General features: G+C 58.2%; 58 protein-coding genes and 1 pseudogene (1 of these 59 running past the window's edge). 26 read left to right on the top strand and 33 right to left on the bottom strand.

Annotated features, from left to right (window positions below):
* Positions 1–273, bottom strand: the 5' portion of a protein-coding gene (locus V7730_RS02700; RefSeq protein ID WP_335746048.1) for a methyltransferase domain-containing protein. The gene continues 462 nt to the left of window position 1, outside the view; 273 of the gene's 735 nt are visible here — the first part of the coding sequence; the start codon lies at positions 271–273; its stop codon lies off the left edge, out of view.
* 60 nt (positions 274–333) lie between these two features.
* Here V7730_RS02700 and gloB point away from each other — a divergent pair, with 60 nt between their 5' ends.
* From gloB to V7730_RS02685, 3 genes are all read left to right on the top strand, one after another.
* Complete coding sequence (gloB, locus tag V7730_RS02695; protein WP_335746047.1) at positions 334–1,125, top strand: hydroxyacylglutathione hydrolase; 792 nt, start codon at positions 334–336, stop codon at positions 1,123–1,125.
* Positions 1,126–1,420: 295 nt separating this feature from the next.
* Positions 1,421–3,742 carry an ATP-dependent Clp protease ATP-binding subunit ClpA gene (gene clpA / locus V7730_RS02690; protein ID WP_335746046.1) on the top strand — a complete coding sequence of 774 codons (2,322 nt, stop codon included), beginning with the start codon at positions 1,421–1,423 and terminating at the stop codon, positions 3,740–3,742.
* Between the two features lie 14 nt (positions 3,743–3,756).
* A complete protein-coding gene (locus V7730_RS02685) occupies positions 3,757–4,698 on the top strand; it encodes a M23 family metallopeptidase (protein ID WP_335746045.1) in 942 nt (313 codons plus the stop codon).
* Positions 4,699–4,700: 2 nt separating this feature from the next.
* On the opposite strand, the gene V7730_RS02680 is transcribed toward V7730_RS02685, so the two are convergent.
* From V7730_RS02680 to V7730_RS02670, 3 genes are all read right to left on the bottom strand, one after another.
* Complete coding sequence (locus V7730_RS02680) at positions 4,701–6,536, bottom strand: peptidoglycan -binding protein (RefSeq protein ID WP_335746044.1); 1,836 nt, start codon at positions 6,534–6,536, stop codon at positions 4,701–4,703.
* 2 nt (positions 6,537–6,538) lie between these two features.
* Positions 6,539–7,756: a biopolymer transporter ExbB gene (locus tag V7730_RS02675; protein WP_335746043.1), complete on the bottom strand. Its 1,218-nt coding sequence runs from the start codon at positions 7,754–7,756 to the stop codon at positions 6,539–6,541.
* A gap of 68 nt (positions 7,757–7,824) precedes the next feature.
* Positions 7,825–8,355, bottom strand: a complete 531-nt coding sequence (locus V7730_RS02670; RefSeq protein ID WP_335746042.1) for a gamma-glutamylcyclotransferase — start codon at positions 8,353–8,355, stop codon at positions 7,825–7,827.
* Positions 8,356–8,419: 64 nt separating this feature from the next.
* Here V7730_RS02670 and V7730_RS02665 point away from each other — a divergent pair, with 64 nt between their 5' ends.
* Complete coding sequence (locus V7730_RS02665) at positions 8,420–9,424, top strand: DUF2125 domain-containing protein (RefSeq protein WP_335746041.1); 1,005 nt, start codon at positions 8,420–8,422, stop codon at positions 9,422–9,424.
* Here V7730_RS02665 and V7730_RS02660 read toward each other — a convergent pair.
* The 4 genes from V7730_RS02660 to rpsD form a co-directional block, all read right to left on the bottom strand.
* Positions 9,421–10,182 carry an extensin-like domain-containing protein gene (locus tag V7730_RS02660; protein ID WP_335746040.1) on the bottom strand — a complete coding sequence of 254 codons (762 nt, stop codon included), beginning with the start codon at positions 10,180–10,182 and terminating at the stop codon, positions 9,421–9,423. The two genes, V7730_RS02665 and V7730_RS02660, sit on opposite strands and share 4 nt — an antisense overlap.
* On the bottom strand, positions 10,179–11,102 hold the full coding sequence (locus tag V7730_RS02655; protein ID WP_335746039.1) for a prephenate/arogenate dehydrogenase family protein: 924 nt from the start codon (positions 11,100–11,102) through the stop codon (positions 10,179–10,181). Before V7730_RS02655 ends, V7730_RS02660 begins: the two co-directional genes overlap by 4 nt.
* Positions 11,103–11,105: 3 nt before the next feature.
* Positions 11,106–12,188: a histidinol-phosphate transaminase gene (hisC, locus tag V7730_RS02650; RefSeq protein ID WP_335746038.1), complete on the bottom strand. Its 1,083-nt coding sequence runs from the start codon at positions 12,186–12,188 to the stop codon at positions 11,106–11,108.
* Between the two features lie 170 nt (positions 12,189–12,358).
* Positions 12,359–12,979, bottom strand: coding sequence for a 30S ribosomal protein S4 (gene rpsD, locus V7730_RS02645; protein WP_335746037.1), 621 nt, complete (start codon positions 12,977–12,979; stop codon positions 12,359–12,361).
* A gap of 287 nt (positions 12,980–13,266) precedes the next feature.
* On the opposite strand from rpsD, the gene V7730_RS02640 reads away from it, so the two are divergent.
* On the top strand, positions 13,267–14,571 hold the full coding sequence (locus V7730_RS02640) for a ferredoxin reductase family protein (RefSeq protein ID WP_335746036.1): 1,305 nt from the start codon (positions 13,267–13,269) through the stop codon (positions 14,569–14,571).
* A 211-nt stretch (positions 14,572–14,782) separates the two neighbouring features.
* Here the strand turns inward: V7730_RS02640 and V7730_RS02635 are convergent, their stop codons facing one another.
* A complete protein-coding gene (locus V7730_RS02635; RefSeq protein ID WP_335746035.1) occupies positions 14,783–15,361 on the bottom strand; it encodes a DNA-3-methyladenine glycosylase I in 579 nt (192 codons plus the stop codon).
* Positions 15,362–15,510: 149 nt separating this feature from the next.
* On the opposite strand from V7730_RS02635, the gene V7730_RS02630 reads away from it, so the two are divergent.
* From V7730_RS02630 to V7730_RS02610, 5 genes and pseudogenes are all read left to right on the top strand, one after another.
* Positions 15,511–16,329, top strand: coding sequence for an EAL domain-containing protein (locus V7730_RS02630; protein ID WP_335746034.1), 819 nt, complete (start codon positions 15,511–15,513; stop codon positions 16,327–16,329).
* Positions 16,330–16,470: 141 nt separating this feature from the next.
* Entirely contained in the window at positions 16,471–17,646 is a 1,176-nt protein-coding gene (locus V7730_RS02625) for an acetyl-CoA C-acetyltransferase (protein WP_335746033.1), read from the top strand.
* A gap of 84 nt (positions 17,647–17,730) precedes the next feature.
* Positions 17,731–18,453, top strand: a complete 723-nt coding sequence (gene phbB, locus V7730_RS02620) for an acetoacetyl-CoA reductase (RefSeq protein ID WP_335746032.1) — start codon at positions 17,731–17,733, stop codon at positions 18,451–18,453.
* Between the two features lie 343 nt (positions 18,454–18,796).
* Positions 18,797–19,735, top strand: a complete 939-nt coding sequence (locus V7730_RS02615) for a transcriptional regulator GcvA (RefSeq protein ID WP_335746031.1) — start codon at positions 18,797–18,799, stop codon at positions 19,733–19,735.
* A 53-nt stretch (positions 19,736–19,788) separates the two neighbouring features.
* Positions 19,789–20,202 (top strand): annotated as a pseudogene (locus V7730_RS02610) (EamA family transporter); the annotation flags it as partial.
* Here the strand turns inward: V7730_RS02610 and V7730_RS02605 are convergent.
* From V7730_RS02605 to V7730_RS02595, 3 genes are all read right to left on the bottom strand, one after another.
* Positions 20,199–20,363: a YdcH family protein gene (locus V7730_RS02605; RefSeq protein WP_335746030.1), complete on the bottom strand. Its 165-nt coding sequence runs from the start codon at positions 20,361–20,363 to the stop codon at positions 20,199–20,201. The pseudogene V7730_RS02610 and the gene V7730_RS02605 sit on opposite strands and share 4 nt — an antisense overlap.
* Positions 20,364–20,472: 109 nt before the next feature.
* On the bottom strand, positions 20,473–21,213 hold the full coding sequence (locus V7730_RS02600) for a tRNA1(Val) (adenine(37)-N6)-methyltransferase (RefSeq protein ID WP_335746029.1): 741 nt from the start codon (positions 21,211–21,213) through the stop codon (positions 20,473–20,475).
* Positions 21,210–21,425 (bottom strand): putative signal transducing protein, encoded by a 216-nt coding sequence (locus tag V7730_RS02595; RefSeq protein ID WP_335746028.1) that lies wholly within the window; start codon positions 21,423–21,425, stop codon positions 21,210–21,212. The genes V7730_RS02600 and V7730_RS02595 overlap by 4 nt, the downstream gene beginning before the upstream one ends.
* Before the next feature lie 56 nt (positions 21,426–21,481).
* On the opposite strand from V7730_RS02595, the gene V7730_RS02590 reads away from it, so the two are divergent.
* Entirely contained in the window at positions 21,482–22,480 is a 999-nt protein-coding gene (locus V7730_RS02590) for a polyprenyl synthetase family protein (RefSeq protein WP_335746027.1), read from the top strand.
* Here the strand turns inward: V7730_RS02590 and V7730_RS02585 are convergent.
* The 4 genes from V7730_RS02585 to soxR all read right to left on the bottom strand — a co-directional run bounded on the left by V7730_RS02585 (position 22,473) and on the right by soxR (position 27,324).
* The gene (locus V7730_RS02585; RefSeq protein WP_335746026.1) at positions 22,473–23,267 is read right to left on the bottom strand and encodes a 4-(cytidine 5'-diphospho)-2-C-methyl-D-erythritol kinase; all 795 of its coding nucleotides are present in this window, start codon (positions 23,265–23,267) and stop codon (positions 22,473–22,475) included. The genes V7730_RS02590 and V7730_RS02585 overlap by 8 nt on opposite strands.
* Positions 23,257–24,981: a tetratricopeptide repeat protein gene (locus tag V7730_RS02580; RefSeq protein ID WP_335746025.1), complete on the bottom strand. Its 1,725-nt coding sequence runs from the start codon at positions 24,979–24,981 to the stop codon at positions 23,257–23,259. Before V7730_RS02580 ends, V7730_RS02585 begins: the two co-directional genes overlap by 11 nt.
* A gap of 97 nt (positions 24,982–25,078) precedes the next feature.
* On the bottom strand, positions 25,079–26,731 hold the full coding sequence (locus tag V7730_RS02575) for an electron transfer flavoprotein-ubiquinone oxidoreductase (protein ID WP_335746024.1): 1,653 nt from the start codon (positions 26,729–26,731) through the stop codon (positions 25,079–25,081).
* 143 nt (positions 26,732–26,874) lie between these two features.
* Positions 26,875–27,324 carry a redox-sensitive transcriptional activator SoxR gene (gene soxR, locus V7730_RS02570; protein WP_335746023.1) on the bottom strand — a complete coding sequence of 150 codons (450 nt, stop codon included), beginning with the start codon at positions 27,322–27,324 and terminating at the stop codon, positions 26,875–26,877.
* Positions 27,325–27,409: 85 nt separating this feature from the next.
* On the opposite strand from soxR, the gene V7730_RS02565 reads away from it, so the two are divergent.
* From V7730_RS02565 to V7730_RS02555, 3 genes are all read left to right on the top strand, one after another.
* A complete protein-coding gene (locus tag V7730_RS02565; protein ID WP_335746022.1) occupies positions 27,410–27,790 on the top strand; it encodes a VOC family protein in 381 nt (126 codons plus the stop codon).
* A gap of 143 nt (positions 27,791–27,933) precedes the next feature.
* Entirely contained in the window at positions 27,934–28,404 is a 471-nt protein-coding gene (greA, locus tag V7730_RS02560; RefSeq protein ID WP_335746021.1) for a transcription elongation factor GreA, read from the top strand.
* 14 nt (positions 28,405–28,418) lie between these two features.
* Complete coding sequence (locus V7730_RS02555) at positions 28,419–29,492, top strand: hypothetical protein (RefSeq protein WP_335746020.1); 1,074 nt, start codon at positions 28,419–28,421, stop codon at positions 29,490–29,492.
* On the opposite strand, the gene V7730_RS02550 is transcribed toward V7730_RS02555, so the two are convergent.
* From V7730_RS02550 to V7730_RS02525, 6 genes are all read right to left on the bottom strand, one after another.
* Positions 29,489–29,698: a hypothetical protein gene (locus V7730_RS02550; protein ID WP_335746019.1), complete on the bottom strand. Its 210-nt coding sequence runs from the start codon at positions 29,696–29,698 to the stop codon at positions 29,489–29,491. The two genes, V7730_RS02555 and V7730_RS02550, sit on opposite strands and share 4 nt — an antisense overlap.
* 21 nt (positions 29,699–29,719) lie before the next feature.
* On the bottom strand, positions 29,720–31,831 hold the full coding sequence (locus V7730_RS02545) for a molybdopterin-binding protein (RefSeq protein WP_335746018.1): 2,112 nt from the start codon (positions 31,829–31,831) through the stop codon (positions 29,720–29,722).
* Positions 31,828–32,319, bottom strand: a complete 492-nt coding sequence (gene mobB, locus V7730_RS02540) for a molybdopterin-guanine dinucleotide biosynthesis protein B (RefSeq protein ID WP_335746017.1) — start codon at positions 32,317–32,319, stop codon at positions 31,828–31,830. Before mobB ends, V7730_RS02545 begins: the two co-directional genes overlap by 4 nt.
* Positions 32,316–32,918 (bottom strand): molybdenum cofactor guanylyltransferase MobA, encoded by a 603-nt coding sequence (gene mobA, locus V7730_RS02535; RefSeq protein WP_335746190.1) that lies wholly within the window; start codon positions 32,916–32,918, stop codon positions 32,316–32,318. Before mobA ends, mobB begins: the two co-directional genes overlap by 4 nt.
* Positions 32,919–33,063: 145 nt before the next feature.
* Positions 33,064–33,615 carry a hypothetical protein gene (locus V7730_RS02530; protein WP_335746016.1) on the bottom strand — a complete coding sequence of 184 codons (552 nt, stop codon included), beginning with the start codon at positions 33,613–33,615 and terminating at the stop codon, positions 33,064–33,066.
* Complete coding sequence (locus tag V7730_RS02525; protein WP_335746015.1) at positions 33,612–34,523, bottom strand: formate dehydrogenase accessory sulfurtransferase FdhD; 912 nt, start codon at positions 34,521–34,523, stop codon at positions 33,612–33,614. Before V7730_RS02525 ends, V7730_RS02530 begins: the two co-directional genes overlap by 4 nt.
* 23 nt (positions 34,524–34,546) lie before the next feature.
* Between V7730_RS02525 and V7730_RS02520 the strand changes: the two genes are divergently transcribed.
* The gene (locus V7730_RS02520; protein ID WP_335746014.1) at positions 34,547–35,263 is read left to right on the top strand and encodes an AzlC family ABC transporter permease; all 717 of its coding nucleotides are present in this window, start codon (positions 34,547–34,549) and stop codon (positions 35,261–35,263) included.
* Positions 35,260–35,586, top strand: coding sequence for an AzlD domain-containing protein (locus V7730_RS02515; RefSeq protein WP_335746013.1), 327 nt, complete (start codon positions 35,260–35,262; stop codon positions 35,584–35,586). The genes V7730_RS02520 and V7730_RS02515 overlap by 4 nt, the downstream gene beginning before the upstream one ends.
* On the opposite strand, the gene V7730_RS02510 is transcribed toward V7730_RS02515, so the two are convergent.
* The 5 genes from V7730_RS02510 to V7730_RS02490 form a co-directional block, all read right to left on the bottom strand.
* Entirely contained in the window at positions 35,575–36,174 is a 600-nt protein-coding gene (locus V7730_RS02510; protein WP_335746012.1) for a hypothetical protein, read from the bottom strand. The two genes, V7730_RS02515 and V7730_RS02510, sit on opposite strands and share 12 nt — an antisense overlap.
* 17 nt (positions 36,175–36,191) lie before the next feature.
* Entirely contained in the window at positions 36,192–36,326 is a 135-nt protein-coding gene (locus V7730_RS02505) for an aa3-type cytochrome c oxidase subunit IV (protein ID WP_335746011.1), read from the bottom strand.
* Positions 36,327–36,428: 102 nt separating this feature from the next.
* The gene (locus V7730_RS02500) at positions 36,429–36,893 is read right to left on the bottom strand and encodes a hypothetical protein (RefSeq protein WP_335746010.1); all 465 of its coding nucleotides are present in this window, start codon (positions 36,891–36,893) and stop codon (positions 36,429–36,431) included.
* A gap of 3 nt (positions 36,894–36,896) precedes the next feature.
* Entirely contained in the window at positions 36,897–37,943 is a 1,047-nt protein-coding gene (locus V7730_RS02495) for an MBL fold metallo-hydrolase (protein WP_335746009.1), read from the bottom strand.
* Complete coding sequence (locus tag V7730_RS02490) at positions 37,943–39,658, bottom strand: acyl-CoA dehydrogenase (protein ID WP_335746008.1); 1,716 nt, start codon at positions 39,656–39,658, stop codon at positions 37,943–37,945. Before V7730_RS02490 ends, V7730_RS02495 begins: the two co-directional genes overlap by 1 nt.
* A gap of 136 nt (positions 39,659–39,794) precedes the next feature.
* Between V7730_RS02490 and V7730_RS02485 the strand changes: the two genes are divergently transcribed.
* Positions 39,795–40,739, top strand: a complete 945-nt coding sequence (locus tag V7730_RS02485) for an L-threonylcarbamoyladenylate synthase (protein WP_335746007.1) — start codon at positions 39,795–39,797, stop codon at positions 40,737–40,739.
* On the opposite strand, the gene V7730_RS02480 is transcribed toward V7730_RS02485, so the two are convergent.
* Complete coding sequence (locus tag V7730_RS02480) at positions 40,736–41,290, bottom strand: YqgE/AlgH family protein (RefSeq protein WP_335746006.1); 555 nt, start codon at positions 41,288–41,290, stop codon at positions 40,736–40,738. The genes V7730_RS02485 and V7730_RS02480 overlap by 4 nt on opposite strands.
* Before the next feature lie 129 nt (positions 41,291–41,419).
* Between V7730_RS02480 and V7730_RS02475 the strand changes: the two genes are divergently transcribed.
* Positions 41,420–42,226: a protein-disulfide reductase DsbD domain-containing protein gene (locus V7730_RS02475; RefSeq protein ID WP_335746005.1), complete on the top strand. Its 807-nt coding sequence runs from the start codon at positions 41,420–41,422 to the stop codon at positions 42,224–42,226.
* Positions 42,227–42,233: 7 nt separating this feature from the next.
* On the opposite strand, the gene V7730_RS02470 is transcribed toward V7730_RS02475, so the two are convergent.
* From V7730_RS02470 to V7730_RS02450, 5 genes are all read right to left on the bottom strand, one after another.
* The gene (locus V7730_RS02470) at positions 42,234–45,893 is read right to left on the bottom strand and encodes an efflux RND transporter permease subunit (protein WP_335746004.1); all 3,660 of its coding nucleotides are present in this window, start codon (positions 45,891–45,893) and stop codon (positions 42,234–42,236) included.
* Positions 45,894–45,896: 3 nt separating this feature from the next.
* Positions 45,897–47,348 (bottom strand): efflux RND transporter periplasmic adaptor subunit, encoded by a 1,452-nt coding sequence (locus tag V7730_RS02465; RefSeq protein WP_335746003.1) that lies wholly within the window; start codon positions 47,346–47,348, stop codon positions 45,897–45,899.
* A 122-nt stretch (positions 47,349–47,470) separates the two neighbouring features.
* Positions 47,471–48,013 carry a molybdenum cofactor biosynthesis protein B gene (gene moaB, locus V7730_RS02460; protein ID WP_335746002.1) on the bottom strand — a complete coding sequence of 181 codons (543 nt, stop codon included), beginning with the start codon at positions 48,011–48,013 and terminating at the stop codon, positions 47,471–47,473.
* A gap of 3 nt (positions 48,014–48,016) precedes the next feature.
* Positions 48,017–48,622 (bottom strand): LysE family translocator, encoded by a 606-nt coding sequence (locus tag V7730_RS02455; protein ID WP_335746001.1) that lies wholly within the window; start codon positions 48,620–48,622, stop codon positions 48,017–48,019.
* Positions 48,619–49,395: a uracil-DNA glycosylase gene (locus tag V7730_RS02450; protein ID WP_335746000.1), complete on the bottom strand. Its 777-nt coding sequence runs from the start codon at positions 49,393–49,395 to the stop codon at positions 48,619–48,621. Before V7730_RS02450 ends, V7730_RS02455 begins: the two co-directional genes overlap by 4 nt.
* Before the next feature lie 107 nt (positions 49,396–49,502).
* Between V7730_RS02450 and V7730_RS02445 the strand changes: the two genes are divergently transcribed.
* The 8 genes from V7730_RS02445 (at position 49,503) to V7730_RS02410 (ending at position 54,989) form a co-directional block, all read left to right on the top strand.
* The gene (locus V7730_RS02445) at positions 49,503–50,441 is read left to right on the top strand and encodes an aspartate carbamoyltransferase catalytic subunit (protein WP_335745999.1); all 939 of its coding nucleotides are present in this window, start codon (positions 49,503–49,505) and stop codon (positions 50,439–50,441) included.
* Positions 50,438–50,947: a hypothetical protein gene (locus V7730_RS02440; RefSeq protein ID WP_335745998.1), complete on the top strand. Its 510-nt coding sequence runs from the start codon at positions 50,438–50,440 to the stop codon at positions 50,945–50,947. The genes V7730_RS02445 and V7730_RS02440 overlap by 4 nt, the downstream gene beginning before the upstream one ends.
* Positions 50,940–51,464, top strand: coding sequence for a hypothetical protein (locus V7730_RS02435; RefSeq protein ID WP_335745997.1), 525 nt, complete (start codon positions 50,940–50,942; stop codon positions 51,462–51,464). Before V7730_RS02440 ends, V7730_RS02435 begins: the two co-directional genes overlap by 8 nt.
* A 100-nt stretch (positions 51,465–51,564) precedes the next feature.
* Positions 51,565–51,996: a hypothetical protein gene (locus V7730_RS02430; RefSeq protein ID WP_335745996.1), complete on the top strand. Its 432-nt coding sequence runs from the start codon at positions 51,565–51,567 to the stop codon at positions 51,994–51,996.
* Between the two features lie 160 nt (positions 51,997–52,156).
* Positions 52,157–53,431 carry a dihydroorotase gene (pyrC, locus tag V7730_RS02425; RefSeq protein ID WP_335745995.1) on the top strand — a complete coding sequence of 425 codons (1,275 nt, stop codon included), beginning with the start codon at positions 52,157–52,159 and terminating at the stop codon, positions 53,429–53,431.
* Positions 53,432–53,446: 15 nt separating this feature from the next.
* Positions 53,447–54,055, top strand: a complete 609-nt coding sequence (gene plsY, locus V7730_RS02420; RefSeq protein ID WP_335745994.1) for a glycerol-3-phosphate 1-O-acyltransferase PlsY — start codon at positions 53,447–53,449, stop codon at positions 54,053–54,055.
* Positions 54,052–54,336: a hypothetical protein gene (locus tag V7730_RS02415; RefSeq protein ID WP_335745993.1), complete on the top strand. Its 285-nt coding sequence runs from the start codon at positions 54,052–54,054 to the stop codon at positions 54,334–54,336. Before plsY ends, V7730_RS02415 begins: the two co-directional genes overlap by 4 nt.
* Positions 54,333–54,989 carry a hypothetical protein gene (locus V7730_RS02410; RefSeq protein ID WP_335745992.1) on the top strand — a complete coding sequence of 219 codons (657 nt, stop codon included), beginning with the start codon at positions 54,333–54,335 and terminating at the stop codon, positions 54,987–54,989. The genes V7730_RS02415 and V7730_RS02410 overlap by 4 nt, the downstream gene beginning before the upstream one ends.
* Positions 54,990–55,046: the final 57 nt, after the last annotated feature.

Genomic DNA, 55,046 nt, shown 5'->3' with positions numbered 1-55,046 from the left:
CGGCCACAGCGTTTCTTCCGTCAGCACAGAGGTATTGGGCATTCCCGCAGGCCACGGCATGACGCCCTGCGGCCCCGGCATCAACGTAATCACGCGCCGTGCGTCGGCCAGATAGGGCCGCAACAAAGGCGCCGCAAAGCCGAACCCCACCACCGTTTGTCCCTGCGCCTCGGGCCATAACTCCAACATCCGGCCGCGCAAGGACTTTTGCGCAGCACGGCCCAGCGCACTGCGGTAATAGAAGTTGCGCAGATCCTGCACATCAAGATGCATTGACAGGGCCCCTCATTGCGCCATTTTGTGTCACTCTACTCCAGCAAAGGACGCTTGCCCATGCCCTCGCAAACCCTTGAGACAGATCGACACATGCTTGTGACTATTGCCTGCTTGTCAGACAATTATGCGTTCTTGCTACAAGATAAAAAATCTGGCGAAGTTGCGCTGATCGATGTGCCCGAAGCGGCGCCAATCAAGGCAGAGCTGGCCGCACGTGGCTGGAATCTTGACCAGATATGGCTGACGCACCACCATTATGACCACGTCGATGGCCTGCCCAATCTGTTGCCCGACTATCCGGCCCGCGTTTACGGTGCAGCTGCTGATGCCCATCGCCTGCCCGATCTGGATGTGCAACTGAGCGAAGGCGACCGTTTTTCGTTGGGCGATACGGAAGTAGAGGTGCTTGATGTCTCCGGACATACGGTGGGCCATATAGCGTTTTACGCGCCCGCCGCGAAGGCAGCCTTTACTGCTGACAGCCTGATGGCACTGGGCTGCGGACGGTTGTTCGAGGGCACGCCGGATCAAATGCACGCGAGCCTGACCAAGATGGCTGCCTGGCCTGATGACACACTGATTTGCTCGGGCCACGAATATACCGCGTCTAACGCGAAATTCGCCCTGTCAGTTGATCCGGACAACGCAGCACTTCAGGATCGCGCCGCTCAGATTGCGGAAATTCGTGCGCAAGGCGGCTTCACCGTTCCCTCCACACTTGAGCTTGAGCGCGCTACCAACCCGTTTCTTCGCAGTCATGATCCACAAATACGCAGCGCGTTGGGTATGCTTGCAGCCGAAGACAAAGAGGTCTTCGCCGAGCTACGCGGGCGCAAGGATCGATTTTGACTTCTAATGACCGTTGCAAACGAGTCCTGAAGCAAAAGTTATGCTCAAATCCTTTAAAAGAATTTGTTCATCCCTATTTGTTACTGGAACCACTGAACTGTTGCCATGACGACTCAGGCTGCGCTGAAAACACCACCACTCAAGGCGCGCAAAAATAAATGTGACAACTTTATTTCAAAAAAGACTTGAAGCTAGGCAACTATCAACCAAACTCTAATACTATCAGGCCATGGTCGGACCGCAGGCGCTGGCATCTCTCACGCCCCACCGACCCCTATCGAAAAGGAGCACTAACGTGCCTTCATTCTCGACCACTCTTGAGCAGTCCATCCATGCAGCGCTCGCGCTTGCGAATGCACGCCGCCACGAATTCGCCACGCTGGAGCATTTGCTGCTGTCGCTGGTAGACGAGCCTGATGCACTTCAGGTTATGAAAGCCTGCTCTGTCGATGTAGAAGAACTGCGCGATACGCTTGTCGAATTCATCGACGAGGACCTCAGCAATCTGATCACAGATGTCGAGGGTTCCGAAGCTGTGCCAACAGCCGCATTCCAGCGTGTTATCCAGCGCGCCGCGATCCACGTGCAGTCGTCGGGCCGGACCGAAGTGACAGGTGCCAACGTGCTTGTCGCAATTTTTGCAGAGCGTGAAAGCAACGCTGCCTATTTTCTGCAAGAACAGGATATGACCCGCTATGACGCGGTGAATTTCATTGCCCACGGCGTTGCAAAAGACCCCGCGTATGGCGAAGAACGCCCCGTTGCCGGCGCACCGGAGCATGAAGAAGAAGCATTAGGTGTAACCGAAGGTGACAAAAAGGAATCGGCGCTGGCCAAATACTGCGTGGACCTCAACAAGAAATCTCGCGACGGCGATATCGATCCTCTGATCGGCCGCGACAGCGAGGTTGAACGCTGCATTCAGGTTCTGTGTCGCCGCCGCAAGAACAACCCGCTGCTGGTGGGCGATCCCGGTGTGGGTAAAACCGCCATCGCCGAAGGTCTTGCCCGCAAGATCGTCGCAGGTGAAACGCCTGAAGTATTGGCTAACACAACCATCTTCTCGCTCGACATGGGCGCGTTGCTGGCTGGTACCCGCTACCGTGGTGATTTTGAGGAGCGGCTGAAGGCCGTCGTGACCGAGCTTGAAGATCACGACGATGCCGTGCTGTTCATCGACGAGATTCACACCGTTATCGGCGCAGGGGCCACTTCTGGCGGAGCGATGGACGCATCCAACCTGCTCAAGCCTGCGCTTGCCGGTGGCAAACTGCGGACCATGGGCTCGACCACCTATAAAGAGTTCCGTCAGCACTTTGAAAAAGACCGCGCACTTGCCCGCCGTTTCCAGAAGATCGATGTGAACGAGCCTTCGGTGGAAGACGCACAGAAAATCCTCAAAGGCATCAAGCCGTACTTCGAGGATCACCACCGCGTAAAATACACCGCCGATGCGATCAAGACATCAGTCGAGCTTGCGCACCGCTATATCAACGATCGCAAACTGCCGGACAGCGCGATTGACGTGATTGACGAAGCAGGTGCCGCACAGCATCTGGTTGCGGCCTCCAAGCGCCGGAAGACAATAGGCACCAAAGAGATCGAAGCCGTGGTTGCGAAAATTGCCCGCATCCCGCCAAAGACTGTCTCGAAGGACGACGTTGTTGTGCTCAAGGATCTAGAAACTTCGTTGAAACGCGTTGTGTTCGGGCAGGATCAAGCGATCGAAGCGCTTGCTTCGGCGATCAAGCTGTCGCGTGCGGGCCTGCGCGAGCCTGAAAAACCTATTGGTAACTACCTGTTCGCAGGACCAACTGGCGTGGGTAAAACAGAAGTCGCCAAACAGCTTGCCGATACGCTTGGGGTGAAACTGCTCCGTTTCGATATGTCCGAGTACATGGAGAAGCACGCAGTCAGCCGTCTGATTGGTGCGCCTCCCGGCTATGTCGGCTTTGATCAGGGTGGGATGCTGACCGACGGTGTCGATCAGGACCCTCACTGCGTGCTGCTCCTCGACGAGATGGAGAAAGCGCACCCTGACGTCTACAATATTCTGCTGCAGGTAATGGACCACGGCAAACTGACCGATCACAATGGCCGCACGGTGGATTTCCGCAACGTGGTGCTTATCATGACCTCTAACGCTGGCGCATCCGAGCAGGCGAAAGAGGCGATCGGCTTTGGCCGCGACCGTCGCACCGGCGAGGACACAGCCGCAATCGAGCGGACGTTCACACCGGAATTTCGCAACCGTCTGGATGCGGTGATCTCCTTCGGCGCACTGCCCAAGGACACCATCCTTCGAGTGGTCGAGAAGTTCGTGCTGCAGCTTGAGGCCCAGTTGATGGATCGCAACGTGACCATTGAATTGAGCAAGCAAGCCGCAGAATGGCTCGCCGATAAGGGCTATGATGAGAAAATGGGTGCGCGCCCCTTGGGACGTGTCATTCAAGAGTACATCAAAAAACCGCTGGCCGAAGAGCTGCTGTTTGGCAAACTCTCCAAAGGCGGCGTGGTCAAAATCGGCGTGAAGAAAGGCGAGCTTGATATCAAAGTCGATGGGCCGGATAGCCCGCGATTGACTGGCAACAAGCCGCCACTGCTTACCGCTGAATAATGCGCTTTGGTCTTTTGACCCTTCTCTCTCTCGCCGTGCCTGCCACGGCGGGAGAACTGTCATTTTCCTCCCCCATTGATTGTGACCTGAACGGACCCTGCTACATCCAGCAGTACGTGGACCACGACCCGTCAAAGGACGCGTCCGATTTCACCTGCTCGGGACTAAGCTACGACGGGCATAAGGGCACAGATTTCGCCTTACCAACCTATGATATGATCGACTCTGGTGTTGATGTACTGGCATCGGCATCGGGCGTTGTTGCAGGTGTGCGTGACGGGATTGATGACGTTCGCTATAGCCCTGATCGTGCAGCGATCCTTAAGGGACGCGAATGTGGAAACGGTGTTGTATTGCGCCATCCTGACGGGTGGGAAACACAATATTGCCACCTGCGCAAAAGCTCGGTCACTGTTGTGCGCGGCCAATCAGTACAGGTTGGGGACGTGCTGGGTCAGGTCGGCATGTCAGGGCGAGCCGAATTCCCACATGTCCATTTGTCGGTCCGTCATGAAGGGAAGGTGATTGATCCCTTCGATCCTGACGGAACAATAATCTGTGGCGAAGCAGAGAATGACACGCTTTGGACTGATCAGCCTCCCTACCGCGCAGGTGGAATCGTCCGTATCGGCACCAGCAGCGCCGTGCCCGAGTTTACAGACATCCGCGCCAATACGGTCGCGTTTCCTAATACTGGAAGTGACGCCTTGGTGATCTATGCGTTTCTTTTCGGGACGCAAAAAGGCGATGTGATCCATCTTTCCCTACAGGGGCCTGCAGAAATCGTGATTGAACGTGATATCACGTTGGAACGATCTCAAGCGCAGTCCTTTCGCGCGATCGGCAAGAAACGTGGAGGAGAAGGCTGGCCCGAAGGTGAATACACTGGCACCGCCACCCTCTTGCGGGCAGATAAGGTGATAGACAGCGAAAACCTGACACTCACCCTGCCCTAGCTCTATTTTTCAGTAAACTTCAGCTCGATCCGGCGGTTGCGCGCGCGTGCTTCATCTGTGTCGGCAGTGTCTACTGGTTGATATTGTCCAAATCCGTTGGCGGACAGACGGTCCGGCGGAATGCCTAGGAAATTCGCCATGTATTTCACCACTGACAGCGCACGCGCTTGGCTCAGTTCCCAATTGTCGGCAAATTCACCCAGACCAGACAGCGGTACGTTATCGGTATGCCCGTCAACGCGAATGACCCAATCGATCCCGTCAGGGATATCGGCAGCTACGTTGCGCAGAATATCGGCCACTTTGGCAATCTCTTGCGTTCCCTTGCGCGACAACTCCGCCCCGCCAGGAGGGAACAAAACCTCTGAGCTAAAGACAAAGCGATCGCCCTCAATCCGCACGCCTTCTTGTGCCCCCAGCACGCTACGTAGACGCCCGAAGAACTCTGATCGATACTGTTCTAGGTTCTTTGTCTCCGCCTCCAGACGCGCACGCTCGGCGGCTTCAAGCTCGGCGCGCCGTCGCTCTTCTGCGGCGACCCGCGCCAAGGCGGTGTTCAGTTGGCTTCCCAGCGATTGAAGCTCGACCTCACGGGCGGTGTCCTCTGCAATGGCGGTGTCCAGCAAGCCCTGTAGATTGCTAAGCTGCGCACGCAGCGCCGCTACCTGTTGATTAAGCAGTTCCGTCTGGCGCTGCGCGGCAGCCGAGGTTTCCTGTTCCTGCGCCAATTGCGCTTCAGCCTGAGCAAGTAAGGTTGCGCGGCGGATCGCCTTGCTTTGGGTTTCAGTAACGTTATCTTGCGCCGCCAGCTTCGCGGCCAACGCAGCGGCCAGCCGCGTGCGCAGGTCTTCGATCTGCGTACCCGTCTCGGTTTCGGTTGTTCCAAGTTGAGTTTCCAGCGCAGCGATGCGCGCCTGAGCTTCTTGCAAGCTGAGCTCAAGCTCTGATTTCGTATCCTTGGCATCCCCCAAAGCGGCTGTCAGGCGCAGGGCCAGTTCCTCTTCAGCGGCCCTTGCGGCGGCGAGCAGGGTCAGTGTCTCTTCTGCCCGTTTGCGTTGTGCTTCCAGCGAGAGGGTCATAGCAGTCAGTTCGGTGTCCGCATTCTCCAACCGCTTACGCAACGCCTCAGCGGCGGCTGTTTCTGCCAGCTTTTCGGCTTCCTGCGCTGTCAACGCTTCTTGGGCGGCGGTCACTTCAGAGCTTAATGCAGCAACTGCGCTTTGCGCGTCGGCGTTGCGGACGCGTAAATCTGCAATCAGGGCCTCCAGCGCTTCCCGGCGTGCGGCAGCCAGTCGCGCCGCTTCTTCCTGTGCATCCACCTCCGAGCGGCTGGAGGCAAGCGCAAGGTTCAACGCCTCCTGCTCGTTCAGCAAAGTGGCCTCGAGGGCTTCCAGCTCTGACACTTGGCCAAGCGCGGTATCGCGGTCTGCAATCAGGGCCGCAACTTGCGCTTCAAAGCTAGTCAGCCGAGTCTGTGCGGCGTTCAATGCCTCGGCCTGGGCTGCGCGCTCTGACTGCAAGCTGGCGATAAGTGTATCTTGTTGCGATGCCCGCGTCTGGGCATCCGCTAACGATGATCTCAGGGCACCGACCCGCGCTTCAAGATCAGTGTTGGAGCGCCGCTCAAGACCCAGCGCTTGCGCCAGCGCAGCCACTTCGGAAGACAGCTCATCCAGCTCTGTCTCTTGACCGGATATCTGTTCCGTAAGGACAAATTGCATGACCATGAAGATTGTCAGCACGAACATCAGCACCAGCAAAAGACCAGTCATCGCATCCACAAAGCCCGGCCAGATAGACGCCTGAAACCGCGCGCCGGTGCGTCGCGACAGCGCCATGGCTAGCGGTCCCCGTCGTCGAGCTTGTTGGTGGCGCGCATGCGGCGTGGCTCTGTGCTGCTGCGTGGCGAGGACAACGCTTTGGTGAGGTGGGACAGTTCTTGGCGCAGCTCAGCCATGGTTTCCTGACGGCCGGCGGAAATTTCTTCCAGAATGCGCAGCATTTGCACGTCAATCGAGCGCAGCCGCATACGGCTTTCGGCATCCAGCCCATGGCTTTCGGATACAGCGTCAGGGCGGCTCTCAAGCGCTGCAATCATGCGCTCCTGACCATCCGCAATCCGCTCCAGCGCATCCGAGGATCCGCCCTGATCACCCAGCTGTACCGCCATCCGTTCTATAGCTGTGGCAAGGCTGCCCAACTGCTGCTCAACCTCGGCGCGGCCCGCTTCGGAGCGGCTGAACATGTCTTGCATGCCCTCCATCTGCTCGGCCATGTGGTCCACCATACCCGCCATGATGGCCTGCTCAGGCGTGCTATCATCCCCCGATGCAAATCCCACCCGCGTGATTGAGCTGAGCCAGTCTTCCAGTTCTTGGTAAAACCGGTTTTGCCCATGGCCAGCAAACAGCTCCAGCAGGCCCACGATCAACGACCCAGCAAGCCCCAACAGCGACGAGGCAAAAGCCACGCCCATTCCTGCAAGCTGCGATTCAAGCCCTGTCATCAGGCGGCTGAATACATCGGTACTGGACTCCCCCGCCTGCGGCGCGAGGCTGCGTATGGTGTCCACAATGGCGGGCACTGTCGTCGCCAGCCCATAGAACGTGCCCAGAAGGCCCAGAAAAATCAGCGTGTTGACGATGTATCGCGTAATCTCTCGCGCTTCGTCGATACGGGTTGCGACGGAATCAAGGATCGAGCGTGTCGAAGAGGCGCCCACCTGCATGCGCGGGCCGCGTGTGCGCAACAGCGCCGCCAAAGGTGCCAACATCTGCGGCGGCGTGTCGCTGGGCGTATCATTGTCCGAGGCGAAGTTTTCGATCCAGCGGACCGAGCCGATCAGTTGCAGCACTTGATAAAAGCAGGCCACCACGCCAATCGCGAAGACGAACAGGATAAACCCGTTGAGATAGGGGTTCGCCTGAAACACCGGCAACACCCGTGGCAACGCCACGAACACGCCAAAGCCCGACAGGCCAAGCACCAGCAGCATCAGAGTGATCTGACGCACAGGTTGGGAGAATTGCGGTTTTGCGTCGCGGTCTGGTTGCGCCATGCGCCCCTGCTCCTGACCTTATTGTTTATTGCCGTAGCTTAGCCTGAATTTACATCAAACCAAAGGGTTTATACGGCGATTTCACGCACCCTTGTTGCCAGCCATTCTAGCGCTGGATCGTGCAAACCGACAGACGTCAGATGTTCTGCCGTGTTATAGAGGTATTCGGTGTTTGGACCCCGCCCACCAACTGCGCGGGCGATGATCTGTGCCTGTTCCTCTAGTGCGAGGTCACCGCAATATTGCTCGTGCGCCTCGTCGATGACATAGACCAGCGCTGTTACCTCGCGCCCGTTCACCAACTGCACCGACAGTTCCTTTTCCACATAGGCCGAAGAAATAAGCTCACGCTCGCGCAGGTAAATTAGGGTCTGATCCTCATGTCCCGCCGTCACCTCAAGCGCCACGCCCTCGCAGGCTTTGCCGGGCTGTTGGTCAAGGGCCAGCACAAGGCCCGGTGCCTCCTCTGTCCCGCGATGATGGATCGAGCGCATGCAGAAAGAGCGGGCATAGTGCGGCAAGGTCCCGATCACGCTTTGCGCAACCTCGAAGCCGGGATTCCAAAGCAAACTGCCATAGCCGAATACCCACATACTCATCTGGTTCTCCTGTGTTGGGGCAGGTAAACTCCATCAAGGCGTCGATGAAAAGGGGGCACGTCCCATGTTACGCAGCGCAGTAAAAATCCTGATCCCGATTGCCCTGATATGGGCTGGTTGGTGGTACGTCGCGACCTCTGGCATGCAGAGCAGCCTGACCGCATGGTTCGATGCGCGCCGCGCCGAAGGCTGGCAGTCGCAAACGGGCGAGATGACACGGGCAGGCTTTCCGCTGCGGATCGCCACAGTCATATCCGACGTCACTCTGGACGATCCCGAGACGCAGGCAGCCCTGCATCTGCCGCAGATCACCCTCTCGACCCCGATCTATTGGCCCGGCCACGCAACCCTGCGGCTGGACGATGCGCCTGTTTTGCTATCAACGCCACAGGCGGAACTGGCCTTCGCCTCGAAGGACGCCGTAGCAGCGCTCCGACTGCACCCTAGCCCTGCCTTGCAACTTGAAACGTTGCACGGGTCCAGCCGCGATATGATAGTCCAACTCGACGCAGCGGACCTGTTGCTCATCGACACGTTCCGCGCTGACGTACAGCAAACTGCTGATGTGCAGACATATGATATTGACCTTAACGCCGCGGGCTTTGCCCCGGGGGTGTTGATCCGCGATGCCCTGCGCCTGCCCCAAAGCTGGCCTGAGCGGTTTGACAGCCTGGTCGCCGATATGACTGTCAGTTTTGATCGCCCTTGGGACCGCAGCGCGCTGGAAGACAGCAGACCACAGCCGACCGCCTTTAAGGTTGACCGGATTGAGGCCGTCTGGGCGGACCTAAACATCTCTCTCAACGCGGATTTGCAGATTGCCGCAGGCGGCATCGCCTCTGGTACTATGCGCCTTAAGGCGAAGAACTGGCAGCAAATGCTTGATCTTGCCAGTGCCAGCGGCGCGTTGTCTACGCAAATTCGGCCTCAAATAGAAAGCGGCCTGACGCTTTTGTCAGGTCTTTCAGGCAACCGTGAAAGTCTGGATGTGGAGATTACGATTGATCAAGGCCGGATGCGCATGGGGTTCATCCCGCTGGGCACAGCCCCGCGCCTGATCATCCGTTAGCGGCAGTAGCTTCCTGAACGGTATTGCGCCGTATCGAAATGGAAGTGATCAAGGTGAAAGCGGTTGGCCTTGGGGCCAAGCACCGTCTCGAACGGGCCGCACGCCTCTGCGTGCATGCGGCGCAGCGCCTTGCTGCTGCTGCCTGCAGTCCAGTTGCGCAGCACAGTAATTTCGTTGCCGTTTGCCAACCGGAACCCCGAGATGTCGATCGCGCGGCCTTTGCCATGCTCGGATATCTTGCCCGTTTTGGAATTATTGCGCCGGCGGCAGGCGTAATGCGCGGCCACTGTGATCTCACGCAGGCCGCCCCCTTTGCTGGACAGCGCAGGCTTGGCGCTGCGATCCACCCATGTCTTGAGCGCGCGCGCTGTGCCGCAATCCATTGTGGACTTTGCGCTCAATCGTACGCCTGAGATTGCGGAAATGCGCACCGCGCCATCCAGACCGCAGCCCGAAATGCGGCCAGGGACGCGCCCGACTGCTTCGCCCTGAATGGATGGATCACCGCAGACCGCCCCTGCCGCAAACCCTTTTTGCTTTCGGCGTTGGTCCTGCACTGCTTTTTGCGAACGGAACACAGGACGCAAGGATTTGAAAAATTCGCCCTGCTTGTTCTCTTGGGCAGAACGGTCAATGGTCTCGTTAGCGCTAAAGTTTCTTGCCGCGCTCTGCGGTCGTGCTTCGGGGCGTTTGGAGTTATCCGGCCCCGCGCAGGACGCCGTCGCCATAAGGCACAACAGGGCGGCAAGCCGCTTCATGGTTTGCGTCCGGGGTTCCGGCCAAAGTCAGGAGCATCGGTGTCTTGCCCCGCTTCAATAATTCCCCGCCGAATGGCACGCGTACGGGTAAAATAATCAAACAGGTGGTCCCCATCGCCCTGCCGGATCGCCCGCTGAAGCGCAAAAAGCTCTTCAGTAAACCGACCCAGAATTTCCAACGTTGCGTCTTTGTTTGTCAGGAACACATCGCGCCACATGGTCGGGTCCGAGGCGGCGATACGGGTAAAATCCCGAAAACCGGCCGCTGAATACTTGATAACCTCGCCATCGGTCACGCGGCGCAAATCATCAGCCACACCGACCATAGTATAGGCAATCAGGTGCGGCGCATGGGATGTCACGGCTAACACCAGATCGTGGTGGTCGGCGTCCATCTCCTCAACGTTGGCACCAAGCCCTTCCCAAAAGTTACGCAGGCGCGCAATTGCGGCCAGGTCTGTCCCTTCGGGCGGCACAAGCAGGCACCAACGGTTGTCGAAAAGCTCTGCAAAACCAGCACGCGGGCCTGAATGTTCGGTCCCAGCCAACGGGTGACCCGCAATGAAATGCACACCCTTAGGCAGATGTGGCATCACGTTGTTGATCACGTCCCCCTTAACCGAACCTACGTCTGTCACAGTCGCACCGAGTCTCAAGCTTCCTGCGATTCGTTCCATCACTGCGCCCATGACGCCGACTGGCACACACAGAACGACCAGATCAGCATCACGCACCGCATCATGGATATCGTCGCACACCACATCGCACAGCCCGATTTCACGCGCGGTTTCGCGTGTCTCCGCCGAGCGGGCAAATCCGGTGACTTCGCCCGCGAATCCGCCCCGTTTCATCGCCCAGAACATGGAGGAGGCGATCAGCCCAAGGCCAATCAGGGCCACACGGTCATAGAGTTGCGGCATGGGTCAGGCCTCCTTGAACTGGCGCACAGCATGAACCACGCGGCGGCAACCGCTTTCATCACCAACAGTAATACGCAAACAGGTCGGCAGCTTGTATCCCGCTACACGGCGCACGATCAGTCCTTGGGATTGCAGGTGCAGATCACATGCTTCCGTTTCACTTTGCGAAGCGAACCGGGCGAGAATAAAATTCGCCATCGACACATCCGACGGCACGCCGATCTCGGCCAAAGCGTCAGCCATCCACACACGCCAGCGCGCATTCTCGGCGCGGCAGTGATCGACATAGGCAACGTCACGCACGGCTACTTCTGCCGCCGCAAGGGCAGAGTTACTGAGATTGAAGGGGCCGCGCACACGGTTCAGCACGTCAATCACATGGGCAGGGCCATAGCCCCAGCCAACGCGCAAACCGCCCAGTCCGTAGATCTTTGAGAAAGTACGCGTCATCACTACGTTCTGGCGCGCATCAACAAGCGCGGCACCCCCATCGTAGCCTTCGACATACTCTGCATAGGCTCCGTCCAGCACCAGCAGCGCCTGCTCAGGCAGGTTATCGGCCAGACGCATGATGTCCCCCTGCCCGATCATCGTGCCGGTGGGGTTGTTCGGGTTGGCCAGAAATACGAGCCGCGTCTTATCCGTGCAGGCCGCCAGTATCGCGTCCACATCTGTCACACGCTCGTGCTCTTTCACCTCCACCGGTGTCGCACCTGCGGCCAGCGCCGAAATCCGGTACATGGCAAACCCGTGTTCGGTGTGAATCACCTCGGTGTCCGAACCGGCATAGGCCTGACACAAGAACGCAATGATCTCGTCCGAACCGGCGCCGCAAATGATCCGCGTAGGGTCAAGCGTGTAGACTTGGCCGATGGCCGTACGCAGCTCTGCGTGGTCACTGCTGGGATACCGGTGCAACTCGCGCCCCGCTCGCTCATACGCTTTCAGCGCGGCAGGCGACGGCCCAAAAGGGTTCTCGTTCGAGCTGAGCTTAAGCGCGTTATCCTGACCTGCCACATGAGCCGCCCCCCCTTGATAGAGAGATATATCCATGATGCCGGGTTGGGGCGTGATCATTTGTGTCATAACAGGACTCTTTAATTGTTGTGGCCCTTTTAACCGTTCAACCCTCCGGCAACCAGACGCGATTTTCACCCGTGCGCTTCTGCCGCCTCGTCCTCACAGCCCAAAATATAAAACGCCCCACCGGTTGTCCGGCAGGGCGCATCTGAAATCGTAACCTGTGGTGGCGAAGATCAGTTCTTCGCGTAGAATTCCACGACGAGGTTTGGTTCCATTACAACAGGGTATGGCACGTCGCCCAGAGCAGGCGTGCGCACGAATGTCGCTGTCATCTTAGAGTGATCCACATCCATGTAGTCAGGCACATCACGCTCTGCCAGCTGAGTGGCTTCGATCAGTGCAACCATCTGCTTGGAACGGTCACGTACTTCGATAACGTCACCCTCTTTTACACGGTAGGAAGGGATGTTCACGAGCTTGCCGTTCACGCGCACGTGGCGGTGGTTCACAAACTGGCGCGCAGCAAAGATCGTCGCAACGAACTTGGCACGGTACACAACCGCGTCAAGACGACGCTCGAGCAGACCAATCAGGTTCTCACCTGTATCGCCTTTTACACGCTCGGCTTCGCCGTAGATGCGGCGGAACTGCTTTTCGGTCAGGTCGCCGTAGTAGCCCTTGAGCTTCTGCTTGGCGCGCAGCTGGATACCGAAGTCGGAAATTTTGCCCTTACGGCGCTGACCGTGCTGGCCGGGGCCATATTCACGACGGTTTACTGGGGATTTTGGACGGCCCCAGATGTTTTCGCCCATGCGACGGTCAATTTTGTGCTTGGCAGCGGTGCGTTTAGTCACGGCTGTTCTCCTTATAAGGCCCGAAAGGGCGGTAAAGGGCGTTGTCCTTTGAGTTTGCACTCCGACAGGGTTTCCTTTGCAGGATCCACCAACACCAACGAAGTCGCGCTTATACGGGGGAACGGAAGGGAGTCAATGCAAGATTGCTACGAAACCGCTATTGTAGACCTAGCGTCCATCATGAACAGTAAATGGGGCTTCACAATCTGGCGCACCGATGCCCCATGATGGATCAAGCCCATAAGACAGAAATTTGCATCGTTGTAAGAAATGGATCAGAAAAGCACATGAAACCAATCCTTTTGATCATCTTTTACATAGCGGCTGTCACACTACCTTTAATACTGTCTTGGCTGGTCGGTGGTCCACCGCGCGCATTCCACCAAGAACTTGCCTCTGGCCTTGGTATTCTCGCGTTTGCCATGATCCTCATGGAGTTTGTCCTGTCTGGGCGCTTCAAGAATGTCTCGAATGATATCGGCATGGATGTAACGATGCGGTTTCATCAGGTGATGGCGAGGATAGCGCTGGGTTTTGCGGTCCTCCATCCATTTCTATACCGCGGCACGCCTTCTGGTGGCCAGCGGCCTTGGGATTCCACCCGCCAACTGGTGATCACCACTGATATTTCTGACCTTTCTACAGGCATTGCGGCGTATTTGCTTCTTCCAAGCCTTGTGCTTCTTGCGATTGGGCGCACCAAACTGGACTACAAATATGAAACATGGCGCTTGATGCACGGTGTTGGCGCTCTTTTGATAGCAGCACTTTTACTGCACCATACAGTATATGCGGGGCGCTTCGGATCCCAGCCGGTTATGACTGGTGTATGGCTGGCAATGACAGCGGTAGCTGTTGGGTCGCTCTGCTATGTTTACCTGCTGGTGCCACTCCGCGATAAAAAACGCGCGTGGCGTGTTACTTCCGTGACGCAGCTAACGCAAAAACAGTGGGAAGCAACCGTAACACCCGAGGGTCATTCAGGGCTTGATTACAAAGCGGGGCAATTTGTTTGGCTCAATGTCGGGCATAGTACCTTTTCAATGAAGGAAAACCCTTTTTCCATTTCGTCAGCGCCGACCGCAGGGCCAGAAATCTCTTTTATGATAAAGGAGTTTGGCGATTTCACCCGAACAATTGGTCAGATAAAGCCTGGCACGTTGGCGTATCTTGATGGCCCTTATGGCAGCCTGTCCGTCAAAGACCGCACCGAACCGGGCGTCGCATTGATCGCGGGCGGCGTAGGGCTCGCGCCACTGCTGGGGATTCTCAGGCAAATGCGCCTCACTGACGATCCTCGAAAAGTTAAGCTGGTCTACGGAAATCGATCGGTCGATCAGATTGCATACCGTGAAGAACTGGGGCTGGAGGACGTGACCTTGGTCTTGTCGGAACAACCAGAAACCTGGGATGGCGAAACCGGGTTTATTGACGGCCCCCTCTTGGATCGCACTTTCTCGCAGGAGGAATTTGCAGAATGGGTCTTTGTCGTGTGTGGGCCGCCAATCATGATGGATATCGTCGAGGACTATCTGCTCAAACGTCACACCCCTTCTCACCGCATTCTGTCAGAGAGGTTTAGCTATGATTGATCGACTGAAACGTATGAGTTTACGTCAGCGGGTTTCTATCTCGATATGGCTCGTGAGTGTGATCCTGTGCCTGATGCTGCTAGCGTTTGTGCTTCGGTAAAGGTTGTCATGACGCGGCCCAGCGGCGATGCTCTCCAAGGCTTGCTGCGATACGCCGCAATGCTTTTGTTGGCCACTTAAACAGTATAACTGACCGCCCCACCTCGGACCATCATTTCTGTGGGCGCGTGTGGTCAGCCACCACGCCATGTCTCGGACAGCCGACCAAATGGTCGTTAACCAATCCGCACGCCTCCATCCACGCATAGACAATAGTAGGCCCACAGAACTTGAACCCTGCTTTCTTGAGGTCTTTGGACACCTGCTCTGACAGGACAGTTTTGGGAGGTACATCTGATTGTCGCTCAAAGCGATTTTGCACAGGCGCGCCATCAACATAACTCCACATGAAACGGTCAAACCCCTGAGCGGCTTCGATACGCTGCCAAGCCTGCGCGTTGGTGATAGCCGCCTCAATCTTTCCCCGATGCCGGATGATTCCAGCATTCCCCAGCAAGCGCTGTACATCCGCCTCGCCCCACTGCGCGATTACATGCGGGTCGAACCCAGCGAAAGCCTCGCGAAAAGCGTCTCGCTTTTTAAGGATTGTGATCCAGCTTAGGCCGGCCTGAAATCCATCAAGGATGAGCTTCTCCCACAGCGCGCGGCTGTCGTATTCCGGCACGCCCCATTCAGCATCATGATAGTCGATGTAGATCTGTTCGGGCCCCGCCCATGCGCAGCGTGTCATGTCTGGCTGTCCCTGTGATTGATACATTTGGTGCAAAATTAGCTGTTTAACACCTTATTAGCGGGGCGAGTGCAATGTCCACCTACCCGCCGAACTCGTGGCCAATTGCAGCAAAGGACACCCCCGTGAAAGGTATTCACAGACGCCAAATGGCTGATATCCCCCCCGGCGGTCAAAGTCCGCTGGATTTCGCAATGACACAGCAGGCCCAAGACACACTATCGATGGTGAAAGAGGCGATTACCCACAACCAGACCCTGCTCGCCTTTCAGCCGGTGATGCGTAGCAGTGCGCTGGGTCAGGTCGGTTTTTACGAAGGGTTGATCCGCGTATTGGACGCCACAGGAAGGGTCATTCCTGCGGGTGCATTTATGGACAAGATCGAAGACACTGAAACCGGACGAGAGATTGATGTGCTGGCCCTACGCCACGGGCTAAACACGTTGCAGAAAAATCCGGGCCTGCGGCTGTCGATCAACATGTCCGCCCGCTCAATCGGATTTCGGCCCTGGATGAATTGCCTTAACCGCTTCATCAACGAATCGCCGGGCCTGGGGGAGCGGCTGATCCTGGAGATCACCGAAAGTTCGGCAATGATGGTGCCAGAGTTGGTGATCGACTTCATGCAACGTTTGCAGCCCAAAGGTATCTGCTTTGCAATGGATCGTTTTGGATCAGGGCAAATGACCATCCGGTATTTCAAGGACTTTGACTTTGACATCGTCAAAATCGACGGCCAGTTCATTCGCGGCATTGCACAGAATCCGGACAATCAGGCGCTTACCCGCGCATTGATGGGCATCGCCCACGAGTTCGAAATGGTTACTGTAGCAGAGTCGGTGGAGACCGAAGAAGATGCGGCGCTGGCCGTGGAAATAGGAATTGATTGCCTACAAGGTTACTATTTTGCGGCCCCCACCACGCGCCCCGACTGGACGCGAGAAGGAGGGTCGCAACAGAGCGCCTGACACAGACGCGCGGCAGACTTCTTGCCGCGCCGTGTCCCGTGCGGTATCCAAAGGCACAAGGTAAAGGAAAGACATTGCGCCTGTCGCGCCTCTGTCGTTACCGCTCCTTTACCATGCGTCATATTGAGAGGACCGCATTCCATGACAAACGTCGTTATCGCCTCCGCTGCCCGTACCGCAGTCGGCAGCTTTATGGGCTCTTTTGCCAACACTCCTGCGCATGATCTGGGCGCTGCAATGCTCAAGGAGATCGTCGCACGCGCAGGCATTGATGCCGCCGAAGTCTCGGAGACAATCCTCGGTCAGGTGCTGACCGCTGCTCAAGGTCAGAACCCTGCGCGTCAGGCCCACGTAAATGCCGGGCTGCCAATCGAATCCGCCGCTTGGTCGATCAACCAGGTTTGCGGTTCAGGCCTGCGTGCTGTTGCGCTGGCCGCACAACACATCCAGCTGGGCGATGCTGACATCGTCGCCTCAGGCGGCCAAGAGAACATGTCAATGTCTCCCCATGCCCAAGCCATTCGCGCCGGTCAAAAGATGGGCGATATGAAGTTCATCGATACGATGATCAAAGACGGGCTATGGGATGCGTTTAACGGCTACCATATGGGCCAGACCGCTGAAAACGTTGCCGCAAAATGGCAGATCACGCGTGAACAGCAGGACGAATTCGCAGTGGCCTCCCAGAACAAGGCCGAAGCCGCCCAAAAAGAGGGCCGCTTCAAGGATGAGATTTTTGCCTACACAGTGCCGGGCCGCAAAGGCGACACCATCGTGGACGCGGATGAATACATCCGTCACGGCGCAACAATGGACGCGATGGCAAAACTCCGCCCTGCGTTTGCCAAAGACGGCTCAGTGACTGCTGCCAACGCATCTGGCCTAAACGATGGCGCCGCCGGTGCCCTGCTGATGAGCGCGGACAACGCCGAAAAGCGCGGCATTGAGCCACTTGCGCGCATCGCCTCATACGCAACAGTTGGCCTTGACCCGTCAATCATGGGCGCAGGACCGATCTATGCATCCCGCAAAGCGCTGGAGAAAGCCGGCTGGAAGCCCGAAGACCTTGATCTGGTCGAAGCTAACGAAGCGTTCGCAGCACAGGCCTGCGCTGTGAACAAGGACATGGGCTGGGATCCGGCAATTGTGAACGTCAACGGTGGCGCAATTGCGATCGGTCACCCTATCGGCGCGTCCGGTGCACGCATCCTGAACACCCTTCTGTTCGAAATGAAGCGCCGCGGCGCGAAAAAAGGTCTCGCTACACTGTGCATTGGCGGCGGTATGGGTGTTGCCATGTGCCTCGAACGGCCCTAAAAATATTGGGCGCGCAATATAATTGCGCGCCACCGTTAAACGAAGCAACAACATTACAGTACTGATTTCATCGGGAGAATCATCATGTCGCGTGTCGCACTAGTTACAGGAGGCAGCCGCGGGATCGGCGCAGCCATTTCCAAAGAACTGAAAGAAAAAGGCTATTCAGTTGCCGCCACCTATGCTGGCAATGATGAAGCAGCAGCTGCGTTCACCGCCGAAACCGGGATCAAAACCTACAAATGGAACGTCGCTGACTATGACAGTTCGAAAGAGGGCATCGCAAAGGTCGAAGGAGATCTAGGCCCAATCGAGATCGTTGTGGCCAACGCCGGCATTACCCGCGACGCGCCCTTCCATAAAATGACGCCCGAACAATGGCATGAGGTGATCGACACGAACCTTACCGGCGTGTTCAACACCATCCACCCGATCTGGCCCGGCATGCGCGAGCGCAAATTCGGCCGCATCGTCGTCATCTCCTCTATCAATGGTCAGAAGGGCCAGTTCGCTCAGGTGAACTATGCCGCGACCAAAGCAGGCGATCTGGGCATCGTGAAATCACTGGCTCAGGAAGGCGCACGCGCCAACATTACTGCCAATGCGATTTGCCCCGGCTACATCGCGACCGAGATGGTCATGGCAGTGCCGGAAAAAGTACGCGAGAGCATCATCGCACAAATCCCAACAGGTCGCTTGGGCGAGCCAGAGGAAATCGCGCGCACGGTGTCTTTCCTTGTGTCGGATGACGCAGGCTTTATCAACGGATCAACGATCTCCGCGAACGGCGGACAGTTCTTCGTCTGATTTGTGCCCGTAGTCAGGGCAGAAAATGCGGGGCCGGTGGATTGATCCACCGGCCGCGTTTTATTCCGTAAGGCGGTGTGCACGCCGCCAGCGGAAAATCCTTAGCGGCGCAGCGGGCTGCGCAACCATGCAAAGAAGTCTGCCATCATGCGACCGCGTGCGGCATGGGCGTTGTACATTGCATTGCGAGCGGCAGGGTTTGTGGTGGCTTCAAACATCTCTCGTCTCCTATCTGTGATCCTTTTCGGACCAATGTGTCTTTCTTGTCCTCAATATGAGGGCCGCGAACACTACTGACAAACGAGACTTTCCAACGCTTCAGTTAAGCTGTACTTAACTAAACATGTCTAGCCGCCTACCACCCCTCACTGCTTTGCGCGCCTTTGATGCCGCTGCACGCCATATGTCCTTCGCAAAAGCGGCAGCGGAGCTGAGTGTCACGCCGGCAGCCCTGTCGTTTCAGATAAAATCTCTTGAGGAGCATTTGGGCGCGCTGCTTTTCCGCAGGCTCAACCGTGCAGTTGAGCTGACCGAGGCCGGAACGGCCCTATCGCAAGGCGCTGCCGAAGGGTTTCAAACACTCGCCACCGCATGGCGCGCAGCACAGCGCACGCAGGACACTCAAACACTCACCGTCACCGCTGGCCCCGCATTCACCGCAAAATGGCTCGCGCCACGTTTGTATGAATTTGCCCAAGCCCACCCCGAGGTTGAGCTGCGTTTCGCCGCGTCATTGCATCGGATGGACCTGATGCGCGACAACGTAGACGTCGCTATCCGCTTTGGAACCAGCTCTCCACCAGAACTGTACGCGCTACCATTGGCAGAAGAGTGGATCATGCCAGTGATGACCCCCGCGCTTGCGGCGCAGTACCCCACCGTAGAAAGCTTGCACAACGCGCCAATCATCTTTGACGATTCGATCAACTTCCTGAACCCTATGGTAGGATGGTCCGCGTGGTTCGAGGCAATGGGCGCGCCCGCCTCACCCACACTGGGGCCGCGGTTCTCGCAGGCTGACCATGCCATTGATGCTGCCCTTGCAGGCGTCGGTATAGTCTTGGGCAGGCGTGCGCTGGTTGTAAAAGATCTTGACGAAGGGCGGCTTGTCGCGCCCTTTCCCACTGCGCTTTCCACTGGTGCACGGTTCAGTTTTTTGTGCCTGAAAGGGATGGAGAACCGCCCTCAGATCGCAGTCTTCCGAGACTGGATGTTGGACGAGATCGAGAAAACTGCTCATATCACGCGCAACCTGGCCATATTGGGAGCCCCCACCGAATGAGCCGCACCCAAGCCACGGCCACCGGCTTTGTCGCTGTCCTCCTGTGGGCGCTGCTTGCGCTGTTCACTGCGTTTACCTGGGCGGGATATTCTGTGCTGTCTCGGCTGGTCGGCACGGCCCCCACGGCCAGTGTAGCTGTGTTCTGCCTTGCGACCTCAGCCTTATCCCTCCCCCTGCATTTGATGTTCGAAGAAACACTCTTGCCCACGACAACTTTGGGATGGGCCAGCATCATCGGGCTGGGCCTTGGCCCCGTTGGGCTGGCTTTTTATGTTTGGGATATTGGCTGCAAACAAGGTGACATCCAGCTACTGGGGACCAGCTCTTACGCGGCCCCTCTGCTGTCAACTCTGACACTCATAGTCGCGGGTATTGCTGCCCCCACTATCACGCTGCTCTGGGCATCGATCTGCATTGCTGGCGGCGCGCTGATTGCAGCGCGCGCCAGCTTTTTAAGAAATGGTTAGTTGGACAGGCGGCTGATTTCTTCTTTCAGGCGCATCTTTTGCTTCTTCATGTCGGCCACTTTCAGACCGTCAATTCCGGGTGCACGCTGCGCGGCTTCGATTGCCTCACTCATGTCACGGTGCTTTTTCTTCAACGTCTCGAGATGTGCGTAAATAGTCATACTTCCTCCAGTTGTTAAAAGTGCAAATTCAGTGAAGCATGAACTCATTTCTAAGTCACGCCGCCCTGCAGCATAACACGCCCTGTGGTAAACAATTCCTTAACGCAGCCTAAAAAGTGAGCGCGGCCCCTGTACGCAAAGCGTTTCGCACTGCAGGCGTGTACTGGTCACCGTCACGATGGTGGTCGCCGCGGTGCAGAATGAGCGGTGCATGCAGGCGGAAATCGGCGCGACCTGACTTGCGTGCACGCAAAATCACCCGCTCGGCTGCGCGCCACTCTCGAGCGGCAATCGGCAACACCTCGATACTGCCCATATCAGTTGGCAGCGCTGCCAGCAGACCAGGAAGCCGCTCGGCCCGGTGAATGACGTGCATCTGCCCCTTCGGCACCAGACGTTTTGCCGCAGTGGCAATCCAGACCTGTAGCGGTGTCTGCTCACCCAACGCGGCTTCGCGCGCAGGATCATTTGCAGCCACTGAAGCACCGCGGCGCCAGTAAGGTGGATTGGCAAGCACGTGGTCAAATTGTCGCTGTCGCAACGCCAAAGGTAGCGTAGCAATATCCGCGGTGATCACTTCTAATTCGGCCCCGCCGTTGCGCGCCGCAAGTGTCGCATAGGTCGGTTCACGCTCGACGCCCGTCAGGGTGAGCCCCCGGACACGCGCCCCCAGACACAGCACGGCAGCCCCCACACCACAGCCCAGCTCCAACACGCTTTGCCCTGAAACCGCAGGTATACTTGCTGCAAGAAGCACAGGATCAACGCCCGCACGGTACCCGTTCTTTGGTTGCCACAAGTGGACCAACCCGCCCAGAAAGGCATCGCACGTCAGATCATTATCGCTCACAGGCCCAACGGGATCTCGTTGTCACGCATCACCCGTAGCGCCATGTCGTGATCATCACTGCGCACCATCAGCCGGCGCGGGAAAATTCCGATGCCACCTTCAAGGATGCTCATATTTACGTCCATCTGAAAGCAGTCTATATCCTCGCCTTGCAACAGAGCTGAGGCAAAGGCGATGATCGTAGGGTCAGTGCTGCGCAGTAGTTCTTTCATAGCAATGGTGTAATCTGGGGACCCCCCCTTGTCGAGCGCTAGGATGCGGGAAATATATGAGCACCGGGACAGTCCAGAAACCACACGAACGTCTTGCCGCAGCTTTGGCAGGAGATATGGCAGCAGTGAGCGCGCTTATTCGCGAACGCATGGCTTCCGAACACGCGCCGCGCATCCCCGAAGTGACAGCCCATTTGGTCGAGGCAGGCGGCAAACGTCTGCGACCGATGCTGACGCTGGCTGCCGCGCGCCTATGCGGCTATGACGGCCCTTACCACATTCATTTGGCCACCACGGTTGAATTCATCCACACCGCCACGCTGCTGCACGACGACGTCGTGGATGAGAGCGCGCAGCGACGGGGGCGTCCTACGGCAAATCTGCTGTGGGACAACCAGTCCTCGGTGTTGGTGGGTGACTATCTATTTGCTCGTAGCTTCCAGTTGATGACCGAACCCGGCTCTATGCGGGTGATGAAGATCCTTTCGAACGCCGCAGCCACAATCGCCGAAGGCGAAGTACTGCAACTGACCGCTGCGCAAAACCTGTCCACTGACGAGAGCGTTTATCTGCAAGTTGTTCGCGGCAAGACCGCCGCACTTTTTTCCGCCGCGACAGAGGTTGGCAGCGTGATTGCAGACGCACCTGAAGAGCATGTTAAAGCGCTCTTTGACTATGGTGACGCGCTGGGGATTGCGTTCCAGATCGTGGATGACCTGCTGGACTATCAGGGTGACAGCTCTGCCACCGGCAAGAACATCGGGGATGATTTCCGCGAACGAAAACTGACGCTGCCCGTTATCAAAGCTGTCGCGCTGGCCGATGATGAAGAGCGCGCCTTTTGGGTCCGCACGATCGAGCGCGGCAAACAGGAAGACGGTGATCTTGAGCACGCACTGACCCTGCTGAACAAGCACGGTACCTTGGCCGCAACGCAGGCCGATGCGCTGGAATGGGCCGCAATGGCTAAAGCTGCCCTTGGCCCTCTGCCCGCGCATGAGATCAAGGACATGCTGACAGATATCGCAGATTACGTGGTCGCACGCCTTACTTAAGCACTTTGCCAGAAGCGACCCACCATTCGGGGTTGGCCTTTGCGATGCGCGCGGCATCCTCCGCCGCTCCCGTACTGAAAAGCCCGAAGCACGTCGCACCGGAGCCGGACATGCGCGAAATAAGTGCGCCGTCCAAAGCCCTTAGAACATCATCAACTTGCGGCGCTATCGCACGTGCGGGCGCTTCGAGATCGTTGCGTTGAGCATGCAGCCAGTCGCAAAACTCTTCAGCATTAGAAAAATCAGGCAAGTCGTCGAGCATCGGGGCATTTTGTTTGGAGCGCAGCCCACTAAAAACCGGACCTGTCGGCACTGCGACGTTGGGGTTCACCAGTACGATTTCCAGATCAGGCAAAGCGGGCAGCGGCTCGAGCACATCACCGATCCCCCGCATCCGTTGGGGCCTCATGTTGAGGCATACAGGCACATCGGCCCCAAGCGTTGCGGCGGCCTCCGCACCGCCAAACATGCGCAGAACAGCAGCGGCGTCAGAGGATCCGCCCCCGATACCCGCGCCATGCGGCAAGTTTTTCTCAAGGCGGACATGTCCCGTCCAACCGGCCAATTCAGCCGCCTGCCAGACCAGATTGCGCACATCCGTGGGAACGCCTGTGGCAAACGGCCCTGAGACCGTTATCCGCATCTGCGGCCCTTCCTCAAACCACAGACGGTCAGCGATATCGGAGAATATCACCAGACTGTCCAAGAGGTGGTAACCGTCCGCGCGTTGTCCTGTGACGTGGAGTGACAGGTTGATCTTGGCCGGCGCAATGGCCTCAGTTGTCATTCGCAACCTTCAGGGGGTCGGCGCCTTCTTCTTGCAACACCATGTCTAGCCCGACCTCAAGCTTCCGGCGGATACGGTCCGGTTCGGCTTCCGTATCGCTTGAGGCAAATTCGATGAAAGAAAGCGCGCGTTTCCATTGGAACTGCGCTTCGCGTTTGCGGTCAACGGCCCAATAGACATCGCCCAAGTGGTCGTTCACCACCGGATCAACGGCCTCCAGCTCAACCGCTCGCTCCATCTGCACCACAGCTTCATCATAGCGGCCAAGGCGGTAGTAGACCCATCCAAGGCTATCCACGATATAGCCGCTGTTGGGGCTGGCAGCGACAGCGCGCTCGATCATGTCGAGCGCTTCCTCCAGCTTGCGCTGCTCTTCCACCAGCGAATAGCCCAAATAATTCAGCACCTGCGGCTGATCAGGGTTGATAGCTAGGGCAGCGCGGAAATCATCTTCGGCCGCTTCACCATTGCCATCCTGCGAATGGGCGATCCCACGTGAAAAGTGCAAGAACCACGCGCGGGTGTCATCATCGCCCGTCAGATCAAGCGCTTTGGTATAGGCGACAATTGCGGCCTGATCCTCATCTTGAGCACGCAGGATGTCGCCCAATGTGGAATGCACAACGGCTAGATCGCCATGGCTGCGCGTCAGCTGTTCCAGCACCTCGATCGCTTGGTCAGCCTTACCCAGACGGCGCAGGGCCGCTGCACGGCCCAGTTCGGCCACGTGGAAAGCTGGGTCTTTATCGTCTACGCTGCGATACTCGGCGATTGCCAGCGGGTATTGCTCGAGGCCTTCCAGCAGATCAGCAGTCAGTAGGACTGCATCCACATGGTCCGGGCGCAGATACCGTGCAATCCGGGCATAGAGCAGCGTGTAGTAGTCACTTGCCTGTTCGGCGCGTAGCAGAGCTGCGAAGGTATAGAACACTTCAGCCAGTCCGGCCCGCGCAGTGGGCGCTTGGCCAAACGGAAGCGTCTCACCAGCAGTCAGCTTATCGACAATTGAATCAAGCTCGGGATCGGTGGCGCCGTTGAACGCCTTCGCAATGGCGTCTACTGCATCCTCGTTGCGCCCCAGTTGGGACAGGATTTCGGCGCGCGCCATCACACCGCGCCGCGTCCGCGCAGCCGCGCCGGGCGCGTCTTGCTCAAACAGTGCTTCTGCGGCCTCGTAATTGCCGACGGTCGCAAGGGCCAGAGCCTTATGGTACATGACCACGCCTCGCATGCCTGCATCGGTCGAAATGGCATCAAACTGAGCCATTGCAGCGTCCACATCATCCGATCCGATCAATGCCCACGCCTTAACCAGCCCATCCACCCACGGGCTGATGCCATCGCTCTGGACTTCTTGCGCAGCAAGCTCGGCATAGTTGCCGTCATCCACCAACCCTGCGGTAATCACCATCCGCGCCGCCTGCGAGCGTTGCCCCGTGGTCGCGATCGCCCTGGCCAAGGGCAAGGCACGTTCGATATTGCCCAGCGCCAGATAAGCCAGCGTGGCATTGTCCATCAGTTCGACGTTTTCAGGATCACGCGCCAACGCCGCAGAATAGTATTGCGCCGCAACCGCATAATCATTGCTGACAGCAGCGCTACGGCCCGCCAGATATGACCCGGCCAGAGTCTCGGCCGCAACTGGCGCTGCCCCCCAAAGGACGAGCGTGACCCCAAGGGCCGCGACGCTTACAGATTTCAGGAAATTTCGCATATGCTGTGCCTCATTCTTTGAGAAGCAAGCTAGCATGTTTGCGCGTCCGCGCAATGGCGGCCCCCCGCCTGAATAGGCAGGAAGCCGCGTTAATTGATCACATGTTCGGGTAGTTTGGCCCGTCACCGCCCTGAGGCGTTGTCCAGACGATGTTCTGGCTCGGGTCTTTGATGTCACATGCCTTGCAGTGCACGCAGTTCTGGAAGTTGATGACGAAACGGGGATCTTTGCCCGCCTCTTCTACAAATTCGTAAACACCTGCGGGGCAATAGCGCGCCGATGGGCCTGCGTATTTGGGCAGGTTCACATCTACCGGCACAGACGGGTCTTTCAACGTCAGGTGCGCAGGCTGGCTTTCTTCATGGTTGGTGAAGGAGAACGCCACGTTGGTCAAACGGTCAAAGCTAAGCGTGCCATCCGGCTTGGGATACTCGATTTTCTCATGCTTGGAGGCCAGCTCAGTCACTTCTGCGTCCGATTTGCCGTGCTTGAGTGTCCCCATCAGAGAACCACCAAACAGCGTGTTGCACCACATGTCAAAGCCGCCCACAGCCAGCGATGCCACAAGGCCGAACTTCGACCACAGCGGCTTGACGTTGCGCACCTTGTAAAGATCTTTGCCGATAGCGCCATTGCGCACTTCGCTCTCATATTCAGGCAGTTCATCGCCAGAGCGGCCTGCCTTGATCGCCTCAAAGGCGGCCTCGGCTGCTGCTTTGCCCGACAGCATCGCGTTGTGGTTGCCCTTGATGCGCGGCAGGTTAACCATGCCCACAGAACAACCCAGCAGTGCCACACCAGGTGCTACCATCTTAGGCATGGACTGATAGCCACCCTCGGTAATCGCACGTGCGCCGTAAGCTACGCGTTTGCCGCCCTTTAGCATCTCGGCCACCATCGGGTGATGCTTGAACTGCTGGAATTCCATGTATGGGAAAACATACGGGTTCTTGTAGCCAAGGTGGACCACGAAACCAACGTAAACCTGATTGTTCTCAAGGTGGTAGATGAACGACCCACCGCCCGCTTTTTTACCCAACGGCCAACCCATTGTGTGGGTAACGGAGCCTTCTCTGTGCTTGGCGGGGTCAATCTCCCAGATTTCTTTCATGCCAAGGCCGTATTTCTGCGTCTCTTTGCCTTTGGCCAGATCGAATTTCTCGATCACCTGCTTGCTGAGGCTGCCGCGCACACCTTCGGAGAGGAATACGTATTTGCCGTGCAGCTCCATGCCGGGTTCATAGCTGGGGCCGGGTTTACCATCGGCTCCCAGACCCATCTCACCCGCGACCACGCCTTTGACTTCGCCGTTCTCGCCGTACACCAGCTCGGAACAGGACATACCGGGGAAGATTTCGACGCCCATTTCCTCGGCCTGCTCCGCCATCCATCGGCAGACGTTGCCCATGGACACAATGTAATTGCCGTGGTTGCTCATCAGTGGCGGCATGGGGAAGTTGGGGATGCGTACTTCGCCGGATGCGCCAAGCGCGTAAAAGTTGTCTTCGACCACAGGCACGTTCAGCGGCGCGCCTTTTTCTTTCCAGTCGGGGATCAGCGCATCCAGACCACATGGGTCAAGCACCGCGCCGGACAGGATATGCGCGCCTACTTCGGAACCTTTTTCCAGCACGACAACATTACAATCGGCGTCCAGCTGTTTAAGACGGATAGCTGCCGACAGGCCCGCAGGCCCGGCGCCTACGATCACAACATCATATTCCATCGCTTCGCGTTCAATCTCGGCCATAGCAGGCGCTCCCTTTGCGTCAAAAACGGTTTGAATTTGGGTATCGAAGCGCGGTTCTCTTTGCAATCACGACGGCGCGTTAAATAGCCCCTGTTTAGCATTTTTACAGAAACGGGGCGGCGTGAGCGCTAACGTATGGCATTTTAGGGCCGGTCCTCCATCAAATAACGCGGCCCCTGCCCACTTTTGGCTGCCCGATCCTGAGGATTATACAACGCACAGGCATCAAGACTTAGACAACCACAGCCGATGCAACCGTCCAGATTGTCGCGCAACCGGGTCAATGTCGCAATGCGCGCATCCAACGTTTCGCGAAAAGCGCCGCTTAGACGGGTCCAATCGGATTTGGTCGGCGTCCGCCCCTTGGGCAGTGCCTCCAGCAGCGTCCTGATTTCCGGCAGGCTGTGCCCTAACGACTGTGCGATCATGACAAAGCTCAGTCTCCGAAGATCAGCTCGGGCAAAGCGGCGCTGCCCTCCTGCATTGCGCCAGGGTTTGATCAAACCCTGCGCCTCGTAATAACGAATCGCGGAAACCTCGAGGCCAGTGCACGCCGCCAAAGCGCCAATGGTGAGCCCTTCATTCACTACCATATTCTTCTCCGAAAAATGCTTGACCTGAAGTTAGGTTTAGCAATTACAGATCATAGGGTCACGTCATTACCTGAAAGGAATTCCCATGACCGCCCGACTGGAACACGCCAATTACACCGTCTCGGATTGCGCCGCTACCGCCGCCTGGATGAGCAGCCTGTTCGGATGGCACATCCGTTGGCAAGGAGATTCAATCCACGAAGGAAAAAGCGTCCATGTCGGCACCAAGGATCAATACCTCGCGTTGTATCAGCCCGCGACGAACGTCAGAGCCCAACCCGACACCTACACCTGCCTGGCTGGTCTTAATCACATCGCAGTGGTTGTGCACGATCTTGACGCGACAGAACGCGCCGTACGCGCCCACGGGTTTGAGCCGCACAGCCATCAGGACTATGAGCCCGGCCGCCGTTTTTACTTTAATGATTATGACGGCATCGAATACGAAGTCGTACAGTACAACTAACCCGCGCAACTTCGGCGAAACCACGCCAGCGTCAACGCCTTATCCGCTTGCATTTGCCGTGCAACTTGGGTCAGGTATTGCAGACGCAAACTCGCGCCTCGAAAATTTTCGGGGCGCGCCTTAGTATTACGGACAGACACGCCATGGAAAAAATTCCGATGACACGCGCAGGGCACACGGCCCTCGAGACCGAACTCAAGCACCTCAAAACCGTTGAGCGGCCCGCCATCATTAAGGCGATTGCGGAAGCGCGTGAGCATGGCGATTTGTCCGAAAATGCCGAATACCACTCCGCCAAGGAAAAACAGTCTTTCATCGAAGGCCGCGTAAAAGAGCTTGAAGGCGCGATTTCGCTTGCCGAAGTGATAGATCCCTCAAAGCTTTCCGGCGCGATTAAATTTGGTGCTAAGGTGACCTTGGTCGACGAAAACACCGACGAAGAGAAAACCTATCAGATTGTGGGCGAATACGAAGCCAACATTGAAAAAGGGCTGCTGAACATCAGATCCCCCATCGCGCGCGCGCTGATTGGCAAGGACGAGGGCGACAGCGTTGAAGTCCGCACACCGGGGGGCGATAAATCCTATGAGGTTCTCAAGATCGTTTACGCCTGAGCGGAGCGCAAAGTATGTCTGACGCGCCAGTTTCCGAACATCCACGCCCCCGTGCTCAGGCAGGTGCCACACGTACGACTGCGCAAAAGACTGCTGCCTCACGCCCCACACCTCTTGGCATTTATGACAAGGGCCGATCCGAAAGCATCACCGGGATTGAAGTCATCGCGATCGCGCTTTCTGCAATTTGGCTGCTGGGGTGTCTGATTTTCTTTGTCTTCCTGCCGCAACCACCGGCTGTTGAAGGTGAGGGAGGATTGCGCTTTTTGATGACTATGCTGGCGGTTTTCATGCCGGTAGCAATGATCTGGGTTGCCGCAACGGCGGCGCGGGCCAGCCGGGTCATGCGCGAAGAAAGCCAGCGTTTGCAGGCCGCCATCGACGCCATCCGCCATGCCTATATCTCTCAGCAACAAAGTGGCCGTATCAGCACAGAACCGTCAGTCAGTCGCAAACTGGACGAGATCGCCGCCGCCACGCGCAAGACCGAGACAGCGCTTGCCACTTTCTCCACCCGCCGTGAGGAATCACCGCGCGCCGTTCAGCCAGCGGTCGAGGCCCCCAGTCAGGATCAGGCCAGCCTTGCCCTTGGTACTCAAAGCGCGGATATGGAACCGCCAGTCGAAGGTGATGACCTGATCCGCGCGCTTAACTTCCCCGAGACTGCGGAAGATGAGGCAGGCTTTGCCGCGCTGCGCCGCGCCATGAAAGACCGCAATGCCGCGCAGCTTATTCAGGCAGCTCAGGACATTCTAACCCTGCTTAGTCAGGATGGCATCTATATGGACGATCTGCGTCCCGATCGTGCCCGCCCCGAGATTTGGCGGATGTTTGGTCAGGGTGCACGCGGGCGTCCAATCGCCGCTTTGGGCGGCATCAGGGACCGCTCCTCGCTGGCGCTTACGGTTGGTCGGATGAAACAAGATCCTATCTTTCGCGATGCGGCGCATCACTTCCTGCGCCGCTTTGACAAGCTGTTTGCGGATTTTGAAAAAGTCGCGACCGATGCCGAGATCGCTGCGATGGCCGACACGCGCACCGCGCGCGCGTTCATGCTTCTTGGCCGCGTTGCAGGAACCTTCGACTAAGAGCAGACCTGCGCGCGGCTTTGCGCATCGAACACCGCCTCAAGAAAAACGCCCTGCCCTGCTTCGAACGTGGCCACAGCTCCAGCCGATTCTCCACCTGTCACGCGGATTTGTCCCAGATCGGAAGCGCTCAACCGGTCATCAACATCGATAGTGCAAACTGCTCGTCCGCCCGCGCAGGCGTCGCGCCGACCAAAACCACCCATGCCATCACACCCCCAGTGCTCTTAAAGCCCAAAGCTGCCAAAGGGAATAAACCGCACTGTATCGCCTGCTTGAACATCCCTCACCTCTTCATCCAGCTCGACAAGCCCTTCTGCCCAGCTGAGCCCGCTAATCCGTCCCGATCCTTCGGAGGCAAACACCTCTGCCATGCCGCCGCGCATGCGCGCGCGCAGATATTCGCGGCGGCCCGCTTTCTTGCGCTTGGTGAAAGCGGCCGACACGTCAAAGCCTTGCGGAGTGGTCCAGTCGGCACCCGCCAACAACGCCAGTGCAGGGCGGGCGAATACCAGCGTACAAACCATCGCAGCCACAGGATTTCCCGGCAGGCCAAACACCGGGATCCCCTCCCAGACGCCCAAAGCAAGCGGACGACCGGGCTTCATCGCAATGCGCCACAGCGCCATCGCCCCTGCCTCGGTCAACAGAGCCGAGACATGGTCCTCATCCCCAGCTGACGCGCCACCACTGGTGATGATCGCATCCACCTGCCCCACAGCCCCGTCAAACATGGCCCGCAGGGCGGAACGGTCATCTGGGGCTTGTCCAAGATCAACAGGGATGTGGTGCAACCTTTCCAGAAGCGCCAGCAGCATGGGGCGGTTGGCATCATAGATCTGCCCCGCGCGTGCAGGCGTACCAGCTTCAGCCAGTTCATCTCCGGTCGAGAGAACCCCGACACGCAAAGGTTTGCGTACTGGCACCTCGGACACGCCCGTGGCAGCCATCAGCGCCAGATCGGCAGGAGTAATCTGCCGCCCCGCCCGCAAGATCCGATCACCGGCCTGCACATCCTCCCCAGCTCGACGGGTGTTGGCGCCTTGTTTGAGCACGCCCTGAAAAGCGATATGGCCATCCTGAACCGACACGTCCTCCTGCAAGATCACAGTATCCACGCCATGGGGCAATGCGGCCCCTGTCAGCACGCGGATTACCATCCCCTTGGGCACTTCCGCAGGTGCATCCCCCGCAGCAGCGCGGCCTGTGACCAACGGCAGACGGTGTACACCCTCTCCGCGCCCACCGGCAAAACCGTAGCCATCCACAGCCGTATTCGGCAGCGGTGGATTGGCACGCAAAGCGACCAGATCACGCGCCGCAATCCTGCCAGCGGATTTGCTCAATGAAACGGTCTCGGCGGAGGTGACCGCCGCAAGTCTGCTCTGCAACATCTCCAACGCCTCGTTTACAGGGGTCCAGTGAACCCCTTGAGGCAAAGCAAAACAGTCATTGCGCAAGACAGGAACCTCCTGCACCAAAGCGCATAGTTCTTCTGACAAACCAGCTCCAAGTATCCATGCTTCCTCTGCCGCCACCTCTGGCACATCTGCCATATGCGCGACCAGCTGATGAACCGGTAGCCGCGCCAGCGCATCCGCAAGCAGACGGACCTGAACACGGTCGCGGATTGGATCGGCATCCTGTGCAGCCAAGGCCGCTTTGACTGCTTTTTCAATAACACCAGGCCAGATTTCGGCCAGCACAACGGGCGCGTCATCCCAAGCCTCAAGCGGCCAAACCCGCGCACCGGTCTTACGCCGTAGCCGATTGAGAAAAGGCAGGCCCATCATTACCTGCCCACCTACCGTGGGCGGAAATGCCAACTGGAAGCACGACGATGCCGCCTTGGCCGCCAGATCACAGGCCCGTTTTTCCGCCACGGTGTCAAAGACGATACCCTCTTTGCGGTAGGGGACACCGGGCCATTGATCACGGGCCAGTTTCCCCCAGAATGGTCCCGCCCCCCCGAACATCGCATTGAGCGTTTCCGCAACGTCAAACCGATTGTTACTTCCGTCCGGTGCATCGGAAATCCGCGCTTCGAACCAGTCCCACAACGCAAATGGATCATCCGATCCCGTGACGTGTTTTGCAAAACCCCGCGGATAGCCGAAAGGGAAATCAAAAGCACAGAGCAGGCGGCGACCTGCGGTTGCCTCCTGCTCAATAAATTTAAATATCGCCTGCTCTGCGTCTTGGCGAGAGCGGCAATAAACCGGTTCAAGGGAGATACCTTCGCGGGTGATACCAAGCCAGATCGCATCCTTGCGCGGCGTAGGACCTGCGCGTTTTCCGGCAGACCAATCTACCACAAGGACCGTATCAAAGGACCTCACAGCCCGGCCTCTTGCAGGATAAAATCAGCGATCGCCTTTGTGTCATCGAGATCGAATACCGGTAGATCGACTTGCAAGGCGGTGTCGCTTGCCACAGCCCGCACCGTCGGATCATTTGGCGCAATTAGCGGGTTTCCGGTTACCGCACGGTGCGCCTCAATCTTGGGATGGGTATCGCGTTTGTACCCTTCAACCAGCACAAGATCGACGGGGGCAAGCTGCGTCAGCAACACGTCCAGCGTAGGCTCTGCTGCGCCGCGCAATTCGTGCATCAATGCAATCCGGTTGCGCGAAGCCAGCAACACCTGCGAAGCACCTGCCTCTCGGTGCCGAAAGCTGTCCTTGCCGGGGTGATCCACGTCAAAGCTGTGATGGGCATGCTTCACCGTAGAGACGGTAAACCCACGCCCCGTGATCTCGGTCACCAAGCGCTCCATCAGGCCGGTCTTGCCGGCGTTCTTCCAACCCACGACACCGTAAAGTCTCATAACATGCTCTCCGCTCGGGCCAGATCATCGGGCGTGTTCACGTTAAAGAACGCGTTTTCATCCGCAAACAGTGCTTCGCGGCCGCCGTGTGATTGTGTCCACAAGACCACCTTGCGCAAGCCACCTTCCAGCGCGTGGCGCAGGTCATCGCGCAGCGCAACAGGCCAAAGGCCAAAGGTTGGATGGCGCGCATGGCCCCGTGCAGGATCAGGTGTGGCAGCAAGGACCAGCGGATGTGTCATGCCTTCCGACGCCAGCAACAATTGCGGCACCAGATCGCAGGGGAAAAACGGCGTATCGGCGGCAGCTGTCACAATGGTGTCAGCCCCCTGCGCAGCGGCCCAGTCGAGCCCAGCAAGAACACCCGCCAACGGCCCCGCAAATCCTGCAATACTATCTGCAACAACTGGCAGGCCGAGCTTTGCAAACCGCGCCGGATCGCCATTGGCATTGAGAGCAACACCTGCCACTTGCGGCGATAACCGCGCCTCAACCCGCGCCAGCAGGCTTTGCCCGCCCAAAAGCCGGAGACCCTTGTCGCCCCCGCCCATACGCGTGGCCTGTCCACCAGCAAGTATCACTCCCAAAGGCTGTTTCAACGGGATACCTCCAACCATTTATTTTTGTCTGCTTCAAAGGCGTAGATTTGTGCGACATCCTCAAAAGCAGCAAACGGGATGCTGGGACGAGTGGCCCCGAACACAACGATGCATAGCAAGGCAATATTGAGGATGTACTCACTAGTCACGCCGCTGCCTCTCGCCAATCCTGCATCGTCTGCAATGCGTCTTCGGCGTCACGCGGCCCTGCAAACACACGTCGCGGCAGAGTTATAGACATGGACGAAATGCCAACAACAAGCACCGCCTTCCCGCCACGGACCAAAGCCACATCCCCCCATCCGCTGTGCCAGTGGCTGTTTTGCGTTATTAACGTCAAGCCTGCATCACCCAGCACTATGCTGTAGCCACGCCCGAATCTGGAATGAACCGACCGCCGCGCAATAATAAAATAGGTTTTGCGCATGAGCCAAAGCACAAACATCCCCGACAGCACGAATGTGACCGGCAGCGTGCCGGTGGGAAGATCTGAAAAATCCGCTCCGCCTAACAACTTGATGACTACCCATAGGGTAATCGTCATGCCCATAGGGGCGAAAAGACCAATAGTCGCAGCGTAAATCAGCATCAAGGCACGCTGCTTCGGCGCCAGTAAGGCGTGCCCCGCAATCGTCATCGCCTCGTATGTTTCAGCTGCAGACGGGGCGACATCAAGATGCCAGCGCGCATCGCTCATGGTGCGCTCTTGCGACCTGCGCGGCGCGGCTCGTCCGCGATCGCAGCAGGATCGGCGTCGCGCAGCAAACGCTCTTCGCCCGACAGACACATGAAGCGCCGCCCCTTCATCCGCCCGATCAGGGTCAGCCCGACCTGCTGGGCGATCTCCACGCCCCATGCGGTGAAGCCAGAGCGTGAGGCAAGCACCGGTATCCCCATCATCGCGGTTTTGATCACCATCTCGGAAGTTAGGCGACCTGTGGTGTAAAGAATCTTGTCCTCCGCACCCACCTTTTCGGACAGCATCCAGCCGGCAATCTTGTCCACCGCGTTGTGACGACCCACGTCCTCCATATAGACCAGCGGACGGTCCCCACAGCACAGCACCGTACCGTGGATCGCACCGGCTTGTAGATAAAGACTCGGCGTGCGGTTAATCTTGGACGACAGCTCATAAAGCCATGAGGTGCGCACCGGCGTCTGAGGTAACACAACGCCCTCCAACCCCTCCATCATATCGCCAAATACCGTGCCGACAGCGCACCCACTGGTGCGGGTCTTGCGACGCATCTTATCTTCGTAATCAGTCTTCCGCGCAGTGCGCACGACAACGATTTCAAGCTCTTCGTCATAGTCGACGCGTGTAATCTCATCGTTGGTACGCAGCATGCCCTGATTACGCAAAAATCCTAGTGCCAGATATTCGGGGTAGTCTCCAATTGTCATCGCAGTGACAATTTCCTGCGAGTTCAGGTAGATCGTCAGCGGGCGTTCCTCGACCACGTTGATTTCTTGGAGATTGCCATCGTGATCCAGCCCCGTGACCTTGCGCGTCAGGCGCTGCGCCTCTGGATCAGGAGCGATCAGATATTCGGAAAGATCTTGAAGTTCAGCCAATTGCGTCCCCCTCGGCAAACCGCTACGCATTGGCGGTAATCTAAGGGTATCGCATGACCACTACCACCCGCAAATCCCCGTACCGTCAGGGAATCATCGACGGCAGCCCGTTCATTCTGGTGATCATCCCGTTCGCGACCCTGTTCGGAGTGCTCGCGACAGAGGCAGGACTCAATGTGTTCGAGACGATGGCTTTTTCAATTGTCGTCATTGCAGGTGCCGCACAATTCACCGCGCTGCAATTGCTGCAAGAGAATGTGCCGACAGCGATTGTGCTGATTTCGGCGCTGGCCGTGAACCTGCGCATGGCGATGTATTCCGCCTCTCTGACGCCCTACATCGGAGCCGCCCCGCTGTGGCAACGCGCGCTTTGCGCCTACCTGACGGTGGATCAATCGTATGTCGTGGGCGTCGCCAAGTTCGAGCGTGAGCCAGACATGACGGTCAGCCAGCGGGTGCGTTATTTTCTAGGCGCTGTGACGCCTATTGTGCCCCTGTGGTATCTATTTACCCTTGTCGGAGCATTGCTGGGTGCGCAGGTGCCCGACAGTTGGGCGCTAGACTTTGCCATACCGATCACCTTTCTGGCGATGATTGCCCCGATGTTCCGGACGGCCGCCCATGTGATGGCCGCGCTGGTGGCTGTCATCGTAGGCTTGCTGGCCGCTGGCGTCCCTTACTCGCTTGGGCTGATTATTGCCGGCATCGCAGGGATGATGGCAGGCGCACAAACCGAAGTCTGGCTGGAACGAAGAGGAATTAAGACATGATCGAAACCAGCACACTCTGGACCGTGATCATCCTGCTTGGCATCGGCAGCTTCGGCTTGCGATTTGTCTTCACCGGTCTCGTCGGCGAACGCGCCATGCCGGACTGGCTGTTGCGGCACCTTCGCTATACCGCTGTGGCAATCCTGCCCGCGCTTGTGGCACCCCAGGTTGTCTGGCCTGCCGCCACTGACGGCGCCTTTGACATCCCGCGGGCAACGGCCGCTGCAGTTACGCTGGCAGTTGGCTTGCTTACGAAGAATGTGTTGATGGCAGTGCTGAGCGGCGCTGCAACGCTTTACGGGCTGCTTTACTTACTGGGGTAACGCCCTGACCCCATCAAGGACATTGCCCTCGTCGTCTTCATAAAGACGGGTCGTTCTAACGCCAGGAATCTGGCCCATTTGATCCATCAGCTTTGTCGGAGAAAATCCCCGCTTGATCGCCTGAAATCCGGGCACTTGCCGAAGCAAAGAAGATGTAGAGCTTGAACACATCGCACTTGGCACGGAACCGTTGGACTGCACCAGTTGCAAGGCACGCGCGGCTTGGGCCGGAGTGACGTCGATTTCCTGACTGACCACATGGAAGGACGAGCGCGCGTGCGCTGATTTATACCACCGCACCCACTGGGGCGACATTCCATACAGAACATCTCCACGCTCCGGCACGTCCTCATGCAAGAACGAGCCTGCAGGATCAAACAAGACCGACTGCGTGCTTTCCACCAACAGTGATGTGTGCGCACCTGCACCTGTGCGATTGTTAATCATCGTAATCAGGGTCAGCCGTGGCTGCCCGGAATGAGAATAAGCTGCGGACGCAATCGCTTCAGTTGGCGATTCCTTGCCCTTTTCGGTGCAACCCGCAAGCAAGGCAGCCGACAATGCGACTGCCAAGAAAGATTTAATCATTAAAACGAAAGCTCGAATTAGCGGGCGAAAATCGCCATAAAAATTAGGATGCCAATGATTGCAATGACCGCACGGGTCACAAAAGTGACAAAGCCGTCAAACGTCTTTTCCTGCGTGTCAGTGTTCATCGTGCCATGTTCATGTTCGGCCATCGGTGTGTCCCTTTCGTCATCTTCGACTATGCTGTGCAGCAGTTACGGCATTTTGCCCGCCCTGTCACGCCGGATTTGGTGGTTGTGCACAAGATGCCGCGCTTAAGCGTCGCCCTGCTCCAGATCCTGGATCAGCTTGAACCCGATCCGTCTGGGCGCCGCCGTCTCGACCGCTTTGGGCAGTGCACGAAACACGACGCTCAACTGGCTGACATGCTGGACAAGCTGCATTTTTCCGCCCGCCTGGTCCATGCCGTAGAACGTCACGATGTCAGGATCAAAATATCCCATGCCCTCAATTCTAAGAACGCCGGCATCCGTGCCTGCAAACCCCATGGCAATCTCGTGGCCGTCATCCAGCCCTTCCTCGAACTTCTTGAGATAGAGCACTGTGCGCTCATAAGCCCATTGAGCTGTCGATTTCTGCGCGACCGGCGTTTCTGCCACACACTTGGGTAGCGTTTGGCCCTCTGAGGTCTTTGCGTCGGGATCGGTGTGGACCTCATGCATATGTGGCAGCGCGTCCGCCTCAAATGCTTCGGCAGCGGTCTCAATCAGGTCATCCATGGCTTATTCCTTGCGCTGGTAAAGCCAAGCTCCATCCTCGCGCTGGGTACGGATAGCTAGGCCCTCCTGATGAAGGTGGCTCAAATGGGCAAAGGCTTCAACCAGCGCGAGGCCATATTCAGTCTCACCTATCGCTCTTTTGAACAGCGGCGGGAAAACTTCACCTGCGGCTTTAGGTGTATCGATGTACTCCAACAAGCGTTTCAGCGCCCCGTGGTGATTGTCGATCAACTGCCGCATCCGTGTGGGCAGACCAGTGAAAGGCAGTTTATGCCCCCCCAGAACCAGATGATCCGCGCGTCCCATCGGGGCCAACCGCTCGCACGCTTCCAGCCATTCACCAATTGGATCGGCCATAGGTTCGGTCGCGTAAACACCTACGTTGGGGCTGATCGAGGACAGGATCTGGTCACCGGCAATCACCAGATTGTCGTCACGGCTCCAGAAAGTCGCGTGCTCAGGAGCGTGGCCATTGCCCATATGAACCTCCCAAGTACGGCTCCCCATGGTGATGGTGTCATCCTGCTTGATCCGGGTAAAACCCAGCGGCAAGGGGGCGACGATATCGGCAAAGTTGAAGGGACGTTCGCCCGCGCGCTTGTCATAGATCGAGCTGTCCATGCCGGCAGAGCGATAGAAAGACAGGCTTTCGGCGTTTGGCACATCGTGCACGTCCAACGTCAGCATCCGCGCCGTCAGCCACGCAGTGCGTGTGGTGACAAGCTCGGCACCATGTTCGGTCTGGAACCAGCCCGCCAGCCCGACATGGTCGGGGTGGTGGTGGGTGACGACAACGCGGCTGACTGGCTTGCCGCCCAACGGGCCTGCCATAATTTTTGCCCAGATCTCTTTTGACTTCTTGGAGGCAAATCCAGTGTCGATGATCGTCCAACTATCCCCCTCGTCCAGCGCATAAACGTTCACGTGGTCCAGCCTCATCGGCAGAGGCAGTCGCATCCACAGCACGCCAGGCGCGACTTCGATGGCTTCCGCGCCACTCGGCGGGGTTTCCCACGGGTAGCGCAGGCCTTGGGGTGCTTGATCTTTCATCAGACTGCCAACTCTTCTGCTGAAAGGGCATAAAGATCTTCGGCGCCAGCCTGTGCATGTGCAAGCATCGCTGCATGCTCTGGCAACATCCGCTGGATGTAGAAGCGCGCAAGCTTTTCACGGGCACCGCCACGGTCCGCAACGGCGGCCTTAAGGTGCAAATGCGCGCCCAGTACCCGTGCAAATGCATGCAGATACGGCACAGCACCGGCGAAACGCTCTTGAAGGTCGGTCTGTGAAACAAGCCACTCTGTCGCCTCCCGCATGCTTTCACATGCCTCCCAAACGTCGCCCGCAAGGCGCGGGAAGATTGCGCGCGCTTCCTCGACATCCTCGGCGATTTCATCCAGCAGGGCCATTGCCGCCTCGCCGCCATCCATCATCTTGCGCGCAACCAAGTCCATGGCCTGAATCCCGTTCGTGCCTTCGTAAATCGCGGTTACGCGCACGTCACGGCAGAATTGCGCAGCACCCGTTTCCTCGACGAAACCCATACCGCCGTGCACCTGAAGACCCATATCAGCCACCGCGATGCCGGTATCTGTGCCAAATGCTTTGGTGATCGGGGTCAGCAGAGCGGCGCGGGCTTTCCATGCCTTGTCACCCGTCGCGCGCGCCATATCGATGGCAACCGCATTACACACTGCAATCGCGCGGGCCGCGAAAATATCGGCTTTCATGGTGGTGAGCATGCGGCGCACATCCGCGTGGCCCAAAATCGAATCCTTTGGGCCGGGCACCGGCGTTTTACCTTGCTTGCGGTCTTGCGCATAGGCCAGCGCGTGCTGGAACGAGGCATCAGCAACACCGATCCCCTGCCCGCCCACACCCAGACGCGCGTTGTTCATCATGGTGAACATCGCATCAATGCCGCCCTGCTCTTCTCCGACCAGCCAACCGGTTGCACCGTCATATTGCATCACGCATGTGGGGGAGCCGTGCAGGCCCATCTTATGCTCAAGACTTACCACACTCACGCCATTGCGCTGGCCGGGATTGCCATCCGCATCAGGCAGAAGCTTGGGCACCAGAAACAGGCTGATCCCTTTGACGCCCGCAGGAGCACCTGTCAAACGCGCCAGCACCAGATGGCAAACATTGCCGCCAAAGTCATGATCGCCCCAAGTGATATAGATTTTCTGGCCCGTAATCGCGAAAGTGCCGTCACCGTTGTCTTCGGCCTTTGTCGTCAGCGCCCCCACGTCCGAACCAGCCTGCGGCTCAGTCAGGTTCATTGTGCCCGTCCATTCGCCGCTGATCAGCTTGGGCAGGTAAAGCTCCTTGAGCGCGTCACTGGCGTGATGCTCCAGCGCTTCGATCTGGCCTTGCGTCAGCATCGGGCAAAGTTGCAGCGACAAACAAGCGCCGCTCATCATATCGCCAACTGCCGCCGTAAGCGCCATTGGCAGGCCCATGCCGCCATATTCGGGGTCTGCCGACATGCCGACCCATCCGCCCTCGGCAATCGCTTTGAAACCCTCGTCAAAACCGGGGGAGGTCCGCACAACGCCATTTTCGAGATACGCGCCATTCACATCACCACCGCGTTGCAGTGGAGCGAGCACTTCTTCACAAAGCTTGCCTGCCTCGGTCAGGATCGCGAGGGTGACATCAGGTGTCGCATCGCCAAACCGTTCAGTGGCGCGCAAGGCGTCCAAACCAACAACATGGTCAAACAGGAAATTGTAGTCTTCAACAGGGGCGCGATACGTCATAATAGTCTTTCTCACAAACTGGGGCGGTTCCGCGAAGCAAAGGCATCAAGCCAAACGGGATGCCTGTATATAGACGATGAACAGCCACCGGACCAAGCGCAATCAAAACGCCGCGTCAAAGCTACAGGAGCAGGCCATGTCCAAAGCAACCCTTCGCCTGCGCCCGGACGCAGACGGCTTGAGCCGCGCAGCAGAGTTGTTGTCTGATGGCGCGCTTGTCGCTTTCCCGACCGAGACTGTCTACGGCCTTGGTGCCGATGCCAGACAGGGCGAAGCCGTGGCCGCGATCTATGAGGCTAAAGGCAGGCCATCGTTCAACCCTTTGATCGTGCATCTTTCCGATTTAGCCGCGGTGCAGGCGCTGGTGGAGTGGAACCCGCAGGCCGATATCCTTGCCCGCGCGTTCTGGCCCGGACCGCTCACCCTTGTGCTGCCTTTGCGCGCAGACCACGGACTGTCCTCTTTGGTCACGGCGGGCTTGCCCACCGTGGGCCTACGCGTGCCTGCCCATCCAGCGGCGCAGGCGTTGCTCGCACGGTTTGGCGGTCCGGTTGCCGCACCTTCCGCCAACCCCTCTGGCCGGATCAGCCCAACTACCGCAGAACACGTGCTTGCGGGTCTGGATGGTCGCATCGCCGCCGTTCTGGACGATGGTCCCTGCACAGTCGGTCTGGAAAGCACCATCATCGGGTTTGACGGGCCACATGCTGTGCTGCTGCGCGAAGGTGGCCTGCCGCCAGAACCGATTGAGGCGGCGCTTGGTGCCCCCCTGATCCAGCCGACGGATACAACAATCACCGCACCTGGCCAGATGTCGTCTCACTATGCCCCGCGCGGCGCTGTGCGGCTTGATGCCACAGCCGCGCGCGCAGGTGAGCACATGCTTGGCTTCGGGGCTGTCAAAGGGGATCTTTCCCTGTCTGAAAGCGGTGATCTGGTTGAGGCTGCTGCGAATCTCTTTGGTCACCTGCACCAACTTGATACCTTGGGCGGACCAATCGCCGTGGCACCAGTGCCAATGAAGGGGCTTGGCCGCGCGATTAATGACCGCCTGCGACGCGCCGCAGCGCCGCGCGACTAAGCGCGACCAGCAGCCGAAGACAGGCTGAGCGGGTCAATCCCGATGCTGTGAAGCGCGGCATCCCACAAGGTCTCACGATCTGCCGCAAAAACCAGTTCAGGTGTTGAAGGCGCCGTCAGCCATCCGTTTTCCGCGATCTCGGCGTCTAGCTGGCCAGCCCCCCAGCCCGCATATCCAAGCGCGAAAAGAAACGGCGCGGGGCCACGGCCAGCGCCGATGTCTTCCAGAATGTCCTGCGTAGCGGTCAGCACGTAACCTCCCAGTATGACCAAAGGCTCGGGCGACAGGCGGTTTTCATCCATGTGAAGCACAAAGCCGCGTTCGACTTGCACCGGCCCGCCGAAATAAACGCGATCCAAGGGAGCGGTCTTTTCATGCGTCATGTCCATACGCTCAAACACATCGGCAAGCGTCATGTCTTTCATATATTTGTTGACGATAAAGCCCATCGCGCCGTCGTCCGAATAGGCGCTCAGAAACACAACCGAACGCGCGAACCGCGGATCGCCCATGCCCGGCATCGCAATCAAAAACTGCCCCGTCAAATCCATTCTGTACTCCAAACCACATCCTTACCCCCACTGTGACGAGCACGGATGAACGCTGCAAGCACCATCAACGAAACATGTCTGACTGACTTGTGACTTGGCAAACAGATCGGGCGGGGCCACATAAGATGCATGATAAAGCATCTTCTTCAGGCCACCGCTCTGTTTGCCCTTGTTTCACCTGCTCTGGCAGAAGATTCCATCGGCACGCCCGTGACGGCGCAACTAATAGACGGATGGCAGCAGGCGGACGGCACCCGCATCAGCGCCATCCAGCTGACCCTTGCGCCGGGCTGGAAGACCTATTGGCGCGCCCCCGGTGACGCCGGCATCCCACCTGAATTCAGCTGGAAAGGCTCACGCAATTTGCGCGGTGTCTCTGTAAGCTGGCCCACACCAAAGGTGTTCGAACAGAACGGCATGCGATCCGTTGGTTACAGCGATCAGGTGATGCTGCCCTTGGCGATAGCGCCAAAGCAGGCAGGTGCTCCGGTTGAGATCAAGCTGCACATGGATATTGGCGTGTGCAAAGACATCTGCGTGCCAGAGACCCTTTCGCTGTCGGGAACTCTGGACGCGCAAGGCAGCATACCAGTTGCCAACATCGCAGCGGCCTTGGCCGAACAACCCTACACCGCATCCGAGAGCGGCTCAAAAGGCGTAACCTGCGCGCTGAGCCCCTCCGAAGACGGGTTAAAGATCACTGCCAAACTCGCCCTACCCTCCACCGGCGGCCCAGAGCATGTGGTGATCGAAGCGGGAAGGCCGGATATCTGGGTCTCGGAACCGGTCACAAGCCGGTCTGGCAACATACTTACTGCTGAAGCCGAAATGGTATCAGGCGGCACGGTGGGCTTTGCCATCGACCGGTCCGCTATCCGCTTTACGGTTATCGGCTCTTCGCACGCTGTTGATTTACGCGGCTGCACGCCCGGCTGAAACGAATCTATTTCCCGACCACGATAGAGCGCTTGCGCAACAACATAGCCAGTGCCCCCAGCACATAGCCGGTCAGGGCCAGAACAGCCGCGCCGAGCACAAACAGAATGAATCCTGCAGCCATCGGCGACATGTCTGCCAGCATTGGTGCAAACTCTGCTACGGGCGCGTAGAGGCTGTCCCATATCGCCGCATGGCCCAGCGTGAGCGCAGCCCACCCAAGCACCAGAACCCAAAGAGCAACCAGCCCAAGTTGCAGCCCACGCGCCCGTGCATTAAGCCCGCGCCGCATGGCCGCGATCTGCCTTGCCACATCATTCTGCGCAGCGATCAGCGCAGGTACCACGAGCAGAACCAACAGCATCCCAAAGCCAAGGCCGTAAACTAGCGTGATAATCGTCGGCTTCAGAAACTGCGCCTGCTGGCTGCGCTCGAACAACAGCGGTGCCATGCCCAGAACTGTGGTCAGCGTAGTGAGCATGACAGGCCGCAAGCGATCCGCCGCCCCGTCGATTATGGACGGGAGCAAGCCACGCTCGGCCGCGTACTCGTCAATAGTTGTCACCAAAACGATGGAATCGTTGATGATAATGCCGGTCATGCCCAAAAGCCCCACCACGGTGAACATGCTAAGCGGGACGTCCCACGCGTGATGACCGTAAATCGTTCCAACAAGACCAAATGGAATGATCGCCATAACAACCAATGGCCGCGTCCAACTGCCAAAAACCCACGCCAAAACCAGAAAAATCCCCGTCAGACACAGCATCAGCCCCGTCAGCGCATCCGTGAGAAATTCATCCTCCTGCTCGCTCAGACCCCCGAGGCGGTATTCAACCTGCAACTCCGAGGCGATGCGCGGCAGGATATCTTCTGCCAGTGCCTGGTTGATTTCGGAGGCTCGCTCCGCATCATCTTCGGAGATGTCGCCCGTCACTGAAATGAGCCGGATGCCGTTTTCGCGCCGCACGGTGCTAAACCCTGTACGCTGCTGGACGCTCACGATATCGGCCAGCGCCACGTAGTTTCCCGCAGGCGTGCGCATCTGTGTGCGGTCCAGAAAATCGGCTGTAAGCTCGCCCTCGGGCAATTCGACCCGTATTGCGGCAGAGCGCGGTCCATCGGGATAGGTCGCCGCCTCAATCCCGCCCAGCCGATTACGCAGCACGCGACCCAACTCGTCAATGGTAAAGCCCAGCGCCTGCCCCTGCGGTGTCAGATCCAGGATGAGCTCTTCCTTGTCGTAGGCCAAATTGTCCTGCAAGGCGCTGACTTCGGGATATTGCAGCAGGGCTGACTGCAACGCTTCGGAGGCATCTTTCAGCGTCTGGGTTTCCGCTCCATAGAACTGTACATCCAGCGCGTCACCACCCGGACCAGAGCGCCAACCACGAAAGCTCACAGTTTCGGCCAGAGGGTGGTTCGCCACCTCGTCTTGCAGCTCCGCGACGAAAGAGAAGCTGGAATAGGGCCGCAAATCCGCATCAATCAGCTCAATCGAGATCCCTCCGAGCAGATCACCGTCTTTGCCTTCGGCGGCATCCAGCCCGCGTCCGCTGTTCCCGCCGATTTGCGCCATGACGTAATCAAGCGGGTTGATCCCATGCTCGGCCTCCAGCCGCGCGGCAACAGCATCCGTCGCGCGCTGCATCTCGCGCATCATCTCAATGGTATCGGCACGCGTGGCGCCTTCGGCCATGATAAAGTTACCAGTAACCGAGCCGCGTTCAGGTGCGTTGAAAAAGCGCCACTGCACATCGCCACGGATGAACAGGGAAATCTGGCTGGCCAGAACAACGATCACGCCAGCCAAAACAACATAGCGCGCAGCGATCACCCCCGCCATGAAAGGGCGAAACAGCCGCTCGCGCACCCAGACAAAACCGGCGTTCACCACGAACGAAGGTGTATCAATCCCGTGTTGCCCCACCGCCTGAACCAACACGCGCAACCGTGCCGGGCGGCTCAGCAGATAGCTACCTGCAAGTACCAGCGTCACCCCGGCAAGCGCTACCGCGCTGCCCGAGAGCAAGCCGTAGGTCTGCGCCACATCTGCCCCGGTCAGCCACAAAAACGCATAGATCACCCCGAAAATCAGCGCCGAGATCAGCGCTGTTACCACAATCGCAGTAACAACGCCGCCCAACATCAGCTTGACCAGTGAAAACTTTGCACGCTTCTCAATGCTTGCAAGCGCGTGATGCATATGGTTCGGCAAAATCAGAAAGCATTCGATCAACGAGGCGATGAGAACGGCGATCACGGTAAATGGTATATCCGCGATCAACCCGCCAAAGCGCCCACCAACAGCGACAAGCCCGAAAAACGCAATGACCGTGGTAAGAGTGGCGGCAAATACCGGCATCGCCATACGTTGTGCAGCACCTTCTGCCGCCTCTGCCGCGCTCATCCCACCAAGACGGTAACGGTGATCCGCATGTTCCCCCACCACAATGGCGTCATCCACCACAATACCCAGCGTGATGATCAACCCGAAAAGCGAGATCATGTTGATGGTCAGACCACCCAAATACATAAAAGCAATCGCCGCGCCCATTGCCACCGGGATGCCCGCCGCGACCCAGAACGCCGTGCGCGCATTGAGAAACAAAAACAGCAATGCCATCACAAGACCAAGCCCGACCAAACCGTTTTCAATTAACAGATCAAGACGACCTGTGATGGCCGCTGCACGGGTACGGATCAGCTCTACCGAGACGCTGGCAGGCAGGCTTGATTGCAGCTCAGCGGCCACCTTTTCGACCTGTTCCTGAATACCGATCGCATCGCCCCGATCAGAACGGTCCACCCGCACGGTCATCGCCGGATTATCGCCGACGAAAAAGCTCATGTCGCGGTCAACGCCTTCGGACAGGACAGTGGCGACATCCCCGACCAGCAGTTTGAATCCGTCGGCATTGGAGCGTAGAGTGATGCCTGCAATCTCTTGCGGTGTGCGTTTGGCCGTGCCGGTCCGGACCCGCGCATTCGCACCATCCACATCACCCGCAGGATCGGCATCAACCTCTGCGGCGATTACCGCAGCTATCTCGGCCATGGTTACGTCATAAGAAATTAGCTTAGACGAGGGGACCTCGACCAGTGTTTGCGGGGCCGCAACCCCCTGAATGGTGGTGCGGGTTACCCCCGCAGCAAATAGGCGCGTCACGAATTCATCAGCAAAACGGCCCAATTGTTCGGGCGCGACGGGGCCGGTGATCACCACATCCGTCACACGGTCGCGCCATGCGCCGCGCCGGACGTTCGGCTCTTCGGACTCTTCGGGCAGGGTCGTGATGGCATCGATCGCAGTTTGCACATCCGCAGCAGCGCGCGCCATGTCCCAATCCGGCTCAAACTCCAGCGTGATGACACTGCTGCCCTCGCGCGAGGAACTGCTGGAGCTTTCCACCCCCTCAAGCCCTAGCAGCGCTGTTTCCAACACCTGACTGATCGCCTCATCCACATCTTCGGCGCCCGCGCCCGTCCATACTGTGCTGACCGAGACATTGTCCACGACCACGTCTGGGAAAAACTGCGCACGCATGTTGGGGGCAGCAGCAAAACCCGCCACCAGCATCAGCACCAGCAGGAGGTTGGCCACAGTTTTGTGGCGCGTGAAATAAGACAGGATACCGCCTGCCGTTTGGGAAATTGCGCGCGCCATGGCTTAGCCCCCCATCCGGCTTTCGATCCGCTTGACCATCTGCGCCGGGACCTGCGGCTCAGCCAACTGGGCCAAAACACGAGCCTTGGCTTCCTCCGGCATACGTTTGTTGCCCTCAACAAATGCCACCAGCTTGGCGCGACGTTCCTCTGTCAGTTCCAACATTTCCGGTTCTGTCGATTTCTGCGCGCCCTTGCGCATCGGCTTCACCGCGATACCCGCACCCAACAGGGGCGAGCGTGCCTCGACCACTTCACGACCCAGAATATCGCCGCGCACCAGCACGTCATCGCCAACCCTGCGCAGCACTTCGACGCTAGCCGCTTCGAGACGGTCTTCAGCACCCAACACCAAGACATTGTCGGCCGCATCCACCGCTGAGGCGGGCAAACGAATGGCATTCTTAAGTGCGGGCTCTTGCACCCGCACAGTGACGAAATCCCCCAGCTTGAAACCTGCTGCTGCCCCAAGCGAAGCGAATAGCAGTCGGCCTGTCAGCCCCTCGCCCGCAGCAGCAGAGGTGCGCGTCACTATACCGCGCGCTTCGAGGTCGACGCCAGCAACGTCCAAAGTGACACGCACGTCGGACTTCAGGATCGCACCACGTTCGTCCAGCAGCCGCGCATATTGTGCAGTAGACAATCGGAAAGACACCTCCAGATCATCGGGATCAATCAGCTCCGCCAGCCGCTCATTTGCGCTGACCAGTCGGCCTTCAACCACGGTGGTTGCACTAAGTGTCCCGTCGAAGGGCGCGGCAAGGATCGTTTCATCCAGCCTGCGTTGCGCCTCGGCAAGCGCGATTTCCACGCGTGCAGTTGACGTCGCCGCCTGATCCACGCGCGCCTCGGCCTGCGCAAGAGCCTGACGCCGCGACAACACCGCCTGCCGCGCAGCAGACGCCGCGAGTTCGGCCGTTTCCGATGCGGCAGCGGTGCCCACACCCCGCCCCGCAAGATCAACCTGACGCTTGGCGGCGCGATCCCGCAACTCTGCCTGATCCTGCGCCGCAGCCAATTCATCGCGCGCCAACCCAAGGCCCCGCGCGGCATCGCGCGCCTCAGCCCACGCATCGGCCAGATCGTTCTGCGCGCGCTGTACTGCGGCTTCGGCATCAGCCGGATCAAGCCGCACCAGAACATCGCCAGCACGCACTGTGCCGCCGTCCTGAAACTCTTCAGCCAAAGCAATCACGCGTCCCGCTTCTGCCGCGCGCAATTCTAGCGTGCGACGGCTGGCGATCTCGCCAAAGCTCTCAAGAACAGGGGTATGGGTTCCGGCTTCAGCCGTGATGACGTTCACCGTAAAGACCCGCTCACGCGCGGGCGGAACTTCTGGACTATCGGACATGCGGGTCTGCACCGCCCCCCCGATCATCTGCACCGCCCAGACCAAAAGCCCAAGCGTCACAGAGGCCAGAAACAGGCCGATCATACTTTGTCTTAGAAAGCGCATATTCAATCCGATATGGTCATTACGTCATACAACTTAGTGCCTCGAAAATGAGTGCCACACAAATTTATACGCGCGACGCTCGGATTTCCGTCACTTTTTCGGAAACGGGCGCAATTACCGCTCTATTTCCGGCGATGATGCTCATCCAGACGCGGCAGGATTTCTACAAAGTTGCAGGGCCGGTGCCGGTAGTCGAGCTGCATTTTCAGGATTTCGTCCCACGCATCCTTGCAGGCACCAGGGCTGCCGGGCAGCGCAAACAGATAGGTTCCGTTGGCCACGCCACCCGTGGCGCGCGACTGCACAGCGCTGGTTCCGATTTTTTGCATCGACACGATAGTGAAGATAGTCCCGAACGCATCAATCTCTTTCTCATAGACATCGCGGTGCGCCTCAACGGTTACATCGCGGCCCGTCAGGCCGGTCCCGCCGGTAGAAATCACCACATCAATCAGCGGATCAAAGCACCATGCGCGCAACTGCGCTGCAATCTCCGCCCGTTCGTCCTGCACAATTTTGCGGTCCGCCAGATGATGCCCTGCTGCTTCGATCCGTGCGACCAGCACATCGCCCGAGCGGTCCTCAGCCAAGCTGCGTGTGTCGGACACGGTGAGCACCGCAATCCGCGCAGGGATGAATTCTTTGGTCTCGTCAATTCTGCTCATCTCTTACTCCATCACAGCCAGCCGCGCGGCCAGAGCGGTGTAAATACTGCCGGTAATATAGCCTAGCACCTTGCTCGACCCGACAAGCCGCGCGCCCAATGTTCCGGCGAAGGCCCCGACCAGTCCATTGATCACGAAACCACCCAGCGCGATCATCGCGCCAAAAGCCAGGAATTGCAAAAGCACCGGCCCTGCCTCCGGCACAACAAACTGCGGAATGAAGGCAAGAACGAACCAGATTACTTTGAAATTGCTTAAGTTCGTGAACAGTCCTGCACGAAAGGCGCGCAGCGGTCGCATGCCTTGCGCGCCTGCTTTCATCTTGCTGCTGCGAAATGCCTGCACGGCAAGATACAAAAGATACCCCACACCGATCCAGCGGATCACATCGAACGCCCAAGGGAAGGTCGCAACAACCGCGCCCAACCCCAGACCCGCCACCGTTACATGCACCAAAGAGCCTGCGCTGACGCCAGCGCTCGCGGCCCAAGCTGACCCCCGCCCAGATCGCATGCCCTGCGCCAGACACAGCATCATATCCGGTCCCGGCGTGACATTGAGGGCCAAAGCCGCGGGCACAAAGGCCAAAAGGATAATAGGATCAATCATTTTCGAACAGCAGCTTTCAAACTTAACAAATCAGCCCAAGCGTCACGTTTCGCATCAGGATTGCGCAGCAGATACGCTGGGTGGAACATCGGCAGCGTCGGTTTGCCCGACACCTCAAGCCACTGACCGCGCAGGCGTGCGATACCCCGCTTGCCCAGAAGCGACTGACAGGCCCAATTTCCCATAAGTACCAGCGCCTTGGGGTTGGCCAACTGGATGTGACGTTCAAGGAACGGCTTCATCATCGCGACTTCTTCCGGCTTCGGATCGCGGTTGTGCGGCGGGCGCCATGGCAGGATATTGGTGATGTAGACGGGCGCATCCTTACGATCACGGCCCATATCGATGGCTGAAAACATCCGGTCAAGCAACTGCCCTGACGCGCCCACAAAGGGACGACCGGTTCGATCTTCGTCGCGGACCGGCGCCTCACCCACGATCATCACGGGCGCACCGGCGATGCCATCAGAGAATACCATATTGCGCGCGCCGCGTTTGAGGTCACACAACTCAAAGGCAGTCATAGCCTCTTGCAACGCCTCCAGCGTGTCAGCCGCCTGTGCTGCCGCATGCGCCTCAGCGACGGCGTCGCGCTCTATTGTTTTGACAGGTCCTCTGGTCAAATGCGGCTTTGCCGCCTGCTGGTTCAACTTGGCCAGCTTTTCGGGCAAGGCATAGCGGTCCACGGCGACATCGCCGATGCACTCATCCGCGCCCAGCTCAATCTGCCACTCCAAAAGCGCGCGCGCTGTGTGAAAGTCCACTGATTCCATTCCCGTACTCTACGCGTGCTCACTCCGGATCGAAATGCCTCTCGCACCGCTTCTTGCCCGCCTGCCCTCGCATCCCTATAACGGCGCAAACAGCGTAAGGTTTCGACATGAGTTTTACCCACCGCCACCTGCTTGGTATCGAGCCGCTGCACCCCTCCGAGATCACAGCAATTCTTGATCTTGCAGACACCTATGCAGAATTGAATCGCCAGCCGAACAAGCACGGCTCCGCCCTGAAGGGCCTCACCCAGATCAACATGTTCTTCGAGAACTCAACGCGGACGCAAGCCAGCTTTGAGATCGCAGGGAAACGTTTGGGTGCGGACGTGATGAATATGGCCATGCAGGCGTCCTCCATCAAAAAGGGCGAGACCCTGATTGATACGGCCATGACACTTAATGCGATGCACCCTGATTTGCTGGTTGTGCGTCATCCGCAGTCCGGCGCTGTGGATTTGCTCGCCGAGAAGGTGAACTGCGCTGTGCTGAACGCGGGTGACGGGCGGCACGAACACCCAACGCAAGCGCTGCTGGATGCGCTGACGATCCGCCGTGCCAAAGGGCGCCTTCACCGCCTGTCCATCGCGATTTGCGGCGACATCGCCCACAGCCGTGTGGCACGCTCCAACATCATTCTGCTGGGCAAGATGGAAAACCGCATCCGGCTGATCGCGCCTCCGACGCTGATGCCCTCTGGCATTGGTGAATTCGGCGTTGAGGTCTTCGATAATATGGAAGAAGGCCTTAAGGACGTGGATGTTGTCATGATGCTCAGATTGCAAAAAGAGCGCATGGATGGCGGTTTTATCCCCAGCGAACGGGAGTATTACCACCGATATGGGTTGGATGCAGAGAAGTTATCCCATGCCAAGCCTGATGCAATTGTCATGCATCCTGGCCCGATGAACCGCGGTGTTGAAATTGACGGCACGCTGGCCGATGACATCAACCGCAGTGTCATTCAGGATCAAGTTGAAATGGGTGTGGCGGTGCGCATGGCCGCGATGGATCTGCTGGCGCGCAATTTGGCAGACAGTCGCGCATGAGCACATCAGGCTTCTGGGATGACGTATTGGAGCAGGACGAGAACCTGTTGTGGGCAGGCCGCCCCAAGCCGCACCTGCATTGGCGTAACTGGCGGCTTTACGGGCCTGCGCCAATGGCCGCCGCCGGCCTACTGGCTACGGCATGGTTCATTCTGGCAACCTATGGAACAGCAACGGATATGTGGCTGCTGGTGCTGCCTGCCCTGCTAGTACTCATCCCACTGCGTGCCACCGCCCAGCAACTCAATGAATATGCAGCGACCCGCTATGCGCTGACGGACAAGCGCGTACTTTTCTTTCACGTCGGCAAAGGCGAAACCCGTGTGAAAGTGCATCCGCGCACTGCCATCATTCCTCCAAAGGTGACAAACACTTCGCCGCCCAGCGTCACCTTTCTGCGCTACAAAGCCAAAAAAGTGCATGAAATTGGATTTGAGTTTATTGAGGGCGTGGACAGCCTTTTGCCGTTTCTGACACCTCAGAAGGTAGGTCACCCCCATGATTGAGATTGCCAAAACCGAACATGGCGTGATCCGCGTCTTTGCTATTTCACGACCAATGTCCGAAATGGCGCGCATGCTTAAAAAGAAACCGAAGAAACCGCTTGCGTCCACCCTGCTCAACCATCCGGTAGAGGATGATGATTTCGAACTATTCGCGCTTTCCGACCTCACGGGTGTCGGGCTCCCTCAGTACCTGTCGGACGGCTATGACGTTGATAGGGATGCCGTCCGTGCAGACCGCGCAAAGCTTGAGGCGCTGGACGGTTATGTTTTGTTGCTTTTCTCACGGGTGAGCAATGACGCGGATGTGATGCTGGACCCGGTGCATGATCTCACGCTCATCGGTAGCTACGCGGAACCGAAAGCCCTGCACGCCACGACCCCGATCGCCGCACAGGCGGCCAAGCCCTACTCCGGCATGTTGCCATCGCCCAAAGCGCCTGGGCGTTCGCGCGCGGGCAGCGCTATGACCGCGCTGACTGTGCTGCTCGCACTTCTCATTATATGGTGGATACTCTGATGCAAGAACCCAAACCCGATCCCAAGATGTCCGGCCGCATTGCGATGATCGCCCTGCTTGTGGCCTTTGCTGTCGCTGGCAGCATGGTCTGGATGGCGGGATGAGCGAACCGCTTGCAGCATGGTCGCCCGCGCTGCCGGTTTTTATCCGCCGCAGTTTGATTGTCGGCGTGATCACCTTGTGCGTTCTGGCCGCTGCTGGTTGGGCGATTGGTGTAGCCACAGGGTCATGGGTGGTGCTTTATGTGGCGCCAGTGCTGGTGCTGGTTTATAATATGGGGTTTGAGGACCCGTCGCGGTGGCGCATTGCACGGCAGAACCGCTGGTATCTGCGCTCTGACGCGATTATCCACAACGGCCCCGAGGGTGAGGCCCGCATCCCGCTGGCTGACATCGAAGATGTGCGCACAAGACTGGGCTGGAGCGTGGTCCTATTTCTCAAGACAGGATTGCGCGTGCGCATCGCCTATGTCGCAAATGCGTCGGATATCGCGGCCCAAATCCTGGCCGCGCGGGAACGACTGGTGCCATGAGCGTATCGCGGGGCGGCATACTGACAAAAGGTCAAACCATTCACCGGACCGCATTTGATAGAGCGTTTTTCCGGCCATGTGGACCGATCCACTTCTTCGCCCACATTGACGATGTGGGAAAAGTGTACCACCTCATGCAGCAGATCCAGAAAGAGACGCCATGACGCTTCATTTCATCAATGCCACCCTGATTGATCCGGAAAACGGGACCGAGCAGACAGGCTCCCTCAGCGTGGAAGGCGGGCGCATAACGGCCGTAACGGCTGGCGGTATCGCTAACCCTAAGGGGCAGGTCATCGACTGCGGTGGCAAATACCTTGCGCCAGGCATTGTTGATCTCGGCGTAAAAGTTTGTGAACCCGGCGAGCGGCACAAGGAAAGCTACCGCTCTGCCGGATTGGCAGCAGCCAAGGGCGGTGTGACCACGATGATCACCCGACCTGATACAACCCCCGCAATCGACAGCCCCGAAACGCTGGAATTCGTCACCCGCCGCGCCAATGAGGCCGCACCGGTCAATGTCTTGGCCATGGCCGCGCTGACCAAAGGCCGCGAGGGCCGAGAGATGACCGAGATCAGCTTTTTGATGGATGCCGGTGCCGTTGCCTTTACCGATTGCGACCATGTCATAAGCGATACGCGGGTATTCTCGCGCGCGCTAACCTATGCGCGCAGCCTTGGTGCGCTGGTCATCGCCCATCCGCAAGAACCGATCCTCAGCAAAGGGGCCGCCGCAACATCGGGCAAGTTCGCCTCCTTGCGTGGCTTGCCAGCGGTCTCACCCATGGCCGAACGGATGGGGCTGGACCGCGACATTGCGCTGGTCGAGATGACGGGTGCCCGCTACCACGCTGACCAGATCACAACAGCGCGCGCGTTGCCGCCACTAGAGCGGGCGAAACGGAACGGACTGGATGTGACCGCAGGGATCGGCATCCACCACCTGACGCTCAACGCGCTGGACGTGGCCAACTACCGGACCTTCTTCAAGCTGAAGCCACCCTTGCGCGATGAGGAAGACCGGTTGGCAATGGTCGAGGCCTTGGCGTCTGGATTGATTGATATCGTCTGCTCGATGCACACGCCACAGGACGAAGAAAGCAAACGTCTACCGTTTGAAGAGGCCGCCTCTGGCGCTGTGGGTCTGGAAACGTTTCTACCCGCTGCCCTGCGCCTCTGGCATGCCGAGATGATCACACTGCCGGAGCTTTGGCGGGCTATGTCGTTCAATCCTGCTAAGCGGTTGGGCTTGCCCTCCGGTAGGCTCGAAGTAGGCGCGCCGGCGGATTTGGTGCTCTTTGATGCCCACGCCCCCTTTGTGCTGGATCGCTCTACTTTGCTATCGAAATCGCGCAATACGCCATTTGACGGTGTGCGCATGCAGGGTAAGGTTCTGTCTACTTATGTGGCCGGCGCTTGCGTCTATACTGTTTGAACTGGAAATATCACTATGCCTTTGATTGAAAGCTCTTTGACCGTTTTACTGCTCTGGGCGGTGATCGGATACCTGCTTGGCTCAATCCCGTTTGGTGTTGTCGTCGCGCGCGCCATGGGGCTGGGCAACCTGCGCAATATCGGGTCGGGCAATATCGGGGCCACCAACGTGCTGCGCACCGGATCAAAGCCAGCCGCAGTTGCGACATTACTGCTGGACGGCGCAAAAGGCGCGGTGGCGCTGTTGCTTGCCCGCGCAGTGTCGGGCGAGGATGCGGCGCAGCTTGCAGCGCTGATGGCGATGATCGGACACTGCTACCCTGTCTGGCTCAAATTCAATGGCGGCAAAGGGGTCGCCACCTTCCTTGGCATTCTCTTGGCGTTGGCCTGGCCTGCAGGCATTGCGGCTTGTCTGGCGTGGCTCATTGGCGCAGCGGTGTCGCGCATGTCTTCCGTGGGCGGGCTCCTGGCGGCTGCATCTTCCAGCATTCTGGTCATGGTGTTGGGCTTTGGCTCCGCCTATCTGCTGTGCGTACTTCTGACACTCATCGTCTTCTGGCGTCACCGCGCCAACATCGGCCGCATCCGCGCAGGTACAGAACCGAAAATCGGCCAAAAGGGGTGAGGTCAGCCGCTCCTGCCGGATTTGGTGCCGCAGTGCGCGCCATTCCACAGGGAACGTCCACCGGACAGGCCAACGGGACCCGCTACACAGCGGCCCGTTCTGATTTCAACAATGGCCTGTCGATCAAGCTGGAGGCAGAAGCGCTGGACGGGTCGGACTACATCAGTCTGAACTTCTATGATCTGGCAAGCGGCCCACAACTTGCACCTTGTGAAATGCCTCACACCAAAGTCATTGCCTTCGTAACGCGCTATCAGCCAGAGTTGGAGAGCCACCTATGAAACCGATTGTCCTTCTCTGCGCAGCCCTGCTAGCCGCGCCAGTTAGCGCAGAGACATTCAGCGTCTCATTGGGTGGAAAAGCGCTGGGGCAACTCAGCTATTCCGAGGTCGGTAACAAAAGCACGCTAAGTTCTACGGTAGACAATACACCTTTGGGCGTTTTCAACGGGACCTTTACCGGCACAAGCACCGGCAGCAGCGCCAAAAGCCTATTTACCGGAGACAGCCGATCATCGCGCAAGCAGCGTGTTGTAAAGGTCAACCTAGCGAAAGGTCGCGCGACCAGCACCGATGTCACGCCCGCTGAAGAACAGACCGAGCTTTCCGATGTGGCGCGCGTACCAGCAGACGTAATGGACCCCGTCCGCGCAATGGGTCAACTGTTCCGCGCCAAGGGATGCCCCGCGCCAATCCAAATGTATGACGGGCGCCGCGTTGTCTCAATGCGCTCGGACATCGGGACGAAAACGGCGGGCACGCTGACCTGCAACCTACGCTATAAGGTGATCGCAGGGCCGGGCCATCTGTCGCCGCTGGGCATTTCGTCGGCCAAAATGCAGCTGAGCTATTCAATTACCGACGGTGGGCAAAACCTGCAACAAATGAAAGTCTCTTCCGGCATTTTCGGCATCCGACTCGACCGGGAAAACTGAAGCGGTCCTGCTTTTTAGGACAGTTTTGCGGCTTGGCTAAGATGCATCTGGTGTGTG

The organism is Sulfitobacter sp. (assembly GCF_036961165.1).
GTDB lineage: Bacteria > Pseudomonadota > Alphaproteobacteria > Rhodobacterales > Rhodobacteraceae > Sulfitobacter.
Note: the sequence above shows the minus strand (reverse complement) of the source record. Positions and strands in the feature narration are given on the sequence as shown.

What these genes read in the sequence shown, in the direction of transcription:
- gloB (WP_335746047.1), top strand. Translation starts at nt 334, where the DNA reads ATGCCCTCGCAAACCCTTGAGACAGATCGACACATGCTTGTGACTATT.
- V7730_RS02680 (WP_335746044.1), bottom strand. Translation starts at nt 6,536, where the DNA reads ATGGCGCTGTCGCGACGCACCGGCGCGCGGTTTCAGGCGTCTATCTGG.
- V7730_RS02675 (WP_335746043.1), bottom strand. Translation starts at nt 7,756, where the DNA reads ATGGCGCAACCAGACCGCGACGCAAAACCGCAATTCTCCCAACCTGTG.
- V7730_RS02670 (WP_335746042.1), bottom strand. Translation starts at nt 8,355, where the DNA reads ATGAGTATGTGGGTATTCGGCTATGGCAGTTTGCTTTGGAATCCCGGC.
- V7730_RS02665 (WP_335746041.1), top strand. Translation starts at nt 8,420, where the DNA reads ATGTTACGCAGCGCAGTAAAAATCCTGATCCCGATTGCCCTGATATGG.
- V7730_RS02660 (WP_335746040.1), bottom strand. Translation starts at nt 10,182, where the DNA reads ATGAAGCGGCTTGCCGCCCTGTTGTGCCTTATGGCGACGGCGTCCTGC.
- V7730_RS02655 (WP_335746039.1), bottom strand. Translation starts at nt 11,102, where the DNA reads ATGCCGCAACTCTATGACCGTGTGGCCCTGATTGGCCTTGGGCTGATC.
- hisC (WP_335746038.1), bottom strand. Translation starts at nt 12,188, where the DNA reads ATGACACAAATGATCACGCCCCAACCCGGCATCATGGATATATCTCTC.
- V7730_RS02640 (WP_335746036.1), top strand. Translation starts at nt 13,267, where the DNA reads ATGAAACCAATCCTTTTGATCATCTTTTACATAGCGGCTGTCACACTA.
- V7730_RS02635 (WP_335746035.1), bottom strand. Translation starts at nt 15,361, where the DNA reads ATGACACGCTGCGCATGGGCGGGGCCCGAACAGATCTACATCGACTAT.
- V7730_RS02630 (WP_335746034.1), top strand. Translation starts at nt 15,511, where the DNA reads ATGGCTGATATCCCCCCCGGCGGTCAAAGTCCGCTGGATTTCGCAATG.
- V7730_RS02625 (WP_335746033.1), top strand. Translation starts at nt 16,471, where the DNA reads ATGACAAACGTCGTTATCGCCTCCGCTGCCCGTACCGCAGTCGGCAGC.
- phbB (WP_335746032.1), top strand. Translation starts at nt 17,731, where the DNA reads ATGTCGCGTGTCGCACTAGTTACAGGAGGCAGCCGCGGGATCGGCGCA.
- V7730_RS02615 (WP_335746031.1), top strand. Translation starts at nt 18,797, where the DNA reads ATGTCTAGCCGCCTACCACCCCTCACTGCTTTGCGCGCCTTTGATGCC.
- V7730_RS02605 (WP_335746030.1), bottom strand. Translation starts at nt 20,363, where the DNA reads ATGACTATTTACGCACATCTCGAGACGTTGAAGAAAAAGCACCGTGAC.
- V7730_RS02595 (WP_335746028.1), bottom strand. Translation starts at nt 21,425, where the DNA reads ATGAAAGAACTACTGCGCAGCACTGACCCTACGATCATCGCCTTTGCC.
- V7730_RS02590 (WP_335746027.1), top strand. Translation starts at nt 21,482, where the DNA reads ATGAGCACCGGGACAGTCCAGAAACCACACGAACGTCTTGCCGCAGCT.
- V7730_RS02585 (WP_335746026.1), bottom strand. Translation starts at nt 23,267, where the DNA reads ATGACAACTGAGGCCATTGCGCCGGCCAAGATCAACCTGTCACTCCAC.
- V7730_RS02580 (WP_335746025.1), bottom strand. Translation starts at nt 24,981, where the DNA reads ATGCGAAATTTCCTGAAATCTGTAAGCGTCGCGGCCCTTGGGGTCACG.
- V7730_RS02575 (WP_335746024.1), bottom strand. Translation starts at nt 26,731, where the DNA reads ATGGCCGAGATTGAACGCGAAGCGATGGAATATGATGTTGTGATCGTA.
- soxR (WP_335746023.1), bottom strand. Translation starts at nt 27,324, where the DNA reads ATGGTAGTGAATGAAGGGCTCACCATTGGCGCTTTGGCGGCGTGCACT.
- V7730_RS02565 (WP_335746022.1), top strand. Translation starts at nt 27,410, where the DNA reads ATGACCGCCCGACTGGAACACGCCAATTACACCGTCTCGGATTGCGCC.
- greA (WP_335746021.1), top strand. Translation starts at nt 27,934, where the DNA reads ATGGAAAAAATTCCGATGACACGCGCAGGGCACACGGCCCTCGAGACC.
- V7730_RS02555 (WP_335746020.1), top strand. Translation starts at nt 28,419, where the DNA reads ATGTCTGACGCGCCAGTTTCCGAACATCCACGCCCCCGTGCTCAGGCA.
- V7730_RS02550 (WP_335746019.1), bottom strand. Translation starts at nt 29,698, where the DNA reads ATGGGTGGTTTTGGTCGGCGCGACGCCTGCGCGGGCGGACGAGCAGTT.
- mobB (WP_335746017.1), bottom strand. Translation starts at nt 32,319, where the DNA reads ATGAGACTTTACGGTGTCGTGGGTTGGAAGAACGCCGGCAAGACCGGC.
- V7730_RS02530 (WP_335746016.1), bottom strand. Translation starts at nt 33,615, where the DNA reads ATGAGCGATGCGCGCTGGCATCTTGATGTCGCCCCGTCTGCAGCTGAA.
- V7730_RS02525 (WP_335746015.1), bottom strand. Translation starts at nt 34,523, where the DNA reads ATGCGTAGCGGTTTGCCGAGGGGGACGCAATTGGCTGAACTTCAAGAT.
- V7730_RS02520 (WP_335746014.1), top strand. Translation starts at nt 34,547, where the DNA reads ATGACCACTACCACCCGCAAATCCCCGTACCGTCAGGGAATCATCGAC.
- V7730_RS02515 (WP_335746013.1), top strand. Translation starts at nt 35,260, where the DNA reads ATGATCGAAACCAGCACACTCTGGACCGTGATCATCCTGCTTGGCATC.
- V7730_RS02510 (WP_335746012.1), bottom strand. Translation starts at nt 36,174, where the DNA reads ATGATTAAATCTTTCTTGGCAGTCGCATTGTCGGCTGCCTTGCTTGCG.
- V7730_RS02505 (WP_335746011.1), bottom strand. Translation starts at nt 36,326, where the DNA reads ATGGCCGAACATGAACATGGCACGATGAACACTGACACGCAGGAAAAG.
- V7730_RS02500 (WP_335746010.1), bottom strand. Translation starts at nt 36,893, where the DNA reads ATGGATGACCTGATTGAGACCGCTGCCGAAGCATTTGAGGCGGACGCG.
- V7730_RS02495 (WP_335746009.1), bottom strand. Translation starts at nt 37,943, where the DNA reads ATGAAAGATCAAGCACCCCAAGGCCTGCGCTACCCGTGGGAAACCCCG.
- V7730_RS02490 (WP_335746008.1), bottom strand. Translation starts at nt 39,658, where the DNA reads ATGACGTATCGCGCCCCTGTTGAAGACTACAATTTCCTGTTTGACCAT.
- V7730_RS02485 (WP_335746007.1), top strand. Translation starts at nt 39,795, where the DNA reads ATGTCCAAAGCAACCCTTCGCCTGCGCCCGGACGCAGACGGCTTGAGC.
- V7730_RS02480 (WP_335746006.1), bottom strand. Translation starts at nt 41,290, where the DNA reads ATGGATTTGACGGGGCAGTTTTTGATTGCGATGCCGGGCATGGGCGAT.
- V7730_RS02475 (WP_335746005.1), top strand. Translation starts at nt 41,420, where the DNA reads ATGATAAAGCATCTTCTTCAGGCCACCGCTCTGTTTGCCCTTGTTTCA.
- V7730_RS02470 (WP_335746004.1), bottom strand. Translation starts at nt 45,893, where the DNA reads ATGGCGCGCGCAATTTCCCAAACGGCAGGCGGTATCCTGTCTTATTTC.
- V7730_RS02465 (WP_335746003.1), bottom strand. Translation starts at nt 47,348, where the DNA reads ATGCGCTTTCTAAGACAAAGTATGATCGGCCTGTTTCTGGCCTCTGTG.
- moaB (WP_335746002.1), bottom strand. Translation starts at nt 48,013, where the DNA reads ATGAGCAGAATTGACGAGACCAAAGAATTCATCCCTGCGCGGATTGCG.
- V7730_RS02455 (WP_335746001.1), bottom strand. Translation starts at nt 48,622, where the DNA reads ATGATTGATCCTATTATCCTTTTGGCCTTTGTGCCCGCGGCTTTGGCC.
- V7730_RS02450 (WP_335746000.1), bottom strand. Translation starts at nt 49,395, where the DNA reads ATGGAATCAGTGGACTTTCACACAGCGCGCGCGCTTTTGGAGTGGCAG.
- V7730_RS02445 (WP_335745999.1), top strand. Translation starts at nt 49,503, where the DNA reads ATGAGTTTTACCCACCGCCACCTGCTTGGTATCGAGCCGCTGCACCCC.
- V7730_RS02440 (WP_335745998.1), top strand. Translation starts at nt 50,438, where the DNA reads ATGAGCACATCAGGCTTCTGGGATGACGTATTGGAGCAGGACGAGAAC.
- V7730_RS02435 (WP_335745997.1), top strand. Translation starts at nt 50,940, where the DNA reads ATGATTGAGATTGCCAAAACCGAACATGGCGTGATCCGCGTCTTTGCT.
- V7730_RS02430 (WP_335745996.1), top strand. Translation starts at nt 51,565, where the DNA reads ATGAGCGAACCGCTTGCAGCATGGTCGCCCGCGCTGCCGGTTTTTATC.
- pyrC (WP_335745995.1), top strand. Translation starts at nt 52,157, where the DNA reads ATGACGCTTCATTTCATCAATGCCACCCTGATTGATCCGGAAAACGGG.
- plsY (WP_335745994.1), top strand. Translation starts at nt 53,447, where the DNA reads ATGCCTTTGATTGAAAGCTCTTTGACCGTTTTACTGCTCTGGGCGGTG.
- V7730_RS02410 (WP_335745992.1), top strand. Translation starts at nt 54,333, where the DNA reads ATGAAACCGATTGTCCTTCTCTGCGCAGCCCTGCTAGCCGCGCCAGTT.